The sequence below is a fragment of the Corallococcus sp. AB032C genome (genome assembly GCF_003668935.1).
GTDB classification, from domain to species: Bacteria; Myxococcota; Myxococcia; order Myxococcales; family Myxococcaceae; genus Corallococcus; species Corallococcus exiguus.
This window is the reverse complement of the sequence record NZ_RAWP01000020.1, coordinates 56,779-113,771: the sequence shown is the minus strand read 5'-3', so window position 1 is coordinate 113,771 and position 56,993 is coordinate 56,779. Positions and strand designations below refer to the sequence as shown.

The window sequence follows — 56,993 nt, the reverse complement described above, 5'->3', positions numbered from 1 at the left end:
CCGCGGGGCGTGTCGCAACGTGGGCGAAGCGCTTCATGGATCCCTGGGCTTCGCTGGGGCGCTGGACCGTGTGCTTCTGGCGTTCCATGGCCCATTCCACAAGCCCTCCTGCTTCGTGAGCGACGACAGCCCTTCATGCCCGCTGTCGTTCATGAGGCGCTACGCGGCCCCCTGAAGAGGCGCGCATGCTCTGATGGACCGCGGATGCATCCGTCCGTGTCTTGTCGCCGCGCAGGGGTCGTTCGCGAACTTCTGGCGGGGCGTGGCTAGAAGGCGCCGGACAGGCCCACCATCTGGGTCCCGACCATCGGGTTGAGTGACACCGAGGATGCCCGTGCGCGGGTGGGCGGGGTGTCGTCCACGCGGCCGTGCAGGAGCAGGGGCACGGCGACGCCGAACGCGGTGCCCAGCACGGCGCCGGTGATCACGTCGGACAGGTAGTGCTTGTCCGCGCCCATGCGCAAGAGGCCCACGGAGGCGGCGAGCGGCAGGCCCACGCCCCAGACGATGGCCTGGTGCTTGTAGCCGCGCATCGTGGCGACGGTTCCGGCGGACACGGCCAGGGAGAAGGCCAGGTTGGTGTGGCCACTGTAGAAGGACAGATTGTTGTCGGAGGGGTGCGCGGTGAGGCCCTTTTCCCCCTCCGGGAGGACGTGGACGAAGGGCCGCTCGCGTCCCACGGCGAACTTCACCGCCTGGTTGGCGACGGAGGCGAGGACGGCGCTCTGCACCATGATGGTGGCGTCCTGGGCGAAGAACTCCGTGGAGGCGCCGCTGCTGCGCCCCACGGCGTACTGGGTGCCCAGCAGGCCCAGCGGCAGGCCCGCGAACCCGATGATGTTGCTCCAGGTGTCCGCGCGCTTGCGGGACGCTTCCGTGTTGCCCGCGATGCCTCGGCCCCAGCGGTCCAGGCGGTTGAGCCGGTCGGTGCCGTCCGGAGCACGGTCGCACCAGCGGCACTGTGCCGGGGCCAGGTTGGCCTTGAACACCGACTCGCTGGAGATCCACAGCACGCCCGCGGTGCCGGTGATGATTCCGTCGCGCGTCCAGTTGAAGCGCAGCGCGCGCGGCGCGTCGGAGGCGTCCTGTGCGGCGGCCGGGGTCAGCGGCGCCAGCACGAGCAGGCAGAAGGTGGCGAGGGTCCGGTAGGAAGCAAGCATGGGCCGGCGGAGCATAAGGGCGCTCCGCCCTTTTCCCGCAATCCGGGTGGTGCGGGCTCAGCGCGCCCCGGCCTCGTCCTCTTCGACGAGCCGCGCCAGGAAGTCGCCCAGGGCCTTCACCTTGGGCAGGGTGCGCCGGGCCTGGGTTCACACCCGCCACAGCGCGCCGCGTTCCAGGGAGTGCTCGCGGAGGAAGGGGCGCAGCGTGCCGGCGTCCAGCTCCGGGCGGATCATCAGCTCCACGAACTGGGCGATGCCGAAGCCCGCTCGGGCTGCGTGGGTGACGGCATCGCTGGTGTTGAAGACGAAGGTCTCCGGGATGCGCGGCGAGGGGGCGCCCGCGGGTTGGCGCAAGGCCCAGGACTCCACTCGGCCGGTGGACACGAAGCGGTAGCGGATGCAGTCGTGTTCCTGGCGCGCATCGAGCGAGCGCGGCGTGCCGTGCGCCGGAGGTAGGCGGGAGAGGCGCAGAGGATGAAGTGCTTGGGCCCAGTCGGCGGCGCATGAGCCGGTGAGCTCGCCGCAGCGCACCGCCGCGTCCAGCCCGTCTCCGACGATGTCGGCCACCTGGTCGTTGACGTCCAGGTGCAGCTCCAGGTGCGGGTACTCGCGGCGGAAGCGCTGGAGGTTGGGATGATGAGCCGCAGGGCGAGCATCTCCGGGACGGAGACGCGGACGCGAGGGGTGCGCACGGCGTGGGCGAGCTCCGACTCCGCATCGCGAAGTTCGGTGAGGGCGCGCACGCAGCGCTCGTGGAGGCGGGCGCCCTGCTCGGTGAGATGCGTGCGCCGCGTGGTGCGCTGGAGGAGGCGAGTGCCCAGGCGCTCCTCCAGGTGGGCCACGCTCTTGCTCGCGGCGGAAGGGGTGATGCCCAGCGCGCGGGCCGCGGAGGCGAAGCTCCCGGTTTCCGCGACGCGGGCGAAGACGCCGATGGCGGACAGGATCTCCATGACCCGCGCTACTCGCCCGTGAGGCGGAGGACGTCCTCTCCGCGCGCTGAATCGCCTGAGGAGCCTTAGGCCCAGGCGTCCCAGGTGGCTTGTCGGGCAGGTTCCCGCAGAAGCGCGGCTCCAGCGGCGGTGTTCCAAAAGCTGTCCGACTGTCGGACAGGTTCAGCGCCCTGGGCGCCCCCGGCCTGGACGGAGCTGTCCCGGGTCGGGCGGAAAGGCTTGCGTCCTTGGACTTCCCGGGTTCCGAGGGCGGCAGGCGAGCGGACAACGGGCCAGGGTGTGGGAATGCGCAGAAAGGAGCATGAAAACGGCGCCCCTGGCCGTTCTAGAGTCCTCGCCCCGCATGCCCCGTCCTGGCCGCACACTCCACGTCTTCCCCGATGCCGCGCGCCGCCAGGCTGCCCTGCGGTCGGAGCGGCGTGCGCGGGGCATCTCCGTGGGGACCCACCTGCTCGCGTGGGACGACTTCATCCACGCGCTGGGTGGGGCGCGCGAGCTCAACCGGCGGCCCTGTCCCGCGATGACCGCCCGCGCCGTGGTGGCTGGCCTGGGCGCCACGCTCGGCCCCACGCCGTTCGGTGACTACGTGCGCGAGCCCGCCTTCGCCCGCGCCGCGGCGGACGTGCTGCTGGACCTGAAGGCGGGCCGGCTCTCCCCACGCGAACTCCAGGACGCCGCGGAGGTGCTGCCTCCGGAGCGCCGCACCCGCGCGCGGGTCCTCGCCCGGCTCTATCACCTGTACGAACAGCGGCTCGCGGAGCTGGGGCTCGCGGACCGCGAGGACGTGCTCCGAGGGGCTCGCGAGGCGCTGGACCGGGGCGCGTGGCCCTCCGGCTGGGACGGGGTGACGGGGCTGGTGCTCCACGGTGTCTACGATGTGCGCCCGTCGAAGCTGGAGCTGCTGATGGGGCTCGCCGCGGCGTGCGAGGCCCGGCGCGTGTCGCTGCGCGTGGAGACGCCGGTGGGCGGCTCGCCGGTGGCGGACGCGGCGCTCGCGGCGCTGTTCCGCGCCTTCGAGAACCGGGGCGAGACCATGCCCCACGTGGACCTCTTCAAGGCGGACGTCACCTTCGAGGGCCGCCCCTTCACCGACCTGGGCCGGCACCTGTTCTCGCCCCGCGCCGCTCGCGACGTGCTGAAGGGCGCGGTGGACGGGCTGTCCGTGTGGAACGCAACGAACGCGCGCGAGGAGGCCCGCGTGGTGGCCCGCGACGTGCGCCGCCTCATTGACGCGGGCTGCGCGCCGGGCGACATCGCCATCGCGTACCGGGACCTGGGCCCGGAGGCGGGCTGGCTCGCGGAGGCCCTGGGCGACCTGGGCGTACCGGTGCGTCTGCCCTGGGGTGAGCCGCTCTCGCTCGCGGGGCCGGTGCGGCTGGCGCTGGAACTGCCGGTGCTGATGGAGGACGGCTTCCCGGCCGAACGCGTGGCGGAGCTCGTCTCCAGCCGCTACGTGCCCTCGCTGTCGCGCGGTGGGCCGGATGCACCCGCGACCCTCTTCGCGCTCGCCGCCGCGCGCGACGACCGCCTGGGCGCCACGCGAGGGAAGGGCGCCTACGACGTGCGCCTGGAAGGGCTCGCGCGCCGGATGGCCGCGCAGGGCGGCAGGCGCAAGGAGGACGCGGTCAAGGTGATGGCCGTGCGCGCGCTGCGCGACCGCGCAATGCGGCTCATCGACGAATGCCGCGACATCCCCCAGGAGGCCCCCGCCGCGGAGGCGCTCGCCGCGTGGTGGAAGGTCGTGGAGCGGCTGGGCCTGCTGGACTCCGCGGGGGCCCTGGAGGCTCGCGAGGCCGGGTCCCTGGGCGCGCGCATCGAGGACGCGAGGGCCCGGGACGACGCGGCGCTCGCGGCGTTCCGCCAGCGGATGGAGGCGCTGCTGCGCTCGCTGCGCGCCGTGGGCGGAGGTCCCCGCATCACCCGGCGCGTGCTGGGCCGCTGGCTGGCGGACGCGCTGCGCGACGTGCACCTGCCCGCGCGAGGCCCGTCCACGGGCGCGGTGGAAGTGCTGGACCTGGCGGAGGTTCCGGGCCGCACCTTCCGGCACCTCTTCGTCGCCGGGCTCACCGAAGGCCGGCTCCCCGGGCGAGACCCGCCGTCGCCGCTCCTCGGAGACGCGGAGCGCGTGGCGCTCAACCAGCACCTGACCCGGGACGTATTCCGCCTCACCGGCGGCGAGTTTGACGACCGGGCGCCCTGGCGCCTCACGGAAGACCGGCTGCTCTTCGCCAGCGCGCTCGCGGCGGCGGAGGGCTCGTTGAGCCTGTCGTTCGCGGTGAAGGCCTCGGGCGGACAGGAGCAGGTGCCCTCCGCGTTCCTGGAAGAGGTGCGACGGCTCACCGGCCACAAGTGGTCCACGCGCACGCTGCCCCCGGTGCTGCCGCTGGACGAAGTGCTCACGCTGCCGGAGCTGCGGCGCACCGTGGCGCTGGAGGCGCTGGCGGGCCTGTCGTTCCCCTCGTTGCGTGTCACGGAGCCGGACCCCGCGGGACAGGTGCTCAAGGACCGCTTCGGCACGGACGACTGGTTCCGCAGCGCCCGCGAACTGGCCCACATGGAAGCCGCGCGCCTGCGCTTCTTCGGCCGCGAGGACGAACTGCCCGGCGAGTTCACCGGCGGCGTGCAGGGCCCCCAACTGGAGCAGAAGCTGCGCGACACGTTCCACTTCGGCCTGGAGCGCCCGCTGTCCGCGAGCGCCCTGTCGAAGTTCGGCAACTGCGGCTTCCAGGGCTTCGTCGCATACGGCCTGAAGGTGGCCGAGCCCGTGGTGGCCAACGAGGAGTTCGACGCCCGGGGCCGAGGCACCTTCTGGCACCGCGTGATGGAGGAGGTCTTCCAGGCGCTCAAGGAGAAGAAGCTCCTGGGTCAGGCGCCGGAGGACATCCCCGAGGAAGTGCTGGAGAAGGCGGTCAAGAAGGCCAGCAGGCACTTCGCGGAGCTGTACCACGTGGGCCACCACGAGCTGTGGAAGCTCGCGGGCGAGAAGGCCCAGGCCATGGCCCGGCGCATCCTCGCGGATCCGCGACATGGCCTGCCGTTTGATCCGCTGGTGCCCGAGGGCTTCGAGCTGCGCTTCGGCCCCGCGGCCGAGGACAAGCGCTGGAGCGACGTGAAGCTGATGGTGGCGGAGGACGCCATCGTCTTCGAGGGGCAAATCGACCGGCTGGACACGGCCGGTGTGGAAGTGGGCGTCATCGACTACAAGACGGGCCGCCTGGACAAGCGCACGCTGAAGGAGAACCTGCTGCGTTCGGACTTCCAGCTCCCGCTGTACCTCTACGCCGCGCGCGAGGCCGGCCACGTGGGCGCGCGCAACGCGGCGTGGTTCTCGCTGCGCACGGGCGACGCCATCCATCTGTCGGCGGTGATGCCGCCCGCGGAGCTGGAGGACCTGCTGTCCACCGACCCGGAGGTGCGTCAGCGCGTGGCGGACGCCGCCGGACTCAACCTGCCCAACGCGGTGGAGTCGCTGGTGCGCCAGCTGCGCAAGGGCGACTTTCCGGCGCGGCCCAATGACTGCGGCAAGTGCGGCTACCGCGCGGTGTGCCGCATCACCGAGCGCCGCATCTCGGACGAGGGGAGCGGATGAGCGACACCGCGCCCCACATGCTCGCGCTGGAGAAGAACCTGGCCCTGATGGCGGGCGCGGGCGCGGGCAAGACGTACAGCCTGGTCACGATGACGCTGCACCTGTTCGCGGGAGCGCGTCAGGCGGAGCCGCTGCGTCCCTCCCGGCTGTGCATGCTCACGTTCACGGACAAGGCCGCCGCGGAAATGCGCAAGCGCGTCCGCGAGCGCCTGGACGCGCTGGCCCAGGGGGATGTCCCGCTCGACGCGGAGAAGGACCTGCGCGCGTCGCTCGCGAGGCTGGAGCGCCCGTTCCCCACGCAGGACGCGTGGCGCAAGGTTCGCGAGGAGCTGGGCGCCGCGACGGTGGGCACGTTCCACTCCCTCTGCGGTCAGCTCCTGCGCCGCGCGCCGCCCGCGGTGGGCATCGATCCCGCCTTCGAGGTGCTGGACGAGTTGGAGGCCTCGGGCCTGCTGGAGGACGTCACCGAACGAGTCGTCCTGGACGCGCTGGAGGGCGGCGACGCGCGCGTGCGCGAGCTGTGCGCGGAGCTGGGCTTCTCCGGCTCCGGCTTCTCCGACGGGCTCGTGGCCGCGCTGATGGACGTCTACGGCACGCTGCGCGAAGAGGGCCTCAAGGCCGCCACGGCGCGCGTGGGCGACGGCGTGGCGGACAAGGCGCAGCTCGAATCCCTCATCGACGATTGCCGCCGCCTGTGCCTGGACGCCCGCGCCCAGGACACCAAGGGCGAGTGGAGCACCCTCCTGTCCGCGTGCGAGCCCGCGTTGAAGGGCATGACGCCGGACACGTTCATGCAGCCGGGTCACTTCCCGCTGCTGCGCTCCGTGCTGCTGTCGGAGCCGCGCAACCTGGCCAACCTGCGCAAGGGCGCGGGCGCGTGTCTGAAGGAACTGCTCTGGAGGGTGAAGGGCAAGAGCGACGGCTCCGTGCGGCGGCTGGAGGATGCCTACGCCGCGTGGCGCACGGCGCCCTTCGAGGCGACCTTCCGCGACCTGTTGACCCAGGTGGAGGAGCGGCACGACGCGGAGCTGACCCGGCGCAATGTGTTCGACTTCACCTCGTTGCTGGTGAAGGCGCGCGACCTGCTGCGCGACCATCCGGAGTTCCGTCAGCAGGTGCAGGAGCGGCAGGGCGCGCTGCTGGTGGACGAGTTCCAGGACACCAACCGGCTGCAGCTGGAGCTGGTGCTGCTCCTGGCGGAGAAGCGAGAAGGCGGCCCGCGCGAGCTGGCGCCGGACGCGGACCTCGTGACCGCGCTGCCCCTGGAGCCCGCGTTCCTGTGCGCGGTGGGTGACCGCAAGCAGTCCATCTACGAGTTCCGTGGCGCGGATGTGTCCGTGTTCAAGGTCCTCGCGGACAAGATTGACGCCGAGGGCGGCATGCGCGGCTTCCTCCAGAACAACTACCGCTCGCTGCCCGGTGTCCTGTCCTTCTTCAACCGCGCGTTCGCCGGGCTGCTCGTGGCGAAGGAGGCGACGCCCCGTCCCTTCGAGGTCGTCTACGAACCCGAGACCGACGACCTGTCGCCCACGCGCCCGGACCTGGCGGATGGGCCCGTGGTGGAGCGGCTCACCCTGCCGGAGGCCGACACCGCTCCGGAGCTGCGCGAGTACGAAGCGGACGCGGTGGCCCGTAGGCTGCGGGTGATGCTCGCGCCGGGTGCTTCGCCGGCGGTGATGGCGGAGGACAAGAAGGGCCTGCGTCCCGCGCGCGGCGGCGACGTGGCCATGCTCTTCCGGACCTTCACGCACCTGGAGGAGTACCGGCAGGCGTTGATCCGCCACGGCGTGCCGCACCGGGTGCTGCGAGGCCGCGGCTTCTACGGGGCCCAGGAGGTGCGCGACCTCGCCTCGTTGCTGGCGCTGCTCGCGGACGCGGACGACGCGCTGGCGTTCGCCGCGGTGCTGCGCTCGCCGCTGGTGGGCCTGTCGGACGCGTCTCTGTTCCGGCTCGCGGGGGACCTCCCGCTGTCGCTCGGCTCATCCCGGTTGGTGGATGAAGAGGTCCGCGCCGCCATGTCCGCGCGCGAACAGTCGCGGCTGGCGCGCTTCCTGGAGCTCATCCCCGTGCTGCGGCGCGAGCGGGACAGGCTGGGTGTGCATGCCCTCCTGCAGGCCGCGCTGGAAGCGACCGGCTACCGCGAAGCGCTGGCGGGCTCGCCCTACGCGGAGCAGGCGAGCGCGAACGTGGAGAAGCTCCTGTCGCTGGCGGCGCGCAGGGACGAGCGCGGCACGGGAGGCTGCGTGGCCTTCGCGCGTGAGCTGCGCCAACTGGCGGACTCCGACCCCAACGAGGCCCAGGCGGACCTGCTGGACGAGGGCGACCCTCGCGCCGTGCAACTGCTCACCATCCACCGCGCCAAGGGCCTGGAGTGGCCGGTGGTCATCGTGCCTGGGATGGGTGGACGCCGCCGCACCACGTCCGCCCGGGCGTACTTCGAGCGCTCCTTCGGCCTGGCCCTGCGGCCGTGGATGCCGGACTCGCTGGACACCTTCACCTCCGAACGCTTCGAGGCCGTGCGCGCCGAGCTGAAGGCCCGAGAGGATGCCGAATACCTGCGCCTGCTCTACGTGGCCCTCACGCGCGCCAAGGACCTGCTCGTGCTGTCCGGAGGCGAGGAGAAGCGCGCGGGCACCGATACGTGGTGGCACCGCGTGGACCGCCGGCTGGACGCGGATCCGGATCTGCGCGCGCTCGCCAGCGACGTGGACGTGGAGCAACTTCCGCCGCCCGCGGATCCGGAGCCGCCCACGGAGGAGCAGCTCGAGCAGGCGCGGATCCGCCTGGAGTCCGCGCTGGAGCGCATGTCCGTCGAAGCCTCTGGCGCCGGTGCCGAAGTGTTCACCGACGCCCCGGCGGTCGCCTCCGTGCGCGCGGTCCAGGACTTCCTCACCTGTCCGCGCCGCTACCACCAGCTCCACCGGCTGGGGCTCGCCGTCGGATCCGAACCGTGGGAGGCCCCCGTGCGCGCCGCGCCCCTCTTCGTGGAGCCCGACGGCTGGCTGCCCGTGGAGCGTCCGGACCAGCTCGTCACGCGGCTGTTGCGCGAAGTGGACCTGTCGCTCGCGGGCTCGGACGTGGAGGCCTCCGAGCGGCGCGCGCACCTGGAGAACCTGCTGCGGAGCGCGGGCCGGGATCCGGACGAGGACGACCTGGGCGACGTGCTCGCCACCGTGGAGCGCTTCCTGGACACGACGTTCGCCCGCCAGCTCGCGGCGGTGCCCGCGTCCACCATCCACCGGGGCCTGGACTTCGTGCTGGACCTGGATGACGGCGCCAGCGTGGAGGGCGCGGTGGATCTGCTCTGGGAGTCGCCGGACGGCGAGGCCGTGGCGGTGGTCCTGCGCCCGGGCGCTCGTCACCCCCTGGGACCGGCCGCGTGCGTCCATGAGCTGACAGCCCTGGCCCTGGCATCCGCGAGAATGGTGCGCGACGGGGTGGCGGTGCGGGTGGGCGTGGCCTTCCTGGGCGACGTGTCCCCAGAGCCTGAATTCCTCCCGGCCGGATCCGCCGACGCAGGGGCGGTGCGTCGGCTGGCTGACGGCGTCCGAGCGCTTGTCCAGGCCGAAATGTCGCGTGCATGGCCGGGGTGGGACAAGGCGGCCTGCCAGGCCCTTCACTGCGGCTTCGCGGAACACTGTCACCCGGCCCCTCCCGCGTGCTAAGCGGCGGGCACCATGCCCAACGTCGTCGTCATCGGAGCGCAGTGGGGAGATGAGGGGAAGGGCAAGGTCGTCGACCTTCTCACCGAGCACGCCCAGGTGGTCGTCCGTTTCCAGGGCGGCAACAACGCGGGGCACACGCTGGTGGTGGGTGGGCAGAAGACCGTCCTGCACCTGATTCCGTCCGGCATCCTTCACCCGGGCAAGACGTGTGTCATTGGCAACGGAGTGGTGGTGGATCCCGCCGTCCTCGTCGGGGAGATCGACGCGCTCAAGCCGCGCGGCTTCCTCAAGGATGACGCCCAACTGCTCATCTCCGACAACGCCCACGTCATCTTCCCGTGGCACAAGCTGCTGGACAGCTTCCGCGAGAAGGCGCGCGGTGGCAGCGCCATCGGCACCACGGGGCGGGGCATTGGTCCGGCGTACGAGGACAAGGTCGCCCGCCGGGGCATCCGCGTGCGCGACCTGCTCCACCCGGAGCGCCTGCGCCGCCGCATCGACGAGCGCCTGCCCGCCGCGCTGGAGGAGCTGAAGGACCTCTGCGCCCAGGCCGGCGTGGACGTGCCGCGCCTGGAGACGCCGCAGGTGCTGGCGGAGTTCACCGCCCTGGGCGAGCGGCTGCGCCCCTATGTGCACGACGTGTCCCTCTTCCTCTCCGAGCAGGTCCGCCGCGGCGCCCGCATCCTCTTCGAGGGCGCGCAGGGCACGCTGCTGGACGTGGACCACGGCACCTATCCGTTCGTCACCAGCTCCAACTGCGTGGCGGGCAACGCCGCGGTGGGCTCGGGTCTGGGGCCCACGGCCATCGACAAGGTGATGGGCATCAGCAAGGCGTACACCACGCGCGTCGGCGGAGGCCCGTTCCCCACGGAGCTGAGCGACGAGCTGGGAGACCGGCTGCGCAAGGTGGGCGACGAGTTCGGAGCCACCACGGGCCGCCCGCGCCGCTGCGGCTGGCTGGACGGAGTGGTGCTGCGCTACGCGGTGCGCGTCAACGGCCTGTGGGGCCTGGCGCTCACCAAGCTGGACGTGCTCAGCGGCATCAAGACGCTCAGCATCTGCAACGCGTACGAACTGGACGGCCAGCGCGTCACGGAGCTGCCCGGTGACTACGAGGACCTGGCGCGCGTGAAGCCCATCTACGAGTCGCTGCCCGGCTGGGACGAGAAGATCGCCGGCGTGCGCACCTTCGACGAGCTGCCGGAAGCCGCCAAGCGCTACGTGCGCCGCGTGGAAGAGGTCAGCGGCGTGCCCGTGGTGTGCGTGTCCGTGGGCGCCGACCGCGGCGAAACGGTGCTCCTGCAGAACCCCTTCCGCAGCTAGGAAGGGCGCAGGCCGCAGTGGTCCTGGCCCGCCGGGGGCCAGGACGGGAGAGGGACATGGTTCGCACGCGCAGGTTCCAGCTCGGGGTCTCGGCGGTGGTGTGGCTTGGCACGTTGGCGGTGCCGGCCTGGGCCCTGGGCCCCAGCGCCCAGCCCCCGGTCCCCGAGGCGAAGCCCGCCGCTCCGGCCGCGCGCGCGCCGGGCCCGGCCACCGACACGCCTCCCGGCCCGTTGGAGTCCCAGCCCCAGCGCACGTCGCAGGCCGTGCTGGCCGCCACGCGGATCCGCGACGGGGACGCGCTGATGCGCGAGCGCCGCTACCGAGAGGCGGCTTTCGCCTTCCTCGACGCGGAGCACGCGGCCCCGGATCACGTGGAGGCGCGCTTCAAGCTGGGCAACGCGCTGGCGGTGCTCGGCTACTACGCGCGCGCCATCGAGGAGTGGGAGGCCGCGTCACGCCTCACCCAGGACGCCGCCATCCGTCAGAGCGCGCAGGACAACATCACCCGCGCGCGCGTGAAGCAGGGCGAGCTGGGAGCGTCGCCGCAGGCCATGGGGCAGTTGCCCGGTTCCGGGCCGGTGGCGGACACGACGCGGGCCCAGGCGCGCCGCGCCTACGAGCAGGGCGTCCAGCACATCAGCCAGCGCGCCTACGCGCCCGCGCTCCAGACGCTGACGCAGGCCCTGCAGCAGGAGCCGCTCCTGACCGTGGCGTACATCGCGCGGGGCAGCGCCAACATCGGGCTGCGGCGCTACGCGGAGGCCGCGGCGGACTACCAGTTCGCGCTGAAGCTGGAGCCTGACGCGGCCTCGCCGCTGTACGGACTCGCTGAGGCGTACCGCGCGCTGGGCCGCAACCTGGAGGCCCGCGACCTCTACGAGCGCTACGCGCGCTCCACCGCCGCCGACGTGCGACCGGAGCTGAAAGAGGAGTCCCGCCAGAAGGCCGAGCGCCTGCGCTGACCGCCCGCCTGGTGAGCAGACGGGCATGGTCCTGGGGACTGTCCGGCCCACTATTTTAAAGGGCATGGACGGACGCGCTCGGACGGTGGAGGGGAAGCAGCCGCACCAAATCTTTCGCCCGCGCAGGGTGCTCGCCGCCGTGATGGCGGCGGCAGGCCTGTTATGGCTGGGCATCTTCGCCTGGCTGTTCCACTTCGACGGCGTGCCGCTGCAGACGTTCCTGTCCGCGGCCTTCTTCGTCGTCTTCTTCGGGGTGGCCGTCACCTACTACGGCCGCACCCGCATTGAAGTGGACGCCCGGGGCATCACCTGCCGGGGCATGGTGCGCACGCGGCGCTTCTCCTTCGCGGACATCCGCAAGCTGGACGTCCTCCCCGGGCCGGTGACGGTCTACGCCATCCGGGGCAGCAAGGGCTTCGTGCACTTCACCAGCTTCTTCCGTCACCACCGGCACCTGGCTCGGCTCCTGGTGGAGCGCGCGGGCCTCTCGCCCCTGCCGACGTAGGGCGCGCGCACTTTCAGCCTGTCGCCGCCACCAGGGAGGTGACGAGGAGCGCACCCAGGGCCAGCGCGACGGCCCCGGCGATGATCCAGCCCTCCAGGCGCCGTGGCCCTCCCTCGGGAGGCCGCGGCGTTCCTGCGTCCGCGGGCTCCTCCACGACGGCGACCGGCTGGGGCACGGGCCGTGCCTCCCCCGAAGCCTCATCGAACGCCGCCTGGAAGCGGAGCAGCGAGCGCCCCAGCTCCACGACGTCCCCGTCCGCCAGGGGCGTGGAGGACTCCAGCCGCACGCCGTTGAGGAACACTCCGTTGGGCGTCCCCAGGTCTTCCAGCAAGAAGCCCGAGTCGTCGCGGCGGATCCGCGCGTGCATCCGCGACACGGCCCGGTCGCGCAGCCGCAGGGCCGCGCCGTCGCCCCTGCCGATGTCCGTGCACGCCTCCGCGAGCGCGTGACAGCGGCCCACGTCCAGTCCGGTGAGGCAGGTGAGGGAGGCGGCGCGTGACGGCGGGGTGTCCGCGTCCGTCAGCAGGCCCTTGAGCACCGCGACGGTGCCCACGCCGCGTCCGGGGGCGCTCGGCTCGGCGAGCACGCGCAGACACATGCCGTCCGGAAGGCCCAGCACCTCGCCGGGCACCACCAGGCGCGACACGCCGGGCAGCACGCGCACCGCGTTCACGGTGAAGCTGCGCACCGCCTCCACCATGAGCCGCCCGGAGCCGATGCGCAGGGTCAACAGCCCCGGAGGAAGGCCCTCCAGGTGGACATGGTCATCGGGGCCGCCGCCCAGCAGGTGGCGGCCCTCGGTCAGCTCGAACGGGGTGGGGGTGCCCAGGTGCTCGAATTCGAAGCGCATGCGGACGTCCGGCAGCAAGCGTCACGCCTGCCACCGGACGTCGCATTTTCGCGAGGTTGCCCCCAGGCCCCATCCAGCCCCGGCCCCCCATGTCCGGAGGCCGGGACGGCGGTGGGCCATCGCTTCTGTCTAGAAGGTGGCACCCAGGTTGATGGTGCCCACGTAGCGGCCGCCGCTGCTGAACGTCTCGTCGCCGCCCAGGTTCACGTCGGACGGCGGCACGGTGAGCGCGAACTCCTGGTCGAACAGGAAGTTGTAGTTCACGCGCGCGTCCGCGGTGAAGCTGCCGATGTGCAGGCGCAGGCCCGCGCCCACCGGCACGTTGCCCACCGTGTCGTCCTGGAAGCCCAGGGCGGCGGAGCGCACGTTGTAGCGGCTCAGGCCCACACCGCCCATGACGTACGGCTGGAGCGGCGTGGCCGTCAGGCCCAGCGTCACCGCTGCCTGCGCGCCGTTGCGCACGATGTCCGGTCCGCTGGTGTCCGTCGCCAGCACGCGGCTGTCGTTGAAGTTGCTGATGGCGCCCGTGTAGCCCAGCTCGATGCCCAGCACGTTCGTCGGCTTGATGGCCACCGTCACGCCGTACGCCAGGCCTGGATCAATCTGGTCGCGCAGGCCGCTGGTGTAGCCCTCCACACCGCCGCCCACGAGGAACGTCAGGCCGCGCATGTCCGCCGACCTGCGCAGCTCCGTCGAAGCCGCCTGTGCGGAACCCGCCGCCAACACCGCCACCGCCGCCGCGCCAGCCAACAATCCCTTGCTCATATGGTCCCCTCCCTGTGTTGGACCGAAAAATGGGGTGGACTTTGGTCCATGCCAACAGAGTCCCAGGGGCCCGCAGGCTCGGTCGCCCTCCCTTGCGGACGGGTTGCCCATGCATGGGAAGCGCGCTGCCCCACCCGAGGAAGAACGCTTCCAGGAAGGCCGGGAAGGGTAGACTCCGCGCCTTCGATGCGCCTCCGCTCCCTTGCCCTCGTCCCGTTGCTGTCCTCCGTCCTGTTCGTGGGTGGCGCCTGCCGCGATGAACAGGCGGGCCCCGCCCACCGCACGCCCAAGCTGCCCGCGCCCACGACGCTGCGGACGCTCGACGCGGCCCCGGAGGGGCTCACCTTCCGCAGCGGCGCCACCTTCGCCGGAGGCTCCATCGTCTACCTGGGCGCGCGCGTGACGCCGGAGCAGGCCACGCCAGGGCAGCCGGTGCGCGTCGCGCACTACTTCCAGGCCGTGCGCCCACCGCCCCAGGGATTCCACTTCTTCGTGCACGTGGTGGACCCGGAGAGCGGCCAGATGCTGGCCAACGCGGATCACGAGTTCCAGGACGGCGCCGCGCCGCTGGAGACCTGGCCCGTGGGCCGGGTGCTGGAGGACGTGCACACTGTCGCCATGCCCGCCACGCCCGCCCGCCTCGCGTTGGGCTTCTGGAAGGGCGACGAGCGGCTCGCGGTGGATGATCCACGCATGCAGTCGGGTGACAACCGGATGCGCGGCCCGCTCCTGGGCGGCGAGCCTCCCGCGCTGCCGGAGTACACCGTCACGCGCGTGAAGAAGGCGCCGGTGGTCGACGGGGCGCTGGACGACGAGGCCTGGAAGGGCGCGAAGCCGGTGACGCTCGCGGGCAGCTTCGACGGCCGGCCCGTGCGGCTGCGCACCCAGGCGCGCATGGTCTACGACGACGCGAACCTGTACGTGGCCTTCGACGTGGAGGACCCGGACATCTGGGGCACGATGCGCAACCGCGACGACTCCATCTACGAGCAGGAGGTCGTGGAGGTGTTCCTCGACGCCAACGCGGACGGGCGCACGTACAACGAGCTGCAGGTGTCTCCCCACAACGTCATCTTCGACGCGTACTTCCCCGCGCGGCGCCAGGGCATGGACCGCTCCTGGGACTCAGGCATGAAGACGGCGGTGAAGGTGCGCGGCACGCTGGACGACGCGTCCGACCGCGACGAGGGCTGGACGGTGGAGATGGCCATCCCGTTCAACCGGCTCGCGGAGGTGCCGCACATCCCGCCCCAGCCGGGCGAGCGCTGGCGCTTCAACCTTTACCGGTTGGAGCACCTCGACCGCCGGCAGGTGGAAGGCCAGGCCTTCTCCCCCCTCTTCATCGGCGACTTCCACGCGCTGCCGCGCTTCGGGTGGCTCGTCTTCCAGTAGGCCTGCGCGTCAGGCGTGGGGCGAGATGTCCCACGGCGCATCCGCCACGGAGCGCTCCGCCGGGTCGCCCAGGAAGCGCACGAAGCCGCGGGACTCCAGCGTGTCGACGAGCTCCTCGGCCTCCAGTTCGGAGAACCGGTTGTCCCGCATGTCGAGCAGCATGTCGCGCATGAGGGACTTGCCGCGCAGGTAGCCCACGGGCTCGCCAGGGCCCAGGCGGGCCTTGAGTTGCGCGGTGAGCTGCCGGAGATCCAGGTCGTCGGAGATCATCACCGTTCAAGCTGGGCCTGCCTCCCACTCCCGGCAACGGGGGGCGGCGCGGAATCCACGCGCGGCAGGAAGGACACCAGCCGGACGTCCTCGCCGTCGCTCTCCAGGGTGATGGCCCCATCGCGGTCGGTGCGCCAGCACTCGGTGCCCAGGGCCCGGTAGCGCGCCTCTACCTCCGGATGGGGGAACCCGTAGCGGTTGCGCCGGCCCACGCAGAACACCGCGTGCCGCGGCCGGGTGCGCTCCAGGAGCGGCGCGGTGGATGACGTGCGCGAGCCATGGTGCGGCACCTTCAACACCGTCACCGGCCCCAGCGCCTCCTCGAGCGCGGCCTCGCCCTCCGCCTCCACGTCGCCCGCCAGCAGCACGGTGACGTCGCCATGGCGCACGCGCAGCACCACGCTCCGGTCGTTCGCGCCCTCCATCAGTTCCCGGTCCACGGGAGGCCCCAGCACCTCCAGCGTCGCCTCGCCCAGGACGAACGCGGGATGGCCCACCTCCACCTCCTCCACCGTGGCGCCCTTGGCGGCGGAGATGATCCGCCGGGACAGCGGCCCGTCCGCGCTCCCCGCGGACAGCCAAAGGCGTTCGGTGGGCACCTGCGCCAGCGTCGACACGAGCCCGAGCGCATGGTCCGGATGCGGATGGGAGAGCACCGCGAGGTCCAGCCGCGACACGCCCTCGGCCTTGAGGAAGGGCAGGACGAACCGCTCCCCGGTATCCGCGCCCTCCGGAACGCCGCCCGCATCCACCAACGCATGGTGCCCCTGGGAGCGCAGCACCACCGCGTCCCCCTGGCCCACGGAGAGGAAGGTGATCCGCAGCGCGGGCTCCGGAGCGAGTACGGGCACCAGCAGTGCGCCCAGCACGGCCCCGGGAACGAGCAGGCCCAGCCATCGCCAGCGCCCCGCCCCCAGTGCCCAGGCGCCCGCCCACAGCACGGGCGTCGCCACGACCGGCGCCACGACGAAGAGGGCCGCGCCGCCCGCCGCGAGCCCGGTGAGCACGCCGCACAAGGGCAGGGCGACGATGTTGGACACGAGCCCCGCCAGGCTGACCCGGCCAAACGCCGCCGCTACCACGGGCAGCCCCACCAGCGTCGCCGCGCCGCTCGCGCACAACGTCTGCGCCACGGTCTCCCGCGCCTGGGCGGCCCACCGCTTCATCAACCGGGGTTCGGAAGGGGCCGGCCGGTCCAGGGGCAGGGCCTCGCGCAGCGCGGGCGACAGCAGCACCAGCCCCAGCACCGCGAGGAACGACAGCCGGAGCGACAGGTCCACGACGCTGGAAGGCGCCCAGGCCACGAGCACCAGCGCCGCCAGCGACAGGCCGTTCAGCCCATCCGCGCGTCGCCACAGCGACAGGCCCAGCAGCACCGCCGTGGCCATCACCGCCGAGCGCACCGCGGGCGCCTGGTTCCCCGTGAAGACCACATAGGCCCAGACGAAGGGCACCGCCGCCGGAGCCGCCCACCGCCGTGCCTCCAACGTCCGCCAGCGCCCACCCACCCGCACCATCCCCCGCCTGAGCAGCGCGAGCGTCATCAGCGCGAGCGCCGCCACGTGCAGCCCGCTGACGCTGAGCACATGCGCGAGCCCCGCCCGCGAGAACGCGCCCTCCCAGGAGGCGTCCAGGTCCGCGCGCTGCCCGGCCGCCAGCGTGAGGAACAGCGCCGCCGAGTCCGCCGAGGGCGCGACCCCATGCACCGCCGTCGTCAGCCGCCCGCGCACGTCCTCCAGCGCGAGCCGCCACGATGGGGCAGGGGAGAGCGCCAGCACGCGCCCCGGAACGAAGCCGCCCGTGAAGGCCACGCCCTGCCGCCGCCGCGCCGACGAGAAGTCCCGCTCGCCCGGATTCGAAGGAGGCGCATCCGGCGCGAGCCGCGCTTCCACCCGCACGCGCTGCCCGGGGTGCAATTCCAGCCCCTCCCCCCGTCCAGACAGGCTGACGCGGAAGCGGGCGGCGGCCGGAGGCTCCGGAAGTGGCCCCGCGCGGGCCACCGCGAGCCGCAGTCGCACGGCGCCATCGAAGCGCTCCACGCGCTCCAATTCGCCTTCAAGGACCGCGCTGCCGCCTTCATTCAGGGCGGGAGGGATATCGACCCGGGCCTCCAGGGCGGAAAGCCCAGCGCCCGTCAGGGCCAGCGCGCCGAGCACCGCCAGATGTGCTCCAGGCAAGGGACCGAGCGCCACGCCCAACCCACCCAGGCAAAGCGCACAGAGGAGAAATACCCCGGCGAAGCTCTCTGTTCCGGTTGCCCAGAGGGCGCCGAGCAAGAGGCTCAGCGCTGGAAAGAACAACGGACGCGTACCCAGGTCACGCCACGAATAACGAACCAACACCCACCCCCCCCCACCGCCCCGTCCGTATCGCGGCGCTCACACACCGAGCGACACCGCACACAAAACCGGACACCGTAGTGTGGCTGTCATCGGGTGGTCAAGGCGATTTCGTTGCCCGTGGATGTAGTTTGTGGTAGTAGTGGCGGGCGTGAAGGCCGGGGTCGAAGCTTTCTCCAAGGAGGCAGTTAGTGCAGACCAGCTTCAAGACTGGTGACAAGGCGGTTTATCCGGGCCAGGGCGTCGGTGAGGTGATGGGCATCGAGCACACCGAGGTCGCCGGGCAGCGCCAGTCGTTCTACGTGCTGCGCATCCTGGAGAACGGGATGCGGATCATGATCCCGATCAACAAGGTCGGATCGGTCGGTCTCCGGGAGATCATCAGCGAAGAGGACGTCAAGCAGGTCTATTCCATCCTCCGCGAGAAGGACATCTCCGTCGACTCCACCACGTGGAACCGCCGGTACCGCGAGTACATGGAGAAGATCAAGACGGGCTCCGTCTTCGAAATCGCCGAGGTGCTCCGCGACCTGTACCTGCTCAAGGGCGACAAGGACCTGTCGTTCGGCGAGCGCAAGATGCTGGACACGGCTCGCTCCCTGCTGATCAAGGAGCTGTCGCTGGCCAAGGACTGCACCGAGGAAGAGGTCGAGTCCGACCTGAAGAAGATCTTCAACCTCGCCTGAGTCCCCGCGTGACGCGAAGGCCCCCGTGGCCATCGCGTTCGCACCCCGCGCCCCGGGTTCCCTCGATGGAATCCGGGGCGTCGTGTTTCCGGAGCCCGGCACGCGCCAGGCCCCGTGAGCCTCATGGCGTCTGGGGGGCCAGCGCCGCCAGCTGTGAGCGGGCCTCGGCGTTGCCGGCGTCGTACTGGAGGGCCGCGTTGAAGTCCGCGCGCGCGTCGTCGAAGCGCTGGGCGCGAACGGCCTCCTGGCCTTTGAGCACGTACAGCCCGGCGAGCTGGCGGCGGAGGTCGAACCCCTGCCGGCTCCAGTCCTGGGACAGCTCCTTGTCCGCCCGCACGGCGGCGCTGAGCGCATCGAGCGCCCGGGGACGGTCCTGCTGCGCCAGGGCGGTCCGGGCCGAGGCTTCGGCGGTCTGGAAGCGGGTGAGCTGCTGCACCAGGGGCGTGAGGTTCGCGCGCTTCGCCTGGGCCAACGCCCCGGAGACGTCACCGGATTCGTAGCGAGCGAGGATGTCCGCGCGCTGGCGCTCGTCCGGAGGTCCTGACGGTTCGGCCAAGGGAGCGGCCTTCCGCCCGGACGCGGCAACGACCTGCCCCGCGCTCGGAGCGCCCGGATGGGGTTCGCCCGCCTTCGCGGTCCCCGAGCCCTTCGCGACCTCCTGGGCGCTCGGAGCCGCGTCCCTCGAGGTCACCCCGGTGCTCGGGTGCAGGCCGCGGGCGATGTCGGAGGCGCTGAGGGTCTTCGCTGCTCTCGGGCTCCCGTGATTCGAACCCTTCGTGGGCGTCTCCGCACCAACGCCGGTGGCCTCCGTCGCGGGCGCCGCCGCCTCGGTTTCGTGGGCCTCCGTCGCGGGCGCCGCTGGAGTCCCGGGGGCCTGCGCGGGCGTCCCTCCCGCCGTACGCATGGCCACCACGCTGATCAACGCCGCGACCGCGGAGCCCACGACCGCCGCGGCCACCGCCACGGCGACCCCATTCAGCCGGCGCTTCGCCGTGCGAGGCCGCAGCGGATCCATCGCCGTCCGGCTCATCGTCGGCCCGGCCCCTGAACCGCGCAGCCGCAAGGTCGCGTTGCCCAGGCTCAGCTCGTCCCCGGGCTTGATCTCCACCTCGCCCTTGATGCGCAGGCGGTTGACGAAGGTGCCGTTCTGGCTGCCCAGGTCGCGCACCAGGAAGACATTGCCCCGCCGGGTCAGCTGCGCATGGCGCCGGCTGATGGACGCATGCTGGAGCCGCAGGTCCGACGTGGAAGACCGCCCCAGCGTGATGGAGCCCTGGCGCAGGGGCACGAGCTGCCCGACACCCGGCCCTCGCTCCACGTACACGAACGCGGGCGTCAGGCCCGGATCCGAGTACTCCTTCGCCCAGTCGTACCGGGGTGACAGCTCGCGGTCGGACCGGGTGCGCTCGCCCGGGCCTCGCCGCTTCGCCTTCCGGGGGCCCGCCGGATACTGGGGCACGCGCTGCGGGCGTGGATCATCCGCCTGAAGGGGCGCCACCTCGTCGTCGTCGAACGGGAGATCCTCCGACGGGTCATCCGACGACGCCTGCTGCCCTGGAGGGCGGGGAGGGCGCGGCGGACGCTTCGGATTCGGCGGAGCCATGCGGCGATTCTCCCTATCCGACGCTTCCAACGCCAAGTGCTGGCCTGTGTGGGACCCAGGATCCTAGAGTGTGTATCGCGTTGCGCAAGTGCCGCGCCCGCCCTGTTCCCAAAGGAGGACCCTCCACCGTGGCCCCCTCATCCATCCGGCTCTTCAACACGATGTCCATGCAGAAGGAGCCGCTGGAGCCGCTCGTGCCCGGCGAAGTGAAGGTCTACGTCTGTGGGCCTACGGTCTACAGCTACATCCATATCGGGAACGCGCGCACCTTCACGTCGTTCGACGTGGTGGTCCGCTACCTGCGCTACCGGGGCTTCAAGGTGACGTACGTGCGCAACTACACGGACGTCGACGACAAGATCATCAAGGCCGCGCACGAGACGGGCGAGGCGCCCGTGGACCTGGCCTCGCGCTTCGTGGAGGCCTTCCGCGAGGACGCCCGCGCGCTGCACCTGCGCGAACCGGATGTGTCCCCGCGCGTGAGCGAGACCATCCCGGAGATCGTCGCCATCATCCAGACGCTCGTGGACAAGGGCTACGCCTACGAGGCGAAGGGCGACGTGTACTTCGCCGTCGACAAGGACGACGACTACGCGAAGCTGTCCAAGCGCCACCTGGAGGACCTGTGCCAGGGCGAGCGCGTGCATCCCGGCGACCTCAAGCGCCAGCCCTTGGACTTCGCGCTGTGGAAGGCGGCGAAGCCCGGTGAGCCGTCGTGGGACAGCCCGTGGGGCAAGGGCCGTCCGGGCTGGCACATCGAGTGCTCCGCGATGAGCGAGAAGTTCCTGGGCCGCACGTTCGACATCCACGGCGGGGCGTTGGACCTCATCTTCCCCCACCACGAGAACGAGATCGCCCAGAGCGAGTCCGCCACCGGCCAGACGATGGCGAAGTACTGGATGCACTGCGGCTTCCTGGACCTGGAAGGCGCGAAGATGTCCAAGTCGCTGGGCAACGTGGTGCGCCTGCGCGACGCGCTCGCCAAGGTGGACGCGGAGGCCCTGCGCTTCTTCTTCCTCTCCACGCACTACCGCCACCCGCTCAACTTCGGGGAGAAGGCGCTCCAGGACGCGGAAGGGCGCATGGAGTACTTCTACGAAACGCTGCGCAAGGTGGACGAGCGCGTGGCGGGCAAGGACTTCGGCAAGGGCCCGCTGCACGGCGACCCCGCGCGCTTCCTCACGGAGTTCGAGTCCGCCATGGACGACGACTTCAACACCGCGAGCGCGCTGGGAGCGCTGTCCGGGCTCTTCGGCTTCATGAACGAGCTCACCGACAAGCCGCCCGTGAAGGACAAGCCGCTGGTGGGACGCACGCTCCAGGCGCTGCGCGAGCAGGTGCGCGAGACGTCCCGCGTCCTGGGCGTCTTCGAGGACGACCCGGGCGAGTGGCTCCTGCGCCGCCGTGAGCGCGCGGTGCGTGAGCGCGGCATCGACGTGGCGGAGGTGGAGCGGCTGCTCGCCGAGCGGACCGCCGCGCGCGCCGCGAAGGACTTCGCGAAGGCGGACGAAGTGCGAGGCGCCCTCAAGACCCTGGGCGTGGACATCATGGACACGCCTGCCGGCACCTCCTGGAAGGTGGCGGCGCCCGCCTCCTGAAAACCCGCTGGGGGGCGCCCGTGCGGCCATGCTACGCACGGGCCCATGAGGCTCCTCCCCGCGCTGTTCGTCTCGCTGTGCTCCCTGGGCTCGGTGCCCGTCCTGGCGGCGGGCGCGCCCTCTGTCACGCCGCAGGAGAAGACGGCCGAACAGGCCATCACGGCGGACCTCCTGCGCGCGCACGTGCGCTTCCTGGCGAGCGACCTGTTGGAAGGCCGCGGCCCCGGCACGCGCGGCGACGCGCTGGCGCAGGAGTACATCGCCACGCAGTTCGAGGGCCTGGGCCTCAAGCCGGGCGCCGAGGACGGCAGCTACCTCCAGCGCTTCGACCTGATGGGCATCCACAGCCGCCCCGGCACCATGACCTTCCAGGCGAAGGCGGGCCGCGTGGAGCTCCAGCCGCGCGAGGACTTCATCGCCGTGTCCGGCGTGCAGGCGCCGGAGGCGAAGCTGGACGCGTCCGAGCTGGTGTTCGTGGGCTACGGCATCGTCGCGCCGGAGTACCAGTGGGACGACTTCAAGGGCGCGGACCTCAAGGGCAAGACGCTGGTCATCCTCAACAATGATCCGGAGGACGACCCGCGCCTCTTCGGCGGCAAGGCGCGCCTCTGGTACGGCCGCTGGGACTACAAATACGAGCAGGCGGCGAAGACGGGCGCGGCGGGCGCCATCATCATCCACACCACGCCCAGCGCGGGCTACCCGTGGCAGGTGGTGCGCACGTCGTGGACCGGTGAGCAGTTCGAACTGCCCGCGGGCGACGGGCCCCGCCTCCAGGTGAAGGCCTGGACCACCGAGGACGCCACGAAGCAGGTGATGAAGCTCGCGGGGCAGGACCTGGACGCGCTGCGAGCCTCCGCCCAGAAGCGCGACTTCCGCCCGGTGCCGCTGGGCGTGACCCTGTCCCTGCGCCTGTCCAACGAGGTGCGCCGCCGGCCCACCGCGAACGTGCTGGGCCTGCTCCCCGGCAGCGACCCCACGCTGGCGAAGGAAGTGGTGCTCTACAGCGCGCACCATGATCACCTGGGCAAGAAGGACGACGGCAAGCCCGGCGAGGACGTCATCTACAACGGCGCGCTGGACAACGCGGCTGGCGTCGCCTCGATGCTGTCCGTGGCCCGCGCCTTCACCGCGCTGCCCGCGCCGCCGCGCCGCTCCATCCTCTTCGCAGCGGTGGCCGCGGAGGAGTACGGCCTGCTGGGCTCCGCGTACCTCGCGGCGCATCCGCCGGTGCCCTCCGGCCGCATCGCCGCGAACATCAACGTGGACGGCGGAAACGTGCTGGGCCGCACGCGCGACATCACCGTCATCGGCCTGGGCAAGTCCTCCCTGGACACCTTCGTCACCGCGATGGCGAAGACGCAGGGCCGCACGGTGAAGGCGGATCAGCTCTCCGACCGTGGGTTCTTCTACCGCTCGGATCAATTCAACTTCGCGCGGCAGGGCATTCCCGCCGCCTACTTCGGCAGCGGCATGGACTTCATTGGCCGGCCGGAGGGCTGGGGCAAGGCGCAGCGCGGCCAGTGGGAGGCGAAGCACTACCACCAGCCCTCCGACGAGGTCCGCCCGGAGTGGGACCTGTCCGGCGCCGTGGAGGACACCCGGCTGTTCTTCCTCGTGGGCGCCCAGGTGGCGAAGGCCCCGTGGATGCCCGTGTGGAACAAGGGGGACGAGTTCGAGGCCGCTCGCCTGAAGTCCCTGGAGGCACTGAAGGCCCCGGCCGTGAAGTAGGCGGGCGCCCCGTCCTTTGTCGGACGGACGTGCACGAAGGTTCAGTACACAAGCAGCGGGGATGTTAGATCTGTCCCCTATGCCGGAGTTCGAACTCGTCAGTGAGCACAAGCCAGAAGGCGACCAGCCCAGGGCCATCGGGGAGTTGACCGAGGGCCTGCTTCGCGGCGACCGCTACCAGACCCTCCTGGGCGTCACCGGCTCGGGCAAGACGTTCACGATGGCGAACCTCATCGCCAACGTGCAGCGGCCCGCGCTGGTCATCGCGCACAACAAGACGCTGGCGGCGCAGCTGTACGGCGAGTTCAAGTCGCTCTTCCCCAGCAACGCCGTCGAGTACTTCGTCTCGTACTACGACTACTACCAGCCCGAGGCCTACGTCCCGTCGACGGACACCTTCATCGAGAAGGACTCGTCCATCAACGACAACATCGAACGGATGCGCCACTCGGCGACGCACAGCCTGCGCACCCGCAGCGACGTCATCATCGTGGCCAGCGTGTCCTGCATCTACGGCCTGGGCGCCGCGCGCAGCTACGTGGACCTGGCCATCCGCGCCAGCGTGGGCGAGGACATGGGCCGCGACGGCTTCATGCGCAAGCTGGTGGAGGCCCAGTACGAGCGCAACGACCTGGACTTCCACCGCGGCACCTTCCGCGCCCGCGGCGACACCGTGGAGGTGTTCCCCGCCTACGAGGAAGAGCGCGCCGTGCGCGTCAGCTTCTTCGGCGACGAGGTGGAGCGCATCACCGAGTTCGACCCGCTGCGCGGCCAGACGCTGGGCCAGCTGGAGAAGATCGTCATCTTCCCCGCCAGCCACTACGTCGCGGGCCCGGAAGCGCGGCAGAACGCCATGCGCACCATCCGCGACGAGCTTTCCGAACAGCTCCAGAAGTTCAAGGCGGAGGGCAAGCTGCTGGAGGCGCAGCGGCTGGAGCAGCGCACCATGTTCGACCTGGAGATGATCGAACAGGTCGGCTACTGCAACGGCATCGAGAACTACTCGCGCCACTTCACCGGGCGCGCGCCGGGTGAGTCGGCCCCGTGCCTCATCGACTACTTCCCGCGCGACCTGCTGGTCCTCATCGACGAGAGCCACCAGACGGTGTCCCAGATTGGCGCCATGTACCGGGGCGACCGCGCCCGCAAGGAGACGCTGGTCAACTTCGGCTTCCGCATGCCCAGCGCGCTGGACAACCGGCCGCTGAAGTTCGTCGAGTTCGAGGAGATGGTCCCCCAGGCCGTCTTCGTCTCCGCGACCCCCGCCGAGTACGAGCTGCAGAAGTCCAAGGGCGTGGTGGTGGAGCAGATCATCCGCCCCACCGGCCTCACCGACCCGGAGGTGGAGACTCGCCCCGCCGGCAATCAGGTGGACGACCTGCTGGAAGAGGTCCGCGTGCGCGTGTCGCGCAAGGAGCGCGTGCTGGTGACGACGCTCACCAAGCGCATGGCGGAGGACCTCACCGAGTACTACAGCGACGTGGGCGTGAAGGTCCGCTACCTGCACTCGGACATCGACGCCATCCAGCGCATGGCCATCATCCGCGACCTGCGCCGGGGCGAGTTCGACGTGCTCGTGGGCATCAACCTGCTGCGCGAGGGCCTGGACATCCCGGAGGTGTCGCTCGTGGCCATCCTGGACGCCGACAAGGAAGGCTTCCTGCGCAGCCACGTGTCGCTCACCCAGACCATTGGCCGCGCGGCGCGCAACGTGAACGGGCGCGTCATCATGTATTCGGATCAGATGACCGACTCCATGAAGCGCGCCATGGATGAAACGACGCGCCGCCGCGACATCCAGCGCGCGTACAACCTGGAGCACGGCATCACGCCGCGGTCCGTGAAGAGCAACATCACCGACTTCACGGCGAACATCCCGGACTACGACGCGGGCGCGGGTGCGCTGCCCATGGCGGCGGAAGGGGAGAACGACCTCCTGGAGCCCAAGGAGATCCAGCGCCTCATCAAGGAGTTCAGCGCGGACATGCTCAAGGCCGCGGACGAGATGCAGTTCGAGAAGGCCGCCGAGTTCCGCGACCGCGTCCAGCTGCTCAAGGACATGGACCTGGGGCTCAAGCCCGCTTCGCGCTCGCTCTTGCGCGCGCCGCCCAAGGCCGTGGACCAGCCCGGCACCACGCCCAAGAAGGGGCGGGGACGCGGCCGTCCGTCCCCGTCGGGTGGCGGTTCTTCTGGCGCGTCCGAGGCGTCCAAGCCCTCGGCCCGTTCGCGGTCACGCAAGAACTAGCGAGGCCCGCCATGGACATCCGGCTGCAGGAAAAGCTGGACGCGCTGCCCACCGAGCCCGGCGTGTACCTGATGAAGGACAAGCGCGGGACCATCATCTACGTGGGCAAGGCCATCAACCTGCGCAGCCGCGTGCGCAGCTACTTCAACCGCTCCGGGGACACCCGCGTCTTCGTGTCCCTCTTGGACACGATGCTGGGCGACCTGGAGACGGTGCTCGTCCACAACGAGAAGGAGGCCCTCCTTCTTGAGAACGAGCTGATCAAGAAGCACAAGCCGCGCTTCAACGTCCTGCTCAAGGACGACAAGCAGTTCATCTCCCTGCGCCTGGACCGCACCCAGTCGTTCCCCCGGCTGGAGGTGGTGCGCAAGTACGAGAAGGACGGCGCGCGCTACTTCGGCCCGTACTCCAGCGCGGGCGCCATCCGCGAAACGCTGCGCCTCATCAACCGCTTCTTCCGCCTGCGCACCTGCACGGACCACGTGCTCGCCAACCGCAAGCGGCCGTGCTTGCTGCATCAAATCGGACGGTGTCCGGCCCCGTGCGTCTACCCGGTGCCCCCGGAGGACTACCGCAAGAGCGTGGACGAGGTGGCCATGTTCCTGGAGGGCAAGGCCGGGCAGCTCATCGAAGGGCTGCGCGCGCGGATGAAGCACGCGTCCATGGAGCTGAAGTTCGAGGAGGCCGCGCGGGTGCGCGACCAGCTGCTCGCCATCGAGCGCAGCCTGGAGCGCCAGAAGGTGGCCACCACGGACTTCAAGGACCAGGACGTGTTCGCGCTGTATCGAGAGGGCGACCGCATCCTGTTCTACGTGCTGCACGTGCGGCAGGGCCGGCTCAACGGCGGCCAGGCCTTCCCCTTCGGCAGCCAGGAGTTCCCGAACGACGAGCTGCTCGCCTCGTTCGTGAACCTCTACTACGACCAGGGCGGCTTCGTGCCCGAGGAGGTCCTGCTGCCCCTGGAGCCCGGCGACGGCACCGACGGCCTGGAGGCCCTGCTCACGGAGCGCAAGGGCGAGCGCGTGCGCGTCTTCGTCCCCAAGCGCGGGGAGAAGCATGAGCTGGTGGACATGGCGGTGAAGAACGCGGAGCAGGCGTTCGTGGAGAGAAAGCGCACCAAGGACGAAACGGACACGGTCCTGTCGCGGCTCCAGTCCAAGCTGGGCCTGCGCAACTTCCCGCGTCGCATGGAGTGCTTCGACATCTCCCACTTCCAGAGTTCTTCCATCGTGGCCTCCCAGGTGGCCGTGACGGACGGGGAGACGGACAAGTCGCGCTACCGCAAATACAAGATCAAATCGGTGGAGAAGCAGGACGACTTCGCCAGCATGTACGAGGTCATCACCCGCCGGCTCAAGCGCGGCCTGGAGGACAACGAACTGCCGGACCTGCTCGTCATCGACGGCGGCAAGGGGCAGCTCGCCAGCGCGCACGCGGCCATGAAGGACCTGGGCGTGGAGGGCATCGACGTGGTGGGCCTGGCCAAGAGCCGCGATCAAGAAGTTTTTGACCGGGACGCGGAGAGCGCGAAGAGTCCCGAGCGCGTCTTCGTCCTGGGTCGCAAGGATCCCATCGTCCTGCCGCAGAATTCAGCGGAAATGTTCATGCTCACGCGCATGCGGGATGAGGCGCACCGCTTCGCCATCACCTTCCAGGGCAAATCCATGCGCAAGAGTTCCTTGCGTTCCGCGCTGGAGGACATCCCCGGCGTGGGGGAAGGCCGGCGGAAGATGTTGCTGCGCCACTTCGGTTCTCTCAAGCGGGTGGGCGAGGCCAGCATCGAGGAGCTGACCGAGGTCGTGGGCCCGGCGATGGCCGAGCGCGTCCACGCGGGTCTGCATGGCGACCCCGAGGACGACACCGTGGACCCGGTGCGCGAGGCGTCCCTGGATGACGCCTCTGAACCCGTGCACGAAAAAGCGGATGGAGGGTCGCCACCCGGTGCGGCATGATTAAGTTCCGCTTCGGACGCCGGGGGGACTGGCCGCTGGAACCCGCGACGTTCCTAGGGTTTTTCATTGCGACCATGCTCGGCGCTGATTTATAGCGGTTGAAGATCCGAGCACGTTTGAAGAGGACGAGGGACCGACATGAGGCTGTATCCGAAGGTGATCCCGATCATCTCGCGCGAGGCCATTCAGCAGCTCATGCAGGACGGGGACATCGAGGTGGAGCCGATGCGCGTGGCCGACGCCGAGATGGATCTCTCCGCCATCATGCGCGAGTACCTCGCCAACGAAGAGCGTGTGAACCAGGCGACGCGCGAGGCCCTGGAGCGTCGGGGATATGACTACTCCAAGTTCAACCAGGTGAAGCGCGAGATGGCGGACGTGCGCGGCTTCAAGATGGGGGACGAGGGCATCGAGTACGTCATCAACCAGATGATTGAGTTCCTCCTCATCAGCCGGAACGTCGAGGAGGTCTACTCCCCCGACAACGTGCTGCGTCAGAAGATGTTCCAGGGCATGAAGAAGCACCTGGACGTCGACGACGAGATCGACCGGGAGGCCCGCTCGCGGCTGAAGCACCTGCAGGAAGGCACGAGCGCCTTCGACATCGAGTACAACAAGACGGTCGAGCAGATTCGCCGCGCCCGCGGTCTGATTTAGTCCCGGGGCGTGCCACGGCCCGCTCCGCTGCCTACCTTCAAGTTCAAGGGAGGCAGCGTCGATGGCGGGTCCAATCACGAGCATCTTGCTGTCCGGTTTCCTGGCGGCGGCGCCAGGGAGTGACGGGTTCACGTTCGAGGGCCGGGAGGCCAGCGCGAGGACCGAGCAGCCGGACGGTTACTTCTTCGAAGGTCCCCTACCGTTCAACGACTTGACCGAGCGGGGCACGGGGCAGGCATCTTTCTCCGTGCGGGACCGGGTCGGCATGCCGAACGCGACCTTCGGCGACAAGGCGCAGCTCTCCGCGAGCTTGCGCGTGGGTGGCGCCGAGTACCGCGTGGAGTTGACGCAGACGGGCTTCCCGCCGGTGCAGTCGATGTCGCGGGTGCCCGCCGGGCCACTCCCCCCACCGCCGCCGCACCTCATCGAGGGCGGGGTGCTGATGGGCACGCCCATCTACGGCGAAACAGGCATTGGCTGGCGCGCCACGACGCGCGCGCACGCGGCGATGGCCGTCTGGGGCATTGGCAGCGTGTGGCGCAACGGGACGCTGCTGACGGACTCGGCGCTGGTGCACGCGGCGGCGTTGGACGCGGGCACGTTCTCGGATGACGACACGACGCGGCTTTTGCGCGAAGCGCGGCCGGGGGACACGGAGCTGGTGGTGGTGGTGTGGAACCTGCCGCCGCAAGCGGAGCCGCGCGGGTTCATCCAGTTCCTCTTCGACAACGTGTCCATCGAAGTGGAGGGGACGCGGGTGCCGTCGCTGGCGGTGGTGCCCACGACAGGGGAGTTGCCCTCGTCGCTCGCGACGCTGACGCCGGTGGCGCCCACGGCGTTCCCGGCGGCGGTGGCGCCCATGTCCGCGCCACGCTTCGCGCAGGGCACGGGAGGCAGCGGCACGGTGGGGACGACGGGCGTCACGACCACGGCGGGGCCGGGGACCGCCGCGGTGATTCCGGAGGTGGGCGCGGCGGGGACGACGACGGTCATCCTGCCTTCGGCGCCCGCGCTGCCGTCGGAGGCGCCCTCGACGTACAGCGGTTCGTTCGCGCCCTCGGCGCCCACCAATCCGCCCTCCGTGGTGTCGGGAGTTACTCCGGGCTCCGCGGCCCCGGTGGGGCAGGGGACGTTCACCACGCCGCCGACGGTGGCGGGCGTGTCCGTGGGGGGCTTCACCGCACCGCAGATGTCCGCGCCGGACTTCAACAACTTCGTGGGCACCAGCCAGGTGAGCCCGGGCATCCTCGCCACGGTGCCGCCGCTGTCGCAGTCCGCCAGCACGCCGGCGTCGCCCATCCTGGGCACGCCCGCGCCGCTCAACACCGGAACGCCCGGGCCGCTCCTGGGGACGCCCGCGCCACTCAATTCCTCGCCGAGCATCGCGTTGCCGGCCACCCCGTCCCCGGCCAACGCCGCGCCCGCCACGGCTCCCGCGGCGGCCCCGGCACCGGCGGGTGGTGCCGCGGGGCCCGCGCCCTGAGGGAGTGTCGCGACGCCGCCGCGACCTGCCCGCCCGATGCGATGAAACCTGTCCGACAGTAGGACAGGTTCGCGAGCCGAGCCTCTGACGGGGCGGCGTTTCTCACCGGCGGGCAGGGGGTGGGAAAATTGACCGGTCGCTACGGACCTGTAGCGTCCTGAGCATGCCCCCTCCCGTCGCAGCCCTCGCCACCCCCGCGATGTTGCGCCGTACCGACCCCGTTCGCGGGGCCATGGAGCGCCTGGCCCGGACGCTGCCCGTGCGCGAGGACGCCACCGTCCTGCTGGACTTCGTGGAGGACGACCTCCGCGAGGGCCTGGATGCCCTGGGTGACGTGCAGGCGCACTTCTACGACCTGCTCCTGGCCCTCCACCGCGAGACGCTCACGCCGGTCGCACTGATGAACGCGGGCGAGAACCTGCATGTGCTCCAGCGTCTGGAGGACCTGAACGAGGTGGTGACGCAGCTGCGCCGCCGCCTGTCGCAGGCCGCCGGGATGATCCGCAACGGCTGAGGCCGGGCGCTACAGCGACTGGAGGAAGCGCACCAGCGCGTCCCGGTCGCTGGCGGACAGGTTGCGGAACCCCTCCCGCGCCCGCTCCGCCTCTCCGCCGTGCCACAGCACGGCCTCTTCCAACGTCCGGGCCCGCCCGTCGTGCAGGTAGCCCGAGTACGGAAGAATCGTCTGCGTCAGCCCCAGGCCCCACAGGGCCGCCGTGCGCCACTCGGTGCCAGTGGCGTCCCCATCCGGCCGCCCGTCCGCCAGGTCCGCGCCCATGTCGTGCAGCAGCAGGTCCGTGTACGGGTGGATGCGCTGATGGGACAGCTCCGCGACCGGGTGCTCCCCGGTCTCCAGCGTGTCGCGGTGGCACTTCACGCAGCCCAGGTCCTTGAACTTCGTCTCGCCGCGCTTCACCGCCGCGTTGTCCAGCGCCGTGCGCGCCGGCACCCCGAGCGACTGCGCGTAGAACACCGCTGAGTCCAGCGTCTTCATGGGCAGCTCGAAGCCGCCGCCCGCGTCCGGGAAGAGGGGGTTCGTAATCCCCATGTCGTTGAAATAGGCCTCCGCTGACTGCTGCCGCAGGTTGGGGCTGTTCGCCTTCCACCCGAAGCGCCCCGGCACCAGCGCGAGCGCCTGCACGTCCCACACGGTGTTCATCCGGCCGGAAATCCCGTCGCCGTTCGCATCCGTGGGGTCTTCCAGGGCCCGCAGCGTGGCCAGGTCCACCGCTTCCAGCAGCCCCAGGCCCACCACCGGCGGCGGCAGGCGCAGCGACGTGAGCATGCCCGCGGGCGGGGACGAACCGTCCGGCATCACGATGGTGATGCGCGGCGAGCGCAGGCCGTACGCCGTGCCGTCCGCGTACTTCCCCGCGCGCTCGTCCCACGCGAGCGTCACGGTGGCCTCCGGCGACGCGCCGTAGACGGCCTGGTCTTGAATCTGGAGCCCCAGCCCGGGCACCGGCACCGCGCCGTTCGGGTGCTCCGGCGTGCCGTCCGGAAGGCTCACGCGCACCAGCAATTGCGTGCGCGTCGGTCCGCCCCCCATCACCGGCATGCCACGCCCGTTGCGCAGGTGACAGCCATTGCAGGAGGCGTTGTTGTACGCGGGCCCCAACCCCGGGTTCACCGGGGCGGGGCCGGGCACGAAGACGGCCGCGAAGGCTGCGTCGCCCTCGCGGTGAAGCGCTTCATGCTCCGTGGTGAGGTTGGGGGCGGGCTGCGCGAACGCTCGCGACGTGCGGTCGTCGATGGTCGTGTCGCCCCCCGCGCGCGGCGAAGCCCCCGGGGCTTCGGCTTCCGTGCCGCAGCCCGCGAGCCACAGCAGCATTCCGAGTCCCAGCGTCTGTCGCATCGCGTTCCCCCGCTCCCACATCAGGGAAGGATGACAGCCTTCACGTCCACCTGGAAGGTGTCGTGCAGCTTGCGGATGGCGGCCTGCGCACCCTCGATTTCATCCGCGGAGGCCGGGTCCTTGATGGACACCGGGAACGGCTCCGGCACCTTGCCCAGCGCCGCGATGGCCGCCGCGAGCTCCGCCTTCACGCGCGTGTCCAGCGCCGCGTCGCGCTCCTTCACCACGTCCGACATGGACAGGCCCTTCTGCGCGGCCTCCGGGCGGTGGCCCAGGTAGACGTTCTCCACGCTGCGCATGTTGTTGGTGAAGTCAGACAGCGAGTTGAGCGCGAACTGGCTCTCCACCAGGTTCGCGTCCTTCGCGTCGTACGGGTCGGCGATCTTCCCGTTGGCCACCTCGTCCAGGATGACCAGGATGCCGCCCAGCATCTCCTGCGCGCCCGCCTCCACCGTGGGGTACGCCGTGTTGCCAGACTCTCCCGCGGTGGCCAGCGTGTCGCGGTACGGCGCCTGGCCGTTCACGCCGGTCGCCCAGGACGACGCCAGGTTGCTGGACACCGTCTTCAGCTCCGCCGTCAGCGCGAGCAGGTACTCGAACTGGCGCGCGTTGAACTCCTCCGGCTTCTTCACCTGGCCCTCGCCGAAGAGCAGGTACTCCGTCGTGTGGAAGCCCTTCTGCGTCTCCGCCAGGTTGCTCACGTACTGCTGGGACAGCGTGTCGTTGTTGCCGAGCACCGCGTCCAGGTCCGTGCGGTTCACCGGCCAGCTGTCCATCGCCGGGTCCCACCCGTTGCTGTCCACCGGCCCGAACAGGAAGGACTCGCTCTGCTCCCACGGCACGCGCGCGGCGAACCACGCGTCCTGTGCCACCTTCAACGTCGTCGCGCTGGGGGCGTTCTTCAGCGCCAGCGACGCCGCGTCCAACTCAATCATGCGCGTGGCGAGCAGGTTGTACGTGGGCACCACCACGTTGTCGGCGAAGTTCACGACGAGCTGCTGATCCAACGACTCCAGGTTGGTGTCGTCGTCATCGCCACAGGCGCCCGTCAGGAGCGCACCGCCCACCAGCAGGGAGAGTTTCAGGGAACGGGAGGACATGGGGTGTACCTTCAATGCCTTTCTTTGCGACAGCGGTTGAAACAGTCGGGGATGCCGAATCAGTAGACGAAGCCCGTCGACATCCGGAGCGCGTTCTCAGGCCGGAAGACGGAGCTGCCCATGCGCCGCTGGCTGAAGTCGAGCTTCAGCACGGCGAGCCCCGCGAGCGTGTAGCTGGTGCCCACCGTGTAGACGGTGCGCTCGAAGCGGGGGTTGTCGAACAGCTCGGCGCGGGGCTTGAACTGCGAATCCATGTAGTCGATGCGGACGTAGGGCTCCAACCGGTGGTTCCCGTCGAGCCCCAGCCAGGGCGCGATGTCGTAGCCCAGCTCTCCCCACGCGGAGAGCGCGTTGTCGGACACCGGCGTGCGCAGCACGTTGAGCAGGTTGGACAGACGCGCGTTGCGCGCGGACACCGCCGCGGCGTTGCCCAGGTGGCCGTACATCACCATCGCGTGCGCGCGCCACCGGTTGCGGTTCACCGACAGGTGCGCGTCCGCGATGAACAGGGGCGCGCTGATGTAGCCGCACGGCGCCACCATGTTGGGGTTCGCGTCGTCGCACTGCTTCACCAGGTCCGGCTTGGGCCGGTTGCGCGTGGTGCCGCCGTAGTACGCGGACACGCCGAAGTTGAAGCCCTCGAAGCGCCGCACGTCCGCGCGTAGCACCCCCGCCAGGTCCGACGCGCGCACCAGCTCGAAGCGCTGCTGCAGGCCCGTGGCCACCCACGTATTCGAATTGAAGCCCGTGGAGTCCAGCCCGTTCACCACCTGCCCGGTGAGCCGCACGCCCCAGGGGGTGTCCCATCGCAGCTGCATCCCCATGTCGTTCCACGTGTTGGGGATGATGCGCGTCTCCGCCTCGGAGCGGATGGTGGCCAGGTAGGACGTGGGCAGGTAGTCCGCGAAGAGCGTGCCCACCGCGACGTAGAAGCGGCCCACGGACAGCTCCACGTCCCGGCCCAGCTTCTTCGTCAGGTACAGCTCCTCCACCAGCGCTTCACCCGCCTTCTCCACGTCGGTGTCGAACTCACCGAACTCCTCGTACTCCAGCTCCATCGCCGCGCCCGCGCCGCCGTGCTCGAACTCCACCTCGAACTCGGCCTCGAGCCCGTACTCCGGCAGCCCCGCCTCCAGCTCCAGCACCAGGCGCGTCGTGTCGAACACGAGCCGCGAGTCCTTCTGCGAGCCGTTCGCCCGGTTCTGGTTCTCGCCGTAGTTGAAGTACGCGAACTGGAGGTCCGCGTACGCGTTCACGGACAGGTCCAGCTTCGGCTTGCTGCCTACCGTCAGGACGCGGTCCTTCTCGTTCTCACCGACGCGTCCTTCGTCGGCGCGGGCCGAGGAGGGCATCAGGAACAGGGGGACGCACAGCAAACTCAGGAGGGGGTTCGAATGGTGGGGGCGCATCGAGCGGCGCGCACCCTACGCTCGGCTTTTTGACTTTGCAAACCACTCTCAAGTTGGAGGCAATGAAAAGCCCGCGCTCCCAGCGGGAGGCGGGCCTGGGGCGGGGGCTCAACCCCGCGTCACCACTTGAGATCTTCCTTGCCCTGCGCCTCCAAGGGTTTTTCACCGGGGCGCTTCACGCCGGACAGCGTCAGACGCACCGCGCCCAGGTCGATGGCGCCCACGGCGGCGAGGGGGAGGCGGCGGTCGTCGTCGGAAATCCACACGTGGATGTCGCGCGTCTGCGACGGCCGGTCGATGCGCACGGCGGTGCCGGCCAGGTGCCAGGCGTCGAACTCGCCCAGGGGCAGCGACACGTGCTCGCGCTCCACCACGGTGGCCGTCATGCGCCACATGCGGCGGATGCCGTACACGTCGAAGCACACCGGCAGGTCCTTCTTCAGGGGCAGCTGGCGGATGAGGTAGATGGCGCCCGCGACGTCCAGGCCGTCCTTGTCGTAGGCGTAGTCGAAGTGGCCCTTGGGGCGGTCCCCAATCTGGTAGTCCACCTTGACGCTCTTGTCCTGCGCGCTGAAGTCCACGTTCACCTTGCGGCGCTGCTCGTTCTCCACGGCCTCCTCGGTGTAGCGCGAGGGGCGCAGCGTCTTGGGGTGCAGGTAGCTGGTCGCGCTGCCGCGCACCCGGCGCACCTTGGAGAACAGCGTGTTCGTCTGCGCCTCCACCAACACCGGCAGCGAGCCGTTGGCGGGGCGCTGCACGCGCATGGTGAGCTTGCCCGCCTTCGCGCCCATGGCGTCCATGTCGAACTCGAGCAGCTCCCCCGGCTTGAAGGCCAGCGGCGAGCGCAGCACGGGCAGGCCCTGCTCACACGGCTTCACCGCGACCACGGGCTCGTCCGGGGCCGGGGTGGAGGACGCGTCGCCGGTGTTCTCCGCGTTCGCCGCCGGCTTCGCCGGGTCGGAGGGGTTCGTCACCTCCGGGAGCCTGGAAGGACTCAGGATGTTGATGGGACGGGGCTGGGCCTCCTGGGCCTGACCCGGGATGGCGCCAAGGGCGCTGAAGGCGAGGCAGGCCGCGACGAGGGTGCGCATGGGCTTCATTCTGCTTCCTCCCAGGGGGGAGTGACTACGGGGTTCCCCCGGAAGTCCGACGTCCGGAGCGCTTCGCTTGTTCAGCCGGTTTCCGCTTCACGATGCGCTCGGTCACTTCCTTGCGCACCGCTTCCCATTCCGCCGGGTCCCGCGAGATTTCGTACCCGGACTTCGCCAGCCGCTTCGCCGCCGCCTTGGCGAAGGCGCCGTCGCCCAGGGACGTGAGCAGGCGCAGGTATTCGTAGTCCTCCAGGCCGTCACGGATGTGTTTCAGCCGCAGGGACACCACGGGTTGGTGCTGCGTGCCCCCCAGCTTCGCGGGCGTGCCCGGATAGAAGAGGGTGCCGTCGCCGTTGCCGCCGAACTCGAAGAGGTCCGCCCAGACATCCTTCTTCGTGTTGTAGGCGAAGACGGTGTCGAAATAGAGCTCGCCGTCCACGCCGCTTTCGAAGGCCAGCGGGCCCATGGCGCGGTTGAGCGGGGCGGGGTGGTCCACCATGTACGAGGCCCAGTCGCTGTACGCCTTGTCCAGCGCCTTGTCCGGCGGCGGGCCGCCCGTGCAGCCATGGGCCATACAGCTCTGGTACCACCACACCTTCGCGCGCGCCGGCAGCCGCGTGCGCGCGGTCGAGGCGTTGGCCACGTTGTGGCACGTCTGAGGGCCTTCGCGCGGGTAGAAGCAGTTGATGATGGGCGTGAGGATGTCCACGGAGCCCATGAGCGCGGGATTCAGCGCCGTGGTGACGAGCACCGGGATGTCCGCCCCCGCGTCGCGCACGCGCTTGGACTGCGCCTTCACCAGCGGGAAGTCCGCGGGCTTGGGTTCGTCCTTGGCGTAGAAGAAGAGCTGCGCCTTCCAGCCCTTGTCCTCGAAGTGCTTCTGGAAGGCGCGGTAGTACGCGCTCTTCTCCGCGTCCGTGGAGGCCTTGCGGTTGTCACGCACGTCGGCGGTGGTGAAGCGCGCGCCAGAGGGCAGCACGCTGCCGTCCAGGAAGGGCCCCATCTCCGCGTCGTACGCGGTCCAGTCCAGCACCGCGCGGCCGTCCTGGAACTTCACCGGCGGCGGGTCCATGCCCATGCCGTGCGCGCTCACGCGGTGCTCCAGCAGCGTCTTGCCGTACTCGCGCAGGAGCGCCTTCGCCTCCTGAGACTCCGCCGGGATGCCGTGCCCCTTCGCGATGCTGTACAGCGAGATGCCGAAGCTGTTGGGCAGCGACGACGTCGCGGGGAGCTCGAAGGGCTGCACCTCCACGCGGAAGGGGACGGCCGGCAGCTCCTTCCCATCCACCGCCGCGCTCAGGCTCCCCGCATAGGTGCCCGGGGCCTGCTTCGCCGGAACGCAGACCTCCACGTAGACGACCGTCGGATGTCTGGGATTGGCGGGCGCCGACAGGGGCACCAGCGCGTCGGGCCACGGGCCCGTCTTGCCCTCGCCGTTGGAGGGCGTCTTCACGTCCAGGTAGGCCTCGCGCCACGCGTCCACGGTGAGCGGCGCGCCCGGCCCCTTGAGGGCCAGGGGCTTCATCGTCACGCGCGTCACGCCCAGGGGGAGCACCAGCTGCGTGCCCTCGCATTCACCCCGGGCCGCGCTGAGGCGGGCCTCCTTCGCGCCCTTCGGCGTCGCGTCCGGCCGCACCTTCACCAGCGGCGACACCACCTGCACGCCGCCCGGCGCGGCGGAAAGCGCCGCCGCCACTGCCCATGCCCAACCCACGCCCATGCCCCCTGCCTTCCCCTGGTTGGCGGACGACGCTTTTCAGTCGCCCGAGTTGTCCGCCCGGGCCACCACCACGCGGCCCGGCTTGTAGTCCGTCAGCTCCGCCACGACGGTGCCCAGCGCGAAGTCCGCTTCGATTCGCACCGGCACGTGATGCGCATCCGCGCTGAGGTACGCCACCAGGTCGCGCTTGGATTCCAGCTTGCCGCCGAAGTCGGTGTGCACGCGCACGCGGAAGGTGTCTCGCGCTCCCGCGGGCGTCGTCACCGTCTCGCGGCCCTCCACCGTGGCGCTCATGGTGAACTGCTTGCTGCCGGTGAACACCGGGTAGGAATAGGAGCGGCCCACCACCAGCTCCTGGCCGCGCAGCGCGAACGTCGCGCCCGCCACGTCCATGCTGCCCTCGGGCAGCGTGTGCTCGGACTCGCGCGGCGGGTCGCTCTCCTTCTGCTTGATGACCTTCGCGCCCGCTCCGTCCGCGGAAAGCTGGATGCGCTGGCGGCGGCGCTTGCGGTTCTCCTCCGAGTGCAGGTCGCTTCCCGTCACCCGCTGGGTGCCCGCGTCCCAGTACGACACGAAGCGGCTCTTGAGCGGGTAGACGCCCACCAGGTCGTCCGACTTCGCCATGGACACGATGGGCCACACGCTCTGGCCCCACTGCGTCATGGGCGCGCCCACCGTCACCGTCGCCGTGCCGGCCGTCAGCCCCAGGTAGCGCACCCGGTACTGGGCCTGCTCACCCGGGCCGAACGCCGCGCCGGTGGGCTCCTGGGCATGCGCCAGCGTGGACCCCAAGAGTCCCACCACCGCCGCCGTGAACCCCCACCTGGACAGACTGCGCATCGGGTGTGCTCCCTTGCTTGCAAGTTAGGTGGCCGGCCCGCCCAAGCCAACCGTGCCCCTCAACCGCCCCCGCCACCGGACATTTCCAGGACGGGCGGCCGTGGGACAGCATTCAAAGCCGTCCGGCCGCCCTCCGGACGCGCCTGGGAAAGACTGACAGGGGACGGAAATGGCGGCCCGCAGGGGTACACGCCCGCAAGGGTCGCTGACAAATGGCGGACAGTCCGGCGCGCCTGCCTGGATGCCTGGCAGGGCACCCCCGGACGCAGCGCCCGGTGCTAGCGTCCGGGGCCATGGCCAACGACTTCCACTTCGACGACGACGACTTCGCCAAGGAGGCAGGCGCCGGCGGCAGCCGCGTGTTGAAGGAGTTCGACTGTCCCGGCTGCAACGCCAACAACCCCGTGGACGAGACGTTCACCGACGGGGACGAGGTGCGCTGCAACTACTGCGGCTGCGAATACAAGGCGCTCGTCAACCAGGAGGGGCGGGTGCGGTTCCGCGAGCTGTGAGCGGGCTTCAGGCGCGCTCGCCGAAGATGGCGGTGCCCACGCGCACGGCGGTGGCGCCCTCCAGGATGGCCTGCTCGAAGTCGTGCGTGGTGCCCATGGACAGGGCCGTCAGCGCATGCGTCGCCGCCAGCTCGCGCAGCCGGGCGAAGCCCTCGCGCATCCGCGTCACGTCGTCCGTGGGCGGCGGCAGCGCCATCAGCCCCACCACCTGGAGGTTCGGCAGCTCGCGCACCTGCGACAGGAAGCCGCCCAGCGCGTCCGGGGTGAGCCCGTGCTTGGTGTCCTCGCCGCCCAGGTTGAGCTCCACGTAGCAGGGCAGGGGAGGGGTGCCCGCGCGCCGCTTGGACAGCTCCGTGGCGACGTCCAGCCGCTCCAGCGCGTGGAAGGCATGCGCGACGCGGGCCACGTACTTCACCTTGTTCGTCTGCAGCGACCCGATGGCGTGCCAGCGCAGGCCGTCCAGGTCCTTGAGCTCCTCGGCCTTGTCCCGCAGCTCCTGGGCGTAGTTCTCCCCGAAGTCGCGCTGCCCCGCGGCGTACGCCTCGCGGATGAGCGCAGAGGGCTTGAGCTTGGACACGGCCACCAGCGTCACCGACGACTCCGGCCGCCCCGCGCTCGCGCAGGCCTTCGCCACGCGCTCGCGCACCCGCGCCAGGTTGTCCGCCACGCTGCTCATCGCCGACCCTCCGTCCAGGGCAGCGGCATGCCCACGCGCTTCAGCAGCGCCAGCGTCTCTCCCAGCGGCAGGCCCACGACGTTCGAATGGCTGCCGTCAATTCCCTGCACCAGGAAGCCGCCCTTGCCCTGGATGGCGTAGGCGCCCGCCTTGTCCAGGGGCTCGCCGGTGTCCGCGTACCAGGCAATCTCATCCGGCGAGAGCATGCGAAAGGTCACCTGCGTGCGAACCACCTGTGCGTCCCGGGCGCGGCCCGCGACCGCGATGCCGGTGAAGACCTCATGCACCCGGCCAGACAGCCGGCCGATCATCCGCCGCGCCTCCGCCGCGTCCCGAGGCTTGCCGAGCAGCTCCGACCCCAGGGCCACGGTGGTGTCCGCAGCCAGCACCCATGCGTCCGGGTGTCGGGTGGCGACCGTGCGAGCCTTCTCCACGGCCAGCCGGAGCACGTAGTCCGACGCAATTTCTCCGGCCATCGGCGTTTCATCGATATCCGCCGCCGCCACGGTGAAGCGAAGGCCCAACTGGGCCAATAAATCCTTGCGCCGGGGCGATGCGGAGGCGAGAACGAAGCGTTCGGTTGGATCCATGGGCGGGTGCGGGATGTTTCGCGCTCGCGGGCCTTAGCAGACTTGCGCTCCAGAGGGCACCTCGATGAACCCCGCGGACCTCCTGTCGGCCATGAAGCGGACAGTGGAGCAACTGGCCGCCTACAACGAGATGGCCAAGGCGCTGACCTCCACGCTGGAGCTGCGCGAAGTGCTCGCGCTGGTGATGCAGAAGGTCAGCGCGCTGCTCAAACCGCGCAACTGGTCGCTCATCCTCCAGGACGAGCGCAGCGGAAAGCTCTACTTCGAAATCGCCGTGGGGGAGGGCGCGGAAGCGCTCAAGGGCCTCCAGCTCAACCCGGGCGAGGGCATCGCCGGGGCCGTGTTCTCCTCAGGCGTCGCGCGGCTCGTCCACGACGTGGCCGGCGACTCCAGCTTCGCGCCCCGCTTCGATGAGGCCTCCGCCTTCCACACCCGCTCGCTGCTCGCCGTGCCGCTGGTGGCGCGCGAGCGCGTGCTGGGCGTGATTGAGCTGGTCAACGGGCCCACCGAGCCCGGCTTCACGCATGACGACCTCACCGCCCTGTCCGCCATCGCGGACTACGCGGCCATCGCCATCGAGAACGCGCGCAACTTCCGCCGCGTCCAGGAGCTCACCATCACGGACGAGCACACCGGCTGCTTCAACGCGCGGCACCTGCGCGCGCAGCTGGAGCAGGAGGTGAAGCGCTCGGCGCGCTTCCACCACCCGCTGTCGCTCGTGTTCCTGGACCTGGACCACTTCAAGTCCATCAACGACCGGCACGGGCACCTGGTGGGCAGCGCCACGCTCAAGGAGGTGGGGGACCTGCTCATCAGCCTGGGCCGCCACAACCTGGACGCCGTCTTCCGCTACGGCGGCGACGAGTTCGCGGTGATGTTGATTGAGACGGACACGGAAGGGGCCCAGGTCATCGCCCAGCGCATCTGCGAGGCGTTCCGCGGCCAGCACTTCCTGCGCGAGCAGGGGCTGGACGTGGCGCTCACCGCGAGCGTCGGGGTGGCCTCCTTCCCGGAGCACGCCACCACTTCCACGGACCTCATCCGCGCGGCGGACTTCGCCATGTACGCGGCCAAGGGCCGGGGCCGGGACCGCATCGCGGTCTCCGAGGCCCCTTCGGCGGAGGGGACCCCGCTGGAGGTCCCCTACGCCCGCTCCGGCGGGTGACTACCCCGCGGCGCCCAACACCGAGTCGATGGCCTCGTTGTTGGTGACGACGTTGCCGCTCTTCTTCAGCGACTTGAGGAAGGACTCCGTCAGCTCGATCTGCTTGGCCTGACGGGCCTGGGTGCGCAGCTCCTCCTTGCGCTTGTCGAAGCCCGCGGTGTCCGGCTTCTCGCGCTCCACCACCTGCGCGACGATGTTCGCCTCGCCCACGGTGAAGACCTCGCCCAGCACCACGGGGCCGCTGGCCTCGAAGGTGGCCTTCACCAGGCCCGGGGCCGGACCCAGGTGCGGCACGGAGTCACCCTGCGCGGTGAAGCTGTCCGTCTCCACGGCCTCCGGCTTCGTCTCCGCCTCGAAGCGCAGCAGCGCGGGCTGCTGGCCGGCGGGGACCGGGAACTGCTCCTTCAGGGACTTGCCGGCCTTCGCCGCCGCCAGGGCCTTGTCGGCCTCCGCCTTCGCCAGCTCCTTCGCCTGCTCCTGCTTGTAGAGGCTGGTGGCGATTTCGCCCTTCACGTCGTCCAGCTTCTTGGCCTGGGCTTCCTTCTTCTCCTCCACCTTCACCAGGTGCACGCCCAGCGCGGACTCCACCGGCTGCGTCACTTCCCCGGCCTTCAGCGCGAACGCCGCGTCGGCCAGCGCCGGGTCCCACGTGGTGCGCTCCACCCAGCCCAGCTCGCCGCCCTTCAGCTTGGTGGCGTCGTCGTCGCTGCTCGCCTTGGCCAGCGTGGCGAAGTCCTTGCCGCCATCCAGCTCCTTGCGCAGGCCTTCCGCCTTCGCCTTCGCCTGGGCCTTCTGCTCGGGCGTGGCGTCCGGGGCCACCTTCACCAGAATCTGGCGGGCGCGGATCCGCTCCGGCACGTTGTAGACGAAGCTGTTCGCCGCGTAATAGTCGGCGATCTCCTTCTCGTGCGTCTTCTGGAACTCCGCGAGCTTCGCGGGCGTGGGCGCGGGGACCTTGTCCGCGAACATCGTGGGCAGGAAGCGGGCGAACACCAGCTTCGCCTGGTTGCCTTCCTTCTCGTAGCGGGCGCGGACCTCGTCGTCCGACACCACGGCACCCGTGCGCACCACGTCCAGCATCTTCTGGGCGGCCATCTGCCGGCGCAGCTCCTGCTCGTACTCCTGGGGCGTACGGCGGTAGAAGTCGCGCAGCACCTGCTGGTAGCGGGCGAAGTCGAACGCGCCTTCCTTGCCATGGAAGTCGGTGTTCTCGTGGATGAGCTTGCGCAGCTCCTCATCCGACGGGGTGATGCCGTGGCGCTCCGCCGACTGGGCGAGCAGCTCCGCGTTCACCAGCCGGTCGAGCACCTGCTTGTCCAGGCCGAACTGGCGGGCCATCGACTCAGGGATGGGGTTGCCCTGCGAACGCAGGAAGTTCATCTGCCGCGACCACGCCATGCTGAAGTCGCGTACAGGGATCTCCTTGCCGTTCACCGTGGCCACCGCGCTGGCGGTGGGCGCCTGGCTGCCCGTATCCGCGAACCCGTTGCTGCCAGGGCCGAACTGGAGCGTGAACACCACGGCGATGCCGATGATGAACAGGAGGGAGAAGACCTTCCGGGGATTCAAACCGTCCATTGTGGTCACTTCACGGTCGGAAGCGCCCGCGAATCACCTTGCGGAAGGTCTCGCGGCGCCGTGTTGTTGGTAGCCCGGCCGGTGGGGATGCATGAGTGTCAACACCCCCTCATCCGGGCCTTGACTGCCTAGGACAACAGACCGGAAAATGCAAGCGATTCAGCCAGCTTAGCCCGACCCTCTCCCCCTTCCATCCGCGTCCTCCGCCCACCCCGGGAAAGCCCCCGTCCTTGCTGTCTCTTCTCAAGCGGTACCGCCGCTTCCTCCTCGTAGCCGCCCTCCTCCTGTACCCGCTCGGCGCCTTCCTGCTGGGCGGGCGGCGGGGCCGCGACCCGAACTTCGTCGACCGGGGCGTCATCGCGCTCACGGCCCCCGTGCAGCAGGGACTCACCGCCGGCATCGACGGCGCCGTGGCCGCGGTCCGCAACTACCTGGACCTGCGCGGCGTCCGTCAGGACAATGACGCGCTGCGGCTGGAGAACCTGCAGCTGCGGGCGACGGTGCAGGCCCTGGGCGAGGCGCGCTCGGAGAACGGGCGGCTGCGGAAGCTGCTGGCGTACGCGGAGGCCGTGCCCGGGCCGGAGATTCCGGCGCGGGTGGTGGGCGTCAATCCGGTGGCCAAGCTCCTGTCGGTGCGGATCAGCAGCGGGGAGAAGGACGGGGTGTTCCGGGGCATGTCGGTGGTGACGCCGGACGGGATTGTCGGGCAGGTCATCCGGTCCACGGGCGGCTACGCGGACGTGGCGCTGGTGACGGATCCCCAGAGCCGGGTGGCGGTGCGGGTGCAGCGCTCCCGGGCTCGAGGCACGGCGGCGGGCGCGGGCAGCGGCCCCCTGACGCTGGAGAACATGCTGCGCACGGAGGACGTGGAGGACGGCGACCTCATCATCACCTCCGGCACGGACGGCATCTATCCTCCGGGGCTGGTGGTGGGGCGGGTGACGCAGCTGGAGAAGAAGGAGCACGGCATGTTCCAGGGCGCGGACATCACTCCCGCGGTGGACACCAGCCGGCTGGAGGAGGTCTTGGTGGTGGGCAGTCCGTACAGTGAGATGACCGCCACCGGCGGGGCCTCCACGGAGGGCACGCAGAAATGAAGTTCCTGGTGACCATCATCCTGGCGCTGGTGCTGCTCACGCTGGAGTCCGTGTTCGTCCAGCAGGCAGGGCTGGTGCTGGGCCGCGTGGACGTCACGGTGGTGCTGGTGGCCTTCCTCGCGCTCCGGGCGAGCCTCACCGAGGGGGCGTGCTCCGCCTTCGCGGTGGGCTACCTGCTGGACCTGATGAGCGGCCAGCCCACGGGCCTGTTCACGTTCCTCGCCGTGTTCACCTTCCTGGTGGGCCGTCTGGTGGCGTCGTTCGTGGACGTGCGAGGGCCCGTGGCCTTCGCGCTGTTCGCCATGGGCGCGGACCTGGGGCACGGCCTCTTGTCCACGTTCTTCACCTGGCTCACGCTGAAGGACGGCTCCACGGCGCCGCTGCTCTCCGTCATGCCGGTGCAGCTGGCGCTCACGGGCGTGGCGGCCCTGTTGCTCTTCCCACTGCTCAAGCGGTTTGAAGTGGCGCAGGAGCGCCCGGCGGGGTTGCTCCGTTGACGCCTCCGACCATTGGCAACACCACTCCGGGCCGGGACCTGAAGCGCCGCTTCCTGTGGCTGGGCCTGGCCATGTCGCTGGGCATGGTGGCGCTGGCCATCCAGCTGTACCGGCTCCAGCTCATCCGCCATGAGGAGTACGCCGCCAAGAGCGTGGCGAACTTCGTGAAGGAGGTGCGCCTGCGCGCCGACCGCGGCGTCATCAAGGACGCGCGTGGCACCATCCTGGTGGACAGCCGTCCGTCGTTCGACGCCTTCGTCACGCCGGCCTTCTGCACGGACTGCTTCGAGCAGGTGATTCCCCGCCTGGGCGAGCTGCTCCAGTGGGATCCCGAGCAGCGCAAGAAGATCGAGGACCTGGTCCGCTCGAGCCGCCGCAACGCGCCCTTCCAGCCGGTGCCGGTGCGCGTGGACCTGACGCGCGACGAGTACGACCGGCTCAACGCCCGGCGCGACATCCTGGACGGCGTGGAGGTGGTGCCCGTGCCGCACCGCAACTACCGCGCGGACACGGTGCTGTCGCACGTGCTGGGCTACATGAACGAAATCACCCAGGAGGAGCTGGAGCGCCTCAACGGGGACGGCGCGAAGTACGCGCTGGGGGACTACATCGGCCGGCGCGGCCTGGAGCGCTACTTCGAGTCCAAGCTGCGCGGGCATGACGGCGTGCGCAAGGAAGTGGTGAACGCGCGCGGCCAGACGATTGAAGAGCTCAACGACAAGCTGGGGGAGAACGCCGTCATTCCTCCCACGGCCGGCAGCAACGTGGTGCTCTCCATCGACATGCGCCTGCAGGAGGAGGCGGAGCGCTCGTTCCCGGGCGTGACGGGCGCGGTGGTGGCCATCGACGTGAACACCGGCTTCATCAAGGCGCTGGTGTCCCGCCCCGGCTTCGACCCGAATCTCCTGACGGGCCGCGTGACGCCGTCGCAGATGGCCACGCTGGCGAGGGACCCGCTCCACCCGATGATCAACCGCGTGGCCGCGGAGCACTACAGCCCGGGGTCCACGTTCAAGGTCGTGACGCAGCTGGCGGCCTTCAAGTCCGGCGCGTTCCGGCCGGAGACGGTGGTGCACTGCTCCGGCGGCTACCGGCTGGGCGCGCGCGTGTGGCGCTGCCACAAGGACAGCGGCCACGGGCCCCTGGACGGCCGGGGCGCCATGAAGGCGTCGTGCGACGCGTGGTTCTACAAGGTGGCGGACACCATCGGACTGGACCCCATCGCGGAGATGGGCAAGTCGCTGGGCCTGGGCCGCCCCACCGGCATCGGCGTGGTGGCGGAGGTGCCGGGCATCATGCCGTCCAGCGCGTACCACGACAAAGCCTCGCCGGGCGGCTACACCAAGGGCATGGCGCTCAACAGCGCCATCGGGCAGGGCGACGACAACGTGACGCCCCTGCAGCTGGCGCTGGTGTACGCGGCCGTGGCCAACGGCGGGAAGCTCTACAAGCCGCAGATGGTGCAGCGGCTGGAGAACCTGGACGGGCAGGTGATGGAGGAGTTCAAGCCGGAGGTGGTGTCGCAGACGGACATCAACCCCGCGCACCTGAAGGCCATCGTGGAGGGCCTGGAGGCGGTGGCGCAGGAGCCCGGCGGCACCGCGTACCGCGCGAAGCTCAAGTCGGGCCTGCCCGCGGATTTCCTGGTGGCGGCCAAGACGGGCACCGCGCAGGTGGCGCGCATCGGCGCCGTGCGTCTGAAGACTCACCAGATGAGCTACTTCGAGCGCGACCACGCGTGGTTCGCCGGCTTCGCCCCCGCGAACAAGCCGGAGCTGGCCGTGGTGGTGCTCAACGAGCACGGCGGCCACGGCGGCGTGGACGCGGCGCCCACGGCGCTGGCCGTGATGAAGAAGTACTTCGAATTGAAGGCGCAGGACGCGACGTCACCGCCGCCCCGCGCCAACCAGCCCTACACGCCGTCGTTGCCGCCGGCGCCCAGCCTGGATGAAGCCTCGCTCACCCGCGCCGTGGTGCCTCCGCCGCGGGTGAACCTGCCGGGAGAGCCCATCCAGCCGCCCTCGGAAACCGGAGACGACAGTGCAACTGCGGATTGAGCGCCGGATGATGCCCCACGTGCCGTGGGGGCTCGTCGTGTGCGTGCTGGGCGTGTGCGCGCTGGGCATCTGGAACCTGGCGTCCGCGTCCCGGCCCCCCATGGCGCCGGTGTGGACCAGCCAGGCGCTCTACCTGGGCGTGGGCCTGGGCGCGGTGCTGATGGTGTGCCTGGTGGACTACCGCTGGATTCAGCGGATGGCCTTCCCCATCTACGTGCTCAACATCCTGGCGCTGCTGGCGTTGCGGCTGGTGGGGCATACGGCCAAGGGCGCGGAGAGCTGGTTCGTCATTGGCCCGTTCCGCCTGCAGCCCGCCGAGTTCATGAAGATTGGCGTCGTGTTGATGCTGGCCAAGGTCTACCACGACGACTTCCAGCCCAATCAGCCGTCCTACGGCATCGTGCGGCTGTGGAAGCCGGTGCTGGTGGTGATGGTGCCCTTCACGCTGGTGCTGGTGCAGCCGGACCTGGGCACCGCGCTGATGATCTTCCTGTCCTCCGGCACCGTCATCCTCTTCGGCAAGGTGCGCTGGTACCTGGCCGCCACCATCGTGGCGGGCGTGCTGGTGGGCGGCCTCATCATCTGGAACGACTACGTCCGGGAGATGCCCGAGCCTCGCAGCACCGTCGTGCGCCACTACCTCAAGAAACACCAGAGCCAGCGCATCTCCGGGTGGTTGGACCCGGAAGCGGACCTGCGCGGCAGCGGCTATCACGCCGCGCAATCCAAGATTGCCGTGGGCTCCGGGGGCCTCACCGGCAAGGGCTGGCGTGAGGGAACCCAGACAGGTCTGCGCTTCCTGCCGGAACAGCACACGGATTTCATCTTCTCCGTGTGGGCCGAGGAGCACGGCTTCTTCTCTTGTCTCCTGTTGCTCGTGCTCTACGGCGGCATCTTCATTCTCGGACTGGGCGTGGGATTCAGTGCACGAGACCGTTTTGGAGCGTTCGTCGCGGTGGGGGTGGTGGCCACACTTTTCTGGCAGGTGTTCGAAAACATCGGCATGGTCATTGGACTGTTGCCGGTGACGGGTATCACGCTACCCCTCATGAGCTACGGCGGCTCCTCGATGCTGTCGGTGATGTTGTGCATCGGGCTGCTGGTGAACATCAGCATGCGCCGTCACATGTTCTGACGGCCGCGGAGGCTTCCGATGGTGGTGCAGAGGAAGGGTGTGACGACGGTGAAGGCCGGCACGGCGGTCCGCGGGCCGGAGGACACGCAGGCACCCCGGCCGTTGGTTCCGCCGGTGGGTGCTTCACGCAACGTGCCCCTGCCCGGCGCGGTGCCCCGAATCGAAATGAACCAGGGGGAGCCGGAGCATCGGCACTTCCCTCGCGCGCAGCTGGCCACGCACTTCGACCTCTGGATGGAGGACGACGCGGGTGGACGGCGCTTCTCCGCCGGGCTCACGTCCGTGAACGTGAGCGTCAGCGGCGCCTTCCTCGCGAGCACCTTCTTCCTGCCCATGGGCTCGGTGGTGCACGCGCGCTTCGCGCTGGAGGAGGGGGCCGCCCCCGTGGAGGCTCGCGCGGAGATTGTGCGGGAGGAGCGTGGCCCGGAGGATGAGGGCCGCAGCGGGTTCGCCCTGCGCTTCCTGGACTTCTCAGGTCAGACGGAGGTGGCGCTCGCCCGGCTCTTCCTGGGCATGCGCCTGAGGGCCTTCACGGAGGACTACCTCAAGTCCCAGCGCGCCCGCTCCCTGCCCAATGAGCTGGAGCGGGTCATCGACGTGATGGCGGCCTGGGAGCTGCTCAAGGCCACCACGCCCGGAGACCCCTGGCGCGGCGAGTAGGCCCCCGGTCCGGGGTTCAGGCGGGCTTGCCGGTGGCGATCTGCCTGCGGCGCTCGGCCTGGTAGTGCGCGGAACACAGACCCTTGGAGCGCTGCTCGCGGGTGCAACCACTCACCGTGCAGCGGCGGTCCATGGGCACCGGCCCGCCCGCCACCGTCTTGGGGGGACGGCCGCGGCGGCGACCCGCCATCACCGCGCCATTGCCCGGCGACGGCGCGACGGAGCCCATGCCCGGCATTCCCGTGTTCAGCGCGCGCAGCATGCCGCGGCCGATGGCATCACCCAGGGCCTCCGCCCAGGACGTCAGGGCAGGGGTCAGCGGTGCTTGCGAGGTCAATTCTTTGCGAAGGCGTGCCATGAAAACTCCTGTAGAAACTCGCCAATCAAGACAGGCGTGTACTCGCGACTTCTGTCTGTTGTGGCGAACTCTGTCAACAAGACATGTTGGGGTCGTGTTTGACTCGTAATGCAATTTCAATGTCTGTTGAACAAAACACGACGGGAGGATCGTCCAGCCGTCCCTGTCGGGCGTTTGTCTCAAGGGCAGAGAAATGTCTGCGTCAGGGGGCAACCTGCACCCGGTACGTGAAAGCCCTTACCGTCGCGGTGAGTTGTCTTTCTACAGACATATCGAACCGGGAGCCATGTCACGCCGGGGTGTCTGGTTGGGAGGCCAGACGCAGCGTCCCCTCTCACCGGGCGCGGAGTCTGGCGGTGAGAGCCAGCGGCGCCATGGGTGGGAGGGGACGAAGGAGACGGAGCGCGAAGCGCGGGCCCGTCACCGGGAACACACGGGCTCAGAGATTCTTCTTCACGACGTCCTCGATGCGCGACTTCGGCACCGCGCCGACAATCTGCTCCACGACCTTGCCGCCCTTGAAGAGCAACAGGGTGGGGATGGAGCGGATGCCATACTTCTGGGGCGTGTCCTGGTTCGCGTCGATGTCCATCTTCGCGAACGTCACCTGTCCCTTGTACTGGGCGGACAGCGCCTCCACGGAGGGCGCGATGGCGCGGCAGGGCGCGCACCAGGTGGCCCAGAAGTCCACGAGCACGGGTTGTTGCGAATCCAGGACCTGCTTCTGGAAGTCCGAATCACCGATGTTGATCACGTCGCCAGCCATGTCGTCACCTCGTGTCTACTGCTTGAGTAGGATACGTCCTGAGCTTCGCGTCCGGCGGGTGCCTCGGGGGGGGGGCGGGAAGGCCGGGCCGCTTCCGGTGGAACGGATGCCGCATCTGGCCGGAGGTTGCACCCCATTTCCAGGCCCGCCCGGCAAGAGGGTGGTGTAGTCTGGGGGGCGTGACGAAGCTCTTCCTGTCCCAGGCCCAGCTCGAGGAGTGGGCGCTGGAGGACAAAGCAGACCTGCGCGAGGGCCGACTGGTGGTCGCCGCCGAAGGTGGGAGCACCTGGCCGCTCACACCCGCCGTTCACGTGGTGCAGCTGGTGTCCGGGGAGGACACGCACCAACTGGTATCCCGGGTGAAGACCGAGGAGCAGCTCGGCCGGCTGGGCGCCGAACAGATGGCCGACTCCATCCTGGTCGGGGACTCCGCTTACGAAGTCGTTCCGGGTTATGTCGCGGAGGTGGGTGCGCCCGCCGCCGAGCGCAAGCCCAATTCGGAGACCGACCTGCTGGCGGCCTTCATTCTCAATAAAATGTAAAACGGGCTGAGGCAGGACTGAATGCCTCCTCGGCCGGGGTTATGAGCCTGCCGCCATGAGCCATACGCTCGTCTCGCTCGCCTGCCACGCCTACGGCCTGGCTGCGCTCGTCTACCTCGCCTTCCTGGTCCGCCAGTCCCAGGTGCTCGCCGTCACTGGCCGGGTGCTGGTGGGGACCGGGCTGCTGATGCATTGCGTTGCGCTCATTGATCTTCTGAGCGCGCAGGGGGGCCGGTTGGTGGGCCCCGCGCAGGGCATGTCCACCTTCGCCTTCCTGCTGCTGGCGCTCTTCCTTGCGCTGGATGTGCGCTACCGCAAGCCCGTCATTGGCGCGTTCCTCACGCCGCTGGCGGTGGCGGTGCTGCTCATCGGGATGCTGCTGCACGGCGGGTCCACGCCGCTGCCGGACGCGGTGCGCCAGCCGCTGTTGCCGGTGCATGTCACCATCGCGCTCCTGGGCATGACGGCCTTTGGCGTGGCGGCGGGGGTGGGCGTCATGTACCTGCTGATGGAGCGGGAGGTGAAGGCCAAGCACTTCGGGCTGCTCTTCTCCCGGCTGCCGTCCCTGGAGTTCCTGGACACGCTCAACCGGCGGCTCGTGGTGTGGGGGTTCATCGCGCTGTCGCTCACGCTGGCGACCGGCGCCCTATTCACCACCACGCTGCGGGGGCTCGCCTGGGCGCTCGAAGCCAAGCACGTGGCGACGTTCGTCGCCTGGGGCGTGTTCGCCGCGCTCGTCAACGCGCGCATCTTCGCCGGCTGGCGTGGCCGGCGGGTGGCGCTGCTCACCATGGCCGGCTTCTGCCTGGTGCTGGTCTCCTTCCTGTCGTCCTACGACCTGTCCGCCGCTGGCCCGGGGATGCCGTAGCCATGGAATTCATCTGTATCGGCGTGTCACACCGCACCGCGCCCCTGGGCGTCCGCGAGCGGCTGGCATTGCCTGAAGCCCGGCAGACGGAAGTGTTGCAGCGGCTGGCGCAATCGCCCGTGGAGGCGCTCTGGGTGTCCACGTGCAACCGCGTGGAGGTGTACCTGGCGGCCCCCAGCGCGGAGCTGGCGCGGGAGCGCGCGCGGGAGACGCTGCACTCGCTGGGCGGCGCGGAGGCGCTGGAGCACCTGTACGAGCACCAGGGCGAGGCGGCGCTCGTGCACCTGTTCCGCGTGGCGTCCAGCCTGGACTCCATGGTGCTGGGCGAGGCGCAGATTCTGGGGCAGGTGAAGGACGCCTTCGAGCGCGGCCAGGGCGCGGGCGCGGTGCGCGGTGAGTTGACGCGTGCGTGCGCGGCGGCGTTCGGTTGCGCCAAGCGCGTGCGCACGGAGACGGCGGTGGGGCGCGCGGCGACGTCCATGGCGTCCGCGGCCGTGCAGCTTGCGAGCAAGGTGTTCGACGGGCTCAAGGACAAGACCGTCCTGGTGGTGGGCGCGGGGGAGATGGGTGAGCTGGCGGCGCGGCACCTGAAGAACGCGGGCGCCGGGAAGCTCATCGTGACCAACCGCACGCTCGCACGAGCGGAGGCGTTGGTGGCGGAGGTGGGCGGTGTGGCGAAGCCCTACGAGGAGCTCTTCACACTGCTCGGCGCCGCGGACGTGGTGGTGACGAGCACCGCGTCGCCGGTGCCCATCTTCACGCGCGAAAATGTCGGCGCGCTGGGCAAGGCGCGCAAGGGACGGCCGCTGTTCATGGTGGACCTGGCGGTGCCGCGAGACATCGACCCGGCGGTGGGGACGTTGGACTGGGTGCACGCGTACGACGTGGACGACATCCAGAAGTTCGTCGCGGACAACACCGCCGCGCGCGCGGAAGAGGCGCACAAGGCGGGCGGGCTGGTGGCGCAGGAGGTGGCGCGCTTCGCCCGGGAGCGCGCGCTGCGCGACGGCATGCCCGTGCTGGCGCGCCTGCGTCAGCGCGCGGAAGCCATTGCCCGCGCGGAGGTGGAGCGCACGCTGCTGGGCCTGGGCGACGGGCTCACCGACAAGCAGAAGAAGAGCATCGAGGCCATGGGGCGAGCCATCGTGAACAAGTTGTTGCATGAGCCTACCGCGCGCCTGCGCGCCGTGGGGCCGCAGGGTGAGGGCAACCGGCTGGCGGGCGCCGCCGCGGAGCTGTTCGGCCTCACGGAGGCAGAGGCCGCCGCCATCGCTCCGGAAGACTCCGCAGAATCCGCCGCACCTCCGCAGGAGGCGCGCAACACCGTGGTGGCCACCGGGAGCCGGCGATGAAGACGGTGCGCATCGCGACGCGGGAGAGCCCGCTGGCGCTGTGGCAGGCGAATCACGTGGCCTCGCTCCTCACCGGGCGCAACCCCGGCCTGGAGGTCACCCTGGTGAAGATGACCACCGAGGGCGACCGCTTCCTGTCCGCGCCGCTGTCCGCGGTGGGCGGCAAGGGCCTGTTCGTGAAGGAGATTGAGCAGGCCCTGCTCGACGGCCGCGCGGACGTGGCGGTGCACAGCCTCAAGGACATGACGTCGGTGTTCCCGGAAGGGCTCATCCTGGCGGCGGTGCCGGCGCGCGAGGACCCGCGCGACGCATTCTGCAGCCCGGACGGGCACACGCTGGCGATGCTGCCCGCGGGCGCGAAGGTGGGCACGTCGTCGCTGCGGCGCAGCTGCATCCTGCGCGCGCGCCGGCCGGACCTGGAGATCGTCTCCCTGCGCGGCAACGTGCAGACGCGCCTGCAGAAGACGCGCGATTTGCAGCTCGCGGGCGCGATGCTGGCGGCGGCGGGGCTCAAGCGCCTGGGATTGGACCACCACATCACCCAGGTGGTGCCGGTGGCGGAGAGCCTGCCGGCGGTGGGGCAGGGCGTGCTGGCCATCCAGTGCCGCGAGGCGGACGCGGACGTGCGCGCGCTGCTCGCTCCCCTGGAGGACGCCCTCACGCGCAACGCCGTGCGGGCCGAGCGCGCCTTCCTGGCGAAGCTGGAGGGCGGCTGCACCGTGCCGCTGGCCGGCCACGCGACGGTGGAGGACGGCCAGGTGTACCTGCGCGGACTGGTGGGCCGGCCGGACGGTTCGCTGGTGGTGCGGGGCGAGGTGAAGGGGCCCGTACCGGAAGCGGAGCGGCTGGGCGAATCGCTCGCGGACGAGCTCCTTTCGCGCGGGGCGGGAGACATCCTGCGCGATTTCGGCCGCCGCGAAGGCGCGTCCCGCGCCTAGAGTGCCAGCCCGTGGACCGGCGACTGGATGGCATCCGAATCTTGGTGACGCGCCCCCGTGAGCGGGCAGAGGAGCTGTGCTTCCTCCTGGAGGACGAGGGCGCGGAGGTCCTCAGCCTGCCGCTGTTGGAGCTGCATCCGCCGGAGGACCCGCGCCCGCTCGCGTCCGCCGCGGAGCACGTGCAGCGCTACCACTGGGTGGTGTTCGCCAGCCCCTTCGCCGTGGAGTCCTTCCTGGAGGCCCTGCGGCTCGCCGGCACGTTGGACCGGCTGTCCCGCGTGAAGCTGGCCGCCGTGGGGCCGCGCACCGCGAGGGCCGTGGAGGGCTTTGGCCTGAAGGTGGAGGCCGAACCCCACGAGGGCACCGGCGCGGCGCTCTTCACCGCCCTGCGCGACGTGCTGGGGCCGGAGGACGACGTGCTCCTGCCCGCGGCGGAGGAGGGGCGGCGGGAGCTGGAGGACGGCCTGCGCGACCTGGGCGTGCGTGTCACGCGCGTGACGGCCTATCGCAGCGCGCCGGCCGCCGTCGACCCGGAGGCGCTCGCCCAGCTGGCCGCGTTCCCGCCCCAGGTGGTGCTCTTTGCTTCGCCGCGCACCGCGGAGGCCTTCGTGGAGGGGGTGGGCCGTGAGCCGCTGGCCTCCGCGAAGGTGGTGGCCATTGGCCCCACCACGGCGACCGCGCTGACGCAGCTGGGAATCCCCGTGGCCGCCGTGGCCGAGCGTCCCACGCCCGAAGCGCTGGTGGATGCCACCGTTCGCGCCGTTCACGGGTAGACTGCGCGCCCGGTGACGTCCGGGCGCCCAGTCGGAGCGCCCCGTGCGGACGTGACGTGACGAGGTGCGGGTGATGATGCGTGGGACGCAGCGGAGTGTCTTCCTCCTTGGACTGCTGGCGCTGGCCACGACGGCGCAGGCCCAGGGGGGCTACCAGTTCCTGGATCACTGGGTGCTCAACAACAGCCAGGACCCGTTCCCGTACTACGTGGATGCGCGCAACAACCAGCCGGCGGGCAATGACATCTCGCTGGTGGAAGACGCGGTGAAGAAGTCCTTCCAGGCCTGGCAGGACGTGGACTGCGCGTGGCCCGCCTTCACGTACAAGGGCCGCTCCACCATCGTCCCCATCCCGGACGTGAACGACCGGCTGGACGGCTTCAGCGTCGCCGCCATCTGGGTCACCGACCCGCTCAGCACCCAGTACAAGGACGTGCTCAACGAGACGAGCGTGTCCGTCGCGGTGCCGCTGAGCCACGGCGGCAACGTCTACCAGTGCGACATCTTCCTCAACGCCGTGCGCTACAAGTTCACCACGTTCACCCCCACGCCCGTGGGCTTCATGGACATCCAGACGGCGGTGATGCGCGAGGTGGGCCACTGCCTGGGCCTGGGCAGCACGTATGAATACCCGGACTCGGTGATGTACTTCGCGCAGGAGACGGGCGTGCAGCGGCGCACCCTGTCGTCCTATGACCGGGGCGCGTTCTGTCAGCGCTACCCCCAGACGGGAGCGGTGGGCTCGCCCTGTGACACCACCGCGTGCTCCGCGGGGCTCACCTGTGTCACGACCCAGTCCACCACCAGCGGCAACTCGATGAAGATCTGCTCCAAGGCGTGCCCGTCCGGTGCGCCCGGAGCCTGCCCGGACCCCTACCAGTGCCGCGCGTCCACGCTCATCGCCGGCTCGCAGTTCGCCTGTCTGCCGGAGGCGATTGGCACGGGCACCAAGGTGGGCAACCCCTGCGCCAGCGCCTCCTCGTGCGGCGCGGCGGATTCGCGCTGCCTCACGGACGCGGACAAGACCCCCGCCTTCCCGGCCTGGAAGGACGGCTACTGCACGGAGTCCTGCGTCGCCAACGCGGACTGCCCCACCGGCTCCACGTGCGCATCCGTGGGCTCCGTGGGCAAGCGCTGTCTGAAGAACTGCCGCCCGGGCAAGGGTGACTGTCGTGACGGCTATACCTGCAACACGCTGCCCAACGGCGGGGGCGACGTGTGCGTCGCCGACTGCTCCACCAACAACGACTGCGGCTCCAACTACGCCTGCCGCTCGTGCGACCACGCCTGCGTGCAGCAGCTGACGGGCACGCGCAGCGTCGGCGACCCGTGCCTCCAGGATTCGGAGTGCGGCTTCAACCAGCAGTGCCTGAAGCTCAACGGCAACCCGCAGGGCGTGTGCGCGGAGCCGTGCTCGGTGGCCGCCTGCACGTGCGGCCCCGGCAGCACCTGCCGCTCGGCGGGCACCGGCGAGGACCGCTTCTGCTTCCGCGACTGCGGCACGGGCACCTGCTCCTCGCCGCTCCAGTGCGTGCCCTTCCAGGAGGGGACCGCCTGCATCGCCCCCTGCCGCACCAACCAGGACTGCCCCAACGGCCTGTACTGCGGCAATGGCGGCCAGTGCTACGACCCGTACGTGAAGACGGACGGCGGCACCTGCACCCTGTGCAGTGACGGTGGCACGCCGCCGCCCCCGCCGGTGGACGGCGGCACGGGCGGCACGAACAACGACCCCGGCGGTTGCGGCTGCCAGAGTGGCCCCTCCTCCGCGGCATTCCTCGTGGGGCTCGGGGTGTTGCTCCTGGCCACCCGCAGAAGGAGGAACGTGTGACCCAGGCGGCTCCCCCCGGAAGCAGCGGCCCCTCGCGCGGCGCCACGGATTTCACCCTCGGCTTCCTGCTGGAGGCCCTGGTCGCCCAGCGCCTGCTGACACCGCAGCAGGCGCAGGAGGTCCTGGCGCGAGAGCCCGCCGCGCGCGCCCGCGTCATCAAGGCGCAGGGCGGAACGGGCAAGGACGCGGCCCGCTATGACGTGTCGCCCGTGGAGCTGGTCGCGGCCTTCCAGATTCCGGCGCCGGGGGGGCGGGGCGTGCTGGACGAGGACCGCGTCACGGAGGCCGCCGCGCGCGCCGCGGGGCTGGCCTACCGGAAGTTGGATCCGCTGAAGATGGACATGGCGCTGGCCACCCGCACGGTGTCCCGGCCCTACGCGCAGAAGCACGTGCTGCTGCCCCTGGAGCGCACCGAACAGGGGCGGCTGCGCGTGGCGGTGGCCAACCCCTTCGACCGCGAGCTCTTCGAGTCCTTCCACCGGCTCACCGGCGAGCCGGTGGAGCCCGTGCTGTCCGCGAAGACGGACATCCTGCGCTCCATCGCGGACATCTACGGCTTCAAGAAGACGCTGGCCCAGGCCGCGGACGACTTCAGTGGCGCGAACGCGCAGATCGCCAACTTCGAGCAGCTGGTGTCGCTCAGCGGCACGCAGGAGCTGGAGGCGTCCGACCGGCCGGTGGTGCAGGCGGTGGACTACCTGCTGCGCTACGCGTTCGACAATCGCGCGTCGGACATCCACATCGAACCGAAGCGGGCCACCGCCGTGGTGCGCCTGCGCATCGACGGTGTGCTGCACCCCGTCTACACGCTGCCCGCGCAGGTGCACCCGCCCATCGTGTCGCGCGTGAAGATGCTGTCGCGCATCGACATCTCAGAGAAGCGCCGCCCCCAGGACGGCCGCATCAAGACGGAGCGCGACGGCCGCGAGGTGGAGCTCCGCGTCTCCACGCTGCCCACCGCGTTCGGCGAGAAGGTGGTCATCCGTATCTTCGACCCGGAGACGCTGGTGCAGGACATCGCCCAGCTGGGTTTCGACCCGGACGAGAAGGGCCACTTCGAGTCGTGGATTGATCAACCCCACGGCCTCATCCTGGTGACGGGCCCCACGGGCAGCGGCAAGACGACGACGCTCTACTCCGCGCTCAAGGCGGTGGCGGGGCCGGACGTCAACGTCACCACGATTGAAGACCCTATCGAAATGGTGTGGGACACCTTCAACCAGGTGCAGGTGCAGCCCAAGGTGGGCCTGGATTTCGCGGGGGCGCTGCGCCACATCCTGCGCCAGGACCCGGACGTCATCATGGTGGGCGAAATCCGCGACGCGGAGACGGCGGAGAACGCGATTCAAGCCGCGCTCACCGGCCACCTGGTGCTCTCCACGCTGCACACCAACGACGCGCTGGGCGCGGTGGCGCGCATGAAGGACCTGGGCGTGCCGGCCTTCCTCCTCGCTCAGAGCCTGCTGGGGGTCATGGCCCAGCGCCTGCTGCGCCGCGTCTGCGTGCACTGCGCGGAGGACGCGGTGCTCACGCCGGACGAACTGCTGGCACTCGATGCGCCGCTGCCGCTGTTGCCCGGCGGCGTGAAGCTGTCCAAGGGCGCGGGGTGCGTGCGCTGCCGCGGCACAGGCTTCTCCGGCCGCACCGGCGTCTTCGAAATCGTCTCCACGAACCGGGAGGTGCGTGAGCTCATCGCCCGCGAGGCGCCCTACGAGCACCTGGTACAGGCGGCGCGCCGCGGTGGCATGCGCACGCTGCGCGAGGCCGCCGTGCGCAAGCTGGCGCAGGGCCTCACCGCCTTCGACGAGGTGGTGCGGATGACGTCCGCCTTCTAGAAACACGAAGGGCCCGCCGTGAT

Annotated in this window: 47 protein-coding genes and 1 pseudogene (1 of these 48 running past the window's edge); 29 read left to right on the top strand and 19 right to left on the bottom strand. The window is 70.3% G+C overall.

Going from position 1 to position 56,993, the window contains the following annotated elements:
• Positions 1-119 carry the 3' portion of a GntR family transcriptional regulator gene (locus D7X99_RS11900; protein WP_121777877.1) on the top strand. It extends 1,324 nt beyond the left edge of the window, so the window shows 119 of its 1,443 coding nt (coding positions 1,325-1,443); the start codon falls outside the window, past its left edge; the stop codon is at positions 117-119.
• A gap of 147 nt (positions 120-266) precedes the next feature.
• Here the strand turns inward: D7X99_RS11900 and D7X99_RS11895 are convergent, their stop codons facing one another.
• The 3 genes and pseudogenes from D7X99_RS11895 to D7X99_RS44645 form a co-directional block, all read right to left on the bottom strand.
• The gene (locus tag D7X99_RS11895) at positions 267-1,160 is read right to left on the bottom strand and encodes a phosphatase PAP2 family protein (RefSeq protein WP_121777889.1); all 894 of its coding nucleotides are present in this window, start codon (positions 1,158-1,160) and stop codon (positions 267-269) included.
• A gap of 147 nt (positions 1,161-1,307) precedes the next feature.
• Entirely contained in the window at positions 1,308-1,907 is a 600-nt protein-coding gene (locus tag D7X99_RS11890) for a LysR substrate-binding domain-containing protein (RefSeq protein WP_169831994.1), read from the bottom strand.
• Between the two features lie 77 nt (positions 1,908-1,984).
• Positions 1,985-2,110: pseudogene (locus D7X99_RS44645) on the bottom strand (LysR family transcriptional regulator); the annotation flags it as partial.
• 343 nt (positions 2,111-2,453) lie between these two features.
• Here D7X99_RS44645 and D7X99_RS11885 point away from each other — a divergent pair.
• From D7X99_RS11885 to D7X99_RS11865, 5 genes are all read left to right on the top strand, one after another.
• Positions 2,454-5,699: a PD-(D/E)XK nuclease family protein gene (locus D7X99_RS11885; protein ID WP_121777875.1), complete on the top strand. Its 3,246-nt coding sequence runs from the start codon at positions 2,454-2,456 to the stop codon at positions 5,697-5,699.
• Positions 5,696-9,364, top strand: a complete 3,669-nt coding sequence (locus D7X99_RS11880; protein ID WP_121777874.1) for a UvrD-helicase domain-containing protein — start codon at positions 5,696-5,698, stop codon at positions 9,362-9,364. Before D7X99_RS11885 ends, D7X99_RS11880 begins: the two co-directional genes overlap by 4 nt.
• 12 nt (positions 9,365-9,376) lie before the next feature.
• Complete coding sequence (locus D7X99_RS11875) at positions 9,377-10,687, top strand: adenylosuccinate synthase (protein WP_120598904.1); 1,311 nt, start codon at positions 9,377-9,379, stop codon at positions 10,685-10,687.
• A 56-nt stretch (positions 10,688-10,743) separates the two neighbouring features.
• Positions 10,744-11,649 (top strand): lipopolysaccharide assembly protein LapB, encoded by a 906-nt coding sequence (locus tag D7X99_RS11870; RefSeq protein ID WP_121777873.1) that lies wholly within the window; start codon positions 10,744-10,746, stop codon positions 11,647-11,649.
• A 64-nt stretch (positions 11,650-11,713) separates the two neighbouring features.
• On the top strand, positions 11,714-12,154 hold the full coding sequence (locus D7X99_RS11865; protein ID WP_121777872.1) for a PH domain-containing protein: 441 nt from the start codon (positions 11,714-11,716) through the stop codon (positions 12,152-12,154).
• A gap of 13 nt (positions 12,155-12,167) precedes the next feature.
• Here the strand turns inward: D7X99_RS11865 and D7X99_RS11860 are convergent, their stop codons facing one another.
• Both D7X99_RS11860 and D7X99_RS11855 read right to left on the bottom strand, forming a co-directional pair.
• Positions 12,168-13,004 carry an FHA domain-containing protein gene (locus D7X99_RS11860; RefSeq protein WP_121777888.1) on the bottom strand — a complete coding sequence of 279 codons (837 nt, stop codon included), beginning with the start codon at positions 13,002-13,004 and terminating at the stop codon, positions 12,168-12,170.
• A 129-nt stretch (positions 13,005-13,133) separates the two neighbouring features.
• Positions 13,134-13,769 (bottom strand): outer membrane beta-barrel protein, encoded by a 636-nt coding sequence (locus D7X99_RS11855; protein ID WP_121777871.1) that lies wholly within the window; start codon positions 13,767-13,769, stop codon positions 13,134-13,136.
• Positions 13,770-13,955: 186 nt separating this feature from the next.
• Here D7X99_RS11855 and D7X99_RS11850 point away from each other — a divergent pair, with 186 nt between their 5' ends.
• Positions 13,956-15,161 (top strand): carbohydrate-binding family 9-like protein, encoded by a 1,206-nt coding sequence (locus D7X99_RS11850; RefSeq protein WP_121777870.1) that lies wholly within the window; start codon positions 13,956-13,958, stop codon positions 15,159-15,161.
• Positions 15,162-15,170: 9 nt separating this feature from the next.
• Here D7X99_RS11850 and D7X99_RS11845 read toward each other — a convergent pair whose 3' ends face one another.
• Both D7X99_RS11845 and D7X99_RS11840 read right to left on the bottom strand, forming a co-directional pair.
• Positions 15,171-15,431 carry a hypothetical protein gene (locus D7X99_RS11845; protein WP_120566442.1) on the bottom strand — a complete coding sequence of 87 codons (261 nt, stop codon included), beginning with the start codon at positions 15,429-15,431 and terminating at the stop codon, positions 15,171-15,173.
• Complete coding sequence (locus D7X99_RS11840; RefSeq protein ID WP_121777869.1) at positions 15,431-17,770, bottom strand: ComEC/Rec2 family competence protein; 2,340 nt, start codon at positions 17,768-17,770, stop codon at positions 15,431-15,433. The genes D7X99_RS11845 and D7X99_RS11840 overlap by 1 nt, the downstream gene beginning before the upstream one ends.
• Before the next feature lie 191 nt (positions 17,771-17,961).
• On the opposite strand from D7X99_RS11840, the gene D7X99_RS11835 reads away from it, so the two are divergent.
• A complete protein-coding gene (locus tag D7X99_RS11835; protein ID WP_120533482.1) occupies positions 17,962-18,456 on the top strand; it encodes a CarD family transcriptional regulator in 495 nt (164 codons plus the stop codon).
• Positions 18,457-18,577: 121 nt separating this feature from the next.
• Here D7X99_RS11835 and D7X99_RS11830 read toward each other — a convergent pair whose 3' ends face one another.
• Positions 18,578-20,059 carry an FHA domain-containing protein gene (locus tag D7X99_RS11830; RefSeq protein ID WP_121777868.1) on the bottom strand — a complete coding sequence of 494 codons (1,482 nt, stop codon included), beginning with the start codon at positions 20,057-20,059 and terminating at the stop codon, positions 18,578-18,580.
• A 128-nt stretch (positions 20,060-20,187) separates the two neighbouring features.
• Here D7X99_RS11830 and cysS point away from each other — a divergent pair, with 128 nt between their 5' ends.
• The 7 genes from cysS (at position 20,188) to D7X99_RS11795 (ending at position 30,239) form a co-directional block, all read left to right on the top strand.
• Entirely contained in the window at positions 20,188-21,657 is a 1,470-nt protein-coding gene (gene cysS / locus D7X99_RS11825) for a cysteine--tRNA ligase (RefSeq protein ID WP_121777867.1), read from the top strand.
• Between the two features lie 45 nt (positions 21,658-21,702).
• On the top strand, positions 21,703-23,388 hold the full coding sequence (locus tag D7X99_RS11820) for a M28 family metallopeptidase (protein ID WP_121777866.1): 1,686 nt from the start codon (positions 21,703-21,705) through the stop codon (positions 23,386-23,388).
• A gap of 79 nt (positions 23,389-23,467) precedes the next feature.
• A complete protein-coding gene (gene uvrB / locus D7X99_RS11815) occupies positions 23,468-25,633 on the top strand; it encodes an excinuclease ABC subunit UvrB (protein WP_169825981.1) in 2,166 nt (721 codons plus the stop codon).
• Between the two features lie 11 nt (positions 25,634-25,644).
• Positions 25,645-27,585: an excinuclease ABC subunit UvrC gene (gene uvrC, locus D7X99_RS11810; RefSeq protein WP_121777864.1), complete on the top strand. Its 1,941-nt coding sequence runs from the start codon at positions 25,645-25,647 to the stop codon at positions 27,583-27,585.
• 138 nt (positions 27,586-27,723) lie between these two features.
• Positions 27,724-28,242, top strand: a complete 519-nt coding sequence (locus D7X99_RS11805) for a DUF507 family protein (protein ID WP_014398200.1) — start codon at positions 27,724-27,726, stop codon at positions 28,240-28,242.
• A 61-nt stretch (positions 28,243-28,303) separates the two neighbouring features.
• The gene (locus D7X99_RS11800; protein WP_121777863.1) at positions 28,304-29,725 is read left to right on the top strand and encodes a hypothetical protein; all 1,422 of its coding nucleotides are present in this window, start codon (positions 28,304-28,306) and stop codon (positions 29,723-29,725) included.
• A gap of 163 nt (positions 29,726-29,888) precedes the next feature.
• Complete coding sequence (locus D7X99_RS11795) at positions 29,889-30,239, top strand: hypothetical protein (RefSeq protein ID WP_121777862.1); 351 nt, start codon at positions 29,889-29,891, stop codon at positions 30,237-30,239.
• Positions 30,240-30,248: 9 nt separating this feature from the next.
• On the opposite strand, the gene D7X99_RS11790 is transcribed toward D7X99_RS11795, so the two are convergent.
• The 6 genes from D7X99_RS11790 to D7X99_RS11765 form a co-directional block, all read right to left on the bottom strand.
• The gene (locus tag D7X99_RS11790; RefSeq protein ID WP_121777887.1) at positions 30,249-31,580 is read right to left on the bottom strand and encodes a di-heme oxidoredictase family protein; all 1,332 of its coding nucleotides are present in this window, start codon (positions 31,578-31,580) and stop codon (positions 30,249-30,251) included.
• A gap of 20 nt (positions 31,581-31,600) precedes the next feature.
• Complete coding sequence (locus tag D7X99_RS11785; protein WP_121777861.1) at positions 31,601-32,680, bottom strand: imelysin family protein; 1,080 nt, start codon at positions 32,678-32,680, stop codon at positions 31,601-31,603.
• A gap of 59 nt (positions 32,681-32,739) precedes the next feature.
• Positions 32,740-34,032: a hypothetical protein gene (locus D7X99_RS11780; RefSeq protein WP_233613306.1), complete on the bottom strand. Its 1,293-nt coding sequence runs from the start codon at positions 34,030-34,032 to the stop codon at positions 32,740-32,742.
• 176 nt (positions 34,033-34,208) lie between these two features.
• The gene (locus D7X99_RS11775) at positions 34,209-35,189 is read right to left on the bottom strand and encodes a DUF3108 domain-containing protein (protein WP_121777860.1); all 981 of its coding nucleotides are present in this window, start codon (positions 35,187-35,189) and stop codon (positions 34,209-34,211) included.
• Between the two features lie 25 nt (positions 35,190-35,214).
• On the bottom strand, positions 35,215-36,900 hold the full coding sequence (locus D7X99_RS11770; RefSeq protein ID WP_121777859.1) for a DUF4091 domain-containing protein: 1,686 nt from the start codon (positions 36,898-36,900) through the stop codon (positions 35,215-35,217).
• Positions 36,901-36,936: 36 nt separating this feature from the next.
• Positions 36,937-37,740 (bottom strand): DUF3108 domain-containing protein, encoded by an 804-nt coding sequence (locus D7X99_RS11765; protein ID WP_121777858.1) that lies wholly within the window; start codon positions 37,738-37,740, stop codon positions 36,937-36,939.
• 293 nt (positions 37,741-38,033) lie between these two features.
• Here D7X99_RS11765 and D7X99_RS11760 point away from each other — a divergent pair, with 293 nt between their 5' ends.
• Positions 38,034-38,252: a hypothetical protein gene (locus D7X99_RS11760; RefSeq protein ID WP_121777857.1), complete on the top strand. Its 219-nt coding sequence runs from the start codon at positions 38,034-38,036 to the stop codon at positions 38,250-38,252.
• Positions 38,253-38,259: 7 nt separating this feature from the next.
• Here the strand turns inward: D7X99_RS11760 and D7X99_RS11755 are convergent, their stop codons facing one another.
• Both D7X99_RS11755 and D7X99_RS11750 read right to left on the bottom strand, forming a co-directional pair.
• Positions 38,260-38,928 (bottom strand): YggS family pyridoxal phosphate-dependent enzyme, encoded by a 669-nt coding sequence (locus D7X99_RS11755; protein ID WP_121777856.1) that lies wholly within the window; start codon positions 38,926-38,928, stop codon positions 38,260-38,262.
• A complete protein-coding gene (locus D7X99_RS11750; protein ID WP_121777855.1) occupies positions 38,925-39,518 on the bottom strand; it encodes a nucleoside triphosphate pyrophosphatase in 594 nt (197 codons plus the stop codon). The genes D7X99_RS11755 and D7X99_RS11750 overlap by 4 nt, the downstream gene beginning before the upstream one ends.
• 64 nt (positions 39,519-39,582) lie before the next feature.
• On the opposite strand from D7X99_RS11750, the gene D7X99_RS11745 reads away from it, so the two are divergent.
• The gene (locus D7X99_RS11745; RefSeq protein WP_121777854.1) at positions 39,583-40,683 is read left to right on the top strand and encodes a sensor domain-containing diguanylate cyclase; all 1,101 of its coding nucleotides are present in this window, start codon (positions 39,583-39,585) and stop codon (positions 40,681-40,683) included.
• Here the strand turns inward: D7X99_RS11745 and D7X99_RS11740 are convergent, their stop codons facing one another.
• Complete coding sequence (locus D7X99_RS11740) at positions 40,684-42,261, bottom strand: SurA N-terminal domain-containing protein (RefSeq protein WP_121777853.1); 1,578 nt, start codon at positions 42,259-42,261, stop codon at positions 40,684-40,686.
• Positions 42,262-42,491: 230 nt separating this feature from the next.
• Here D7X99_RS11740 and mreC point away from each other — a divergent pair, with 230 nt between their 5' ends.
• Genes mreC through D7X99_RS11715 form a run of 5 tightly spaced genes read left to right on the top strand, consistent with a single transcriptional unit; the run spans position 42,492 to position 47,707 of the window.
• Positions 42,492-43,358 carry a rod shape-determining protein MreC gene (gene mreC / locus D7X99_RS11735; protein WP_120574926.1) on the top strand — a complete coding sequence of 289 codons (867 nt, stop codon included), beginning with the start codon at positions 42,492-42,494 and terminating at the stop codon, positions 43,356-43,358.
• Positions 43,355-43,855, top strand: a complete 501-nt coding sequence (locus D7X99_RS11730; RefSeq protein WP_121777852.1) for a hypothetical protein — start codon at positions 43,355-43,357, stop codon at positions 43,853-43,855. The genes mreC and D7X99_RS11730 overlap by 4 nt, the downstream gene beginning before the upstream one ends.
• Entirely contained in the window at positions 43,852-45,912 is a 2,061-nt protein-coding gene (gene mrdA / locus D7X99_RS11725) for a penicillin-binding protein 2 (RefSeq protein WP_121777851.1), read from the top strand. Before D7X99_RS11730 ends, mrdA begins: the two co-directional genes overlap by 4 nt.
• 7 nt (positions 45,913-45,919) lie before the next feature.
• A complete protein-coding gene (gene rodA / locus D7X99_RS11720; protein ID WP_169825988.1) occupies positions 45,920-47,047 on the top strand; it encodes a rod shape-determining protein RodA in 1,128 nt (375 codons plus the stop codon).
• Between the two features lie 18 nt (positions 47,048-47,065).
• Entirely contained in the window at positions 47,066-47,707 is a 642-nt protein-coding gene (locus D7X99_RS11715; RefSeq protein WP_121777850.1) for a PilZ domain-containing protein, read from the top strand.
• Between the two features lie 16 nt (positions 47,708-47,723).
• Here the strand turns inward: D7X99_RS11715 and D7X99_RS11710 are convergent, their stop codons facing one another.
• Positions 47,724-48,065, bottom strand: a complete 342-nt coding sequence (locus tag D7X99_RS11710) for a hypothetical protein (protein WP_121777849.1) — start codon at positions 48,063-48,065, stop codon at positions 47,724-47,726.
• Positions 48,066-48,504: 439 nt separating this feature from the next.
• Positions 48,505-48,831: a thioredoxin gene (gene trxA / locus D7X99_RS11705; RefSeq protein ID WP_121777848.1), complete on the bottom strand. Its 327-nt coding sequence runs from the start codon at positions 48,829-48,831 to the stop codon at positions 48,505-48,507.
• A 179-nt stretch (positions 48,832-49,010) separates the two neighbouring features.
• Here trxA and D7X99_RS11700 point away from each other — a divergent pair, with 179 nt between their 5' ends.
• The 7 genes from D7X99_RS11700 to D7X99_RS11670 all read left to right on the top strand — a co-directional run bounded on the left by D7X99_RS11700 (position 49,011) and on the right by D7X99_RS11670 (position 56,970).
• A complete protein-coding gene (locus tag D7X99_RS11700) occupies positions 49,011-49,373 on the top strand; it encodes a hypothetical protein (RefSeq protein WP_233613305.1) in 363 nt (120 codons plus the stop codon).
• Between the two features lie 55 nt (positions 49,374-49,428).
• Positions 49,429-50,241 (top strand): inner membrane protein YpjD, encoded by an 813-nt coding sequence (locus tag D7X99_RS11695; protein ID WP_121777846.1) that lies wholly within the window; start codon positions 49,429-49,431, stop codon positions 50,239-50,241.
• A gap of 2 nt (positions 50,242-50,243) precedes the next feature.
• Entirely contained in the window at positions 50,244-51,593 is a 1,350-nt protein-coding gene (hemA, locus tag D7X99_RS11690) for a glutamyl-tRNA reductase (protein WP_121777845.1), read from the top strand.
• Positions 51,590-52,531 carry a hydroxymethylbilane synthase gene (gene hemC / locus D7X99_RS11685; protein WP_121777844.1) on the top strand — a complete coding sequence of 314 codons (942 nt, stop codon included), beginning with the start codon at positions 51,590-51,592 and terminating at the stop codon, positions 52,529-52,531. The genes hemA and hemC overlap by 4 nt, the downstream gene beginning before the upstream one ends.
• A gap of 11 nt (positions 52,532-52,542) precedes the next feature.
• Positions 52,543-53,304 (top strand): uroporphyrinogen-III synthase, encoded by a 762-nt coding sequence (locus tag D7X99_RS11680; protein WP_121777843.1) that lies wholly within the window; start codon positions 52,543-52,545, stop codon positions 53,302-53,304.
• 73 nt (positions 53,305-53,377) lie between these two features.
• The gene (locus D7X99_RS11675; RefSeq protein WP_121777842.1) at positions 53,378-55,135 is read left to right on the top strand and encodes an MYXO-CTERM sorting domain-containing protein; all 1,758 of its coding nucleotides are present in this window, start codon (positions 53,378-53,380) and stop codon (positions 55,133-55,135) included.
• Positions 55,132-56,970: a GspE/PulE family protein gene (locus D7X99_RS11670; protein ID WP_121777841.1), complete on the top strand. Its 1,839-nt coding sequence runs from the start codon at positions 55,132-55,134 to the stop codon at positions 56,968-56,970. Before D7X99_RS11675 ends, D7X99_RS11670 begins: the two co-directional genes overlap by 4 nt.
• The last annotated feature ends 23 nt before the right edge of the window (positions 56,971-56,993 follow it).

Bases quoted from the DNA above. Each gene is read 5' to 3' on its own strand.
- D7X99_RS11695 (WP_121777846.1), top strand. From the start codon at position 49,429: ATGAGCCATACGCTCGTCTCGCTCGCCTGCCACGCCTACGGCCTGGCT.
- D7X99_RS11885 (WP_121777875.1), top strand. From the start codon at position 2,454: ATGCCCCGTCCTGGCCGCACACTCCACGTCTTCCCCGATGCCGCGCGC.
- D7X99_RS11770 (WP_121777859.1), bottom strand. From the start codon at position 36,900: ATGGGCGTGGGTTGGGCATGGGCAGTGGCGGCGGCGCTTTCCGCCGCG.
- D7X99_RS11830 (WP_121777868.1), bottom strand. From the start codon at position 20,059: ATGGCTCCGCCGAATCCGAAGCGTCCGCCGCGCCCTCCCCGCCCTCCA.
- D7X99_RS11855 (WP_121777871.1), bottom strand. From the start codon at position 13,769: ATGAGCAAGGGATTGTTGGCTGGCGCGGCGGCGGTGGCGGTGTTGGCG.
- D7X99_RS11850 (WP_121777870.1), top strand. From the start codon at position 13,956: ATGCGCCTCCGCTCCCTTGCCCTCGTCCCGTTGCTGTCCTCCGTCCTG.
- D7X99_RS11710 (WP_121777849.1), bottom strand. From the start codon at position 48,065: ATGGCACGCCTTCGCAAAGAATTGACCTCGCAAGCACCGCTGACCCCT.
- D7X99_RS11790 (WP_121777887.1), bottom strand. From the start codon at position 31,580: ATGCGACAGACGCTGGGACTCGGAATGCTGCTGTGGCTCGCGGGCTGC.
- uvrC (WP_121777864.1), top strand. From the start codon at position 25,645: ATGGACATCCGGCTGCAGGAAAAGCTGGACGCGCTGCCCACCGAGCCC.
- D7X99_RS11860 (WP_121777888.1), bottom strand. From the start codon at position 13,004: ATGCGCTTCGAATTCGAGCACCTGGGCACCCCCACCCCGTTCGAGCTG.
- D7X99_RS11895 (WP_121777889.1), bottom strand. From the start codon at position 1,160: ATGCTTGCTTCCTACCGGACCCTCGCCACCTTCTGCCTGCTCGTGCTG.
- D7X99_RS11865 (WP_121777872.1), top strand. From the start codon at position 11,714: ATGGACGGACGCGCTCGGACGGTGGAGGGGAAGCAGCCGCACCAAATC.
- D7X99_RS11785 (WP_121777861.1), bottom strand. From the start codon at position 32,680: ATGTCCTCCCGTTCCCTGAAACTCTCCCTGCTGGTGGGCGGTGCGCTC.
- hemC (WP_121777844.1), top strand. From the start codon at position 51,590: ATGAAGACGGTGCGCATCGCGACGCGGGAGAGCCCGCTGGCGCTGTGG.
- D7X99_RS11715 (WP_121777850.1), top strand. From the start codon at position 47,066: ATGGTGGTGCAGAGGAAGGGTGTGACGACGGTGAAGGCCGGCACGGCG.
- D7X99_RS11745 (WP_121777854.1), top strand. From the start codon at position 39,583: ATGAACCCCGCGGACCTCCTGTCGGCCATGAAGCGGACAGTGGAGCAA.
- D7X99_RS11875 (WP_120598904.1), top strand. From the start codon at position 9,377: ATGCCCAACGTCGTCGTCATCGGAGCGCAGTGGGGAGATGAGGGGAAG.
- D7X99_RS11845 (WP_120566442.1), bottom strand. From the start codon at position 15,431: ATGATCTCCGACGACCTGGATCTCCGGCAGCTCACCGCGCAACTCAAG.
- rodA (WP_169825988.1), top strand. From the start codon at position 45,920: ATGATGCCCCACGTGCCGTGGGGGCTCGTCGTGTGCGTGCTGGGCGTG.
- D7X99_RS11880 (WP_121777874.1), top strand. From the start codon at position 5,696: ATGAGCGACACCGCGCCCCACATGCTCGCGCTGGAGAAGAACCTGGCC.
- D7X99_RS11795 (WP_121777862.1), top strand. From the start codon at position 29,889: ATGCCCCCTCCCGTCGCAGCCCTCGCCACCCCCGCGATGTTGCGCCGT.
- D7X99_RS11800 (WP_121777863.1), top strand. From the start codon at position 28,304: ATGGCGGGTCCAATCACGAGCATCTTGCTGTCCGGTTTCCTGGCGGCG.
- D7X99_RS11780 (WP_233613306.1), bottom strand. From the start codon at position 34,032: ATGCCCTCCTCGGCCCGCGCCGACGAAGGACGCGTCGGTGAGAACGAG.
- D7X99_RS11870 (WP_121777873.1), top strand. From the start codon at position 10,744: ATGGTTCGCACGCGCAGGTTCCAGCTCGGGGTCTCGGCGGTGGTGTGG.
- hemA (WP_121777845.1), top strand. From the start codon at position 50,244: ATGGAATTCATCTGTATCGGCGTGTCACACCGCACCGCGCCCCTGGGC.
- D7X99_RS11675 (WP_121777842.1), top strand. From the start codon at position 53,378: ATGATGCGTGGGACGCAGCGGAGTGTCTTCCTCCTTGGACTGCTGGCG.
- D7X99_RS11755 (WP_121777856.1), bottom strand. From the start codon at position 38,928: ATGAGCAGCGTGGCGGACAACCTGGCGCGGGTGCGCGAGCGCGTGGCG.
- D7X99_RS11765 (WP_121777858.1), bottom strand. From the start codon at position 37,740: ATGCGCAGTCTGTCCAGGTGGGGGTTCACGGCGGCGGTGGTGGGACTC.
- D7X99_RS11775 (WP_121777860.1), bottom strand. From the start codon at position 35,189: ATGAAGCCCATGCGCACCCTCGTCGCGGCCTGCCTCGCCTTCAGCGCC.
- D7X99_RS11760 (WP_121777857.1), top strand. From the start codon at position 38,034: ATGGCCAACGACTTCCACTTCGACGACGACGACTTCGCCAAGGAGGCA.
- trxA (WP_121777848.1), bottom strand. From the start codon at position 48,831: ATGGCTGGCGACGTGATCAACATCGGTGATTCGGACTTCCAGAAGCAG.
- uvrB (WP_169825981.1), top strand. From the start codon at position 23,468: ATGCCGGAGTTCGAACTCGTCAGTGAGCACAAGCCAGAAGGCGACCAG.
- D7X99_RS11750 (WP_121777855.1), bottom strand. From the start codon at position 39,518: ATGGATCCAACCGAACGCTTCGTTCTCGCCTCCGCATCGCCCCGGCGC.
- D7X99_RS11740 (WP_121777853.1), bottom strand. From the start codon at position 42,261: ATGGACGGTTTGAATCCCCGGAAGGTCTTCTCCCTCCTGTTCATCATC.
- D7X99_RS11730 (WP_121777852.1), top strand. From the start codon at position 43,355: ATGAAGTTCCTGGTGACCATCATCCTGGCGCTGGTGCTGCTCACGCTG.
- D7X99_RS11805 (WP_014398200.1), top strand. From the start codon at position 27,724: ATGAGGCTGTATCCGAAGGTGATCCCGATCATCTCGCGCGAGGCCATT.
- D7X99_RS11820 (WP_121777866.1), top strand. From the start codon at position 21,703: ATGAGGCTCCTCCCCGCGCTGTTCGTCTCGCTGTGCTCCCTGGGCTCG.